The organism is Chitinibacter bivalviorum (assembly GCF_013403565.1).
Classification (GTDB): domain Bacteria; phylum Pseudomonadota; class Gammaproteobacteria; order Burkholderiales; family Chitinibacteraceae; genus Chitinibacter; species Chitinibacter bivalviorum.
Window position 1 is genome coordinate 3,223,814 of record NZ_CP058627.1, and the last position, 57,671, is coordinate 3,281,484.

Sequence of the window (57,671 nt, forward strand, 5' to 3'; positions counted from 1 at the left end):
GGCGATAGCGCCGAGCTAACGCTCGACCCGATTTTCAGCCAACTGGTGCCTGCGCTCACACCGATCACGGCCTTACGAGCGAACTTGAATATGGTGGAAGGTGGCGCGAAATGGACGATCCAGCCGGCCGGGGCGAGCGCGATTGCGGTCAATGGCAGCGGCGATTTGAGTTGGGCCGAGCAAGGCGCAGCGCATGGCGTGATTAAACTGCAACCGGATGAAAAAGTACGGCAACAGCTCGCGCCGCTATTGCTGCAAGTGCCTTCTACCAGCGAAGGTTACCAGCTGCAATTTTGACCGCCCGTTGCGTATTTGAATCCCCTAGCTTTACTAGGGGTATAATGCGAGCCTTGTAAAACTTGAATTTGGAAAAACCATGTCAAACGCACCCGCCTGTCCACAATGTACGCTGGAAAATACTTACCCTGATGGCGACAACTTCGTGTGCGCAGACTGTGGTTTTGAATGGCCACAAGGCGCAGCCGCCAAAGACGATGATGATGCGGATGCGGTGGTCAAAGATTCGGTGGGCAATGTCCTGGCCGATGGCGATGCCGTGGTGGTCATCAAAGATTTGAAGGTCAAAGGCTCGTCCATCGTGATTAAGCAAGGCACCAAGGTCAAAAGTATCCGCTTGGTGAGCGGCGGCGATCACGAAGTCGATTGCAAAACGGATGTTGGTAATTTCATGCTTAAAGCGGCATTTTTGCGTAAAGCCTAATGCCCATCGACCAAAGAAAAAACCGCCATTGACTGGCGGTTTTTTGCTTTCTGCCCGTGCTGCTGAGGCAAACTTCATTTTGCGGCGATGCACTGCCAGTAAGTCAACGGTTACCAACAAATTGAGGGGAGCTCATTAATGCGCTGTGTGCCAAGGCTTGGTTGATCCTTCGCTTAATTACCTCGCGTCACCCGCAGCATTTCCTCGATACTCGTTACGCCTTCCAACACTCGCTGTGCCGCATCTTGGCGCAAGCTGTGCATGCCCAAGTTTTCAGCGTGAGTGCGGATGTCTTGCTCGTTGGCCGAGTTGTGAATCTGGCCGCGCATCGCTTCATCGACGATCAATAGCTCATGAATGCCAGTACGGCCACGGTAGCCAGTATTGGCGCAGGCGGGGCAGCCGACGGGGCGATACAGTGTGATACTGCCGTTTGTATTGCTGCCAAGTTCAGCTATTTCTTCATCTGTGGCGCTATACCCCTGCTTGCAGCTGGGGCAAAGCGTACGCACTAAGCGTTGCGCCAGCACGCCAATGGTTGAGGAGGCGAGCAAAAATGGCTCGATGCCCATATCAACTAGCCGCGTGATCGCGCTGCTCGCATCATTGGTGTGCAGCGTGGCGAGTACCAAGTGGCCTGTGAGAGAAGCCTGCACGGCGATTTGCGCGGTTTCTAGGTCGCGAATCTCACCGATCATGATCACGTCTGGGTCTTGGCGCAGAATCGCGCGCAAGGCGCGGGCAAAGCTCATGTCGATGCGCGGGTTGACCTGTGTTTGGCCGATGCCGTCGAGGTCGTACTCGATCGGGTCTTCCACCGTCATGATATTGCTGTTTTTAGCGTCCATGCTGCCGAGTGCCGCGTACAGCGTGGTCGTTTTACCCGAGCCCGTTGGGCCAGTGACCAGCACAATGCCGTGCGGGGCGGCGAGTAATCCGTTCAATTCATTCAGCGTTTTTTCGCCCATGCCCAGTTTGACTAGTTGCAAGCGACCCGCTGATTTATCCAGCAAACGCAGTACGGCTCGCTCGCCATGACCGGTGGGCAGCGTTGAAACGCGCACATCGACCGGGCGACCCGCGATGCGCAGATTGATACGACCGTCTTGCGGCAAGCGTTTTTCGGCGATGTCGAGGCCGGCCATGACTTTGATGCGCGACACTAGCGCGGCGTGTAGTGCGCGGTTGGGCTCGATAACGTCGCGTAAGGTGCCATCAACACGATAGCGCACGACCGAGCGCGTTTCGAATGGCTCGATATGCACGTCGGAAGCATTTTCGCGCAAGGCTTCGGTGAAAATGGCGTTGATCAAGCGAATTACGGGCGATGATTCTTCCGCTTCCATCAAATCTGACACTTCGGGCATGTCTTGCACCAGCCGCGCCAGATCGGCCGATTCCTCGATGTCGTCGACCATATTGGCCGCGCCACCTTGGCTACCGCCGCCAAAGGTTTGGTTGAGCAAGGCGTCAAATTCGGCCTCGCTGACGACTTGCAGGCGGGCTTGGCCGAGTTTGCGGCGCAATTCACCCATCGCCGCCATGCTGCCGCCATGGCGGAAATACAGCGGCGTCAGACCATCTTGTTCTTCACCATCCAAAACGCCAAATTCGCGGGCATAGCTATAGCTAACTAAATGATTGGCCATCTTATTTCTGCGCGGGTTTCACTGCTGTGGCAGCGGGTGTAGCGGTGTCGGGCGCAACAGTAGGGGCGGGTTGGCTTGAATACACCGACAAACCTTGCTCCGGTAAATTGGCGGGCAATTGCACTTTAGGCATATCTTGCAAGAACCAATGATCGCCGACTTTATAGTCGCCTTGCTGCTTGCGCAGATATTGGTATCTATCGTTGGTGAGCAGTGAATTCGCTTGCGTGTCTTTGATCAAGACGGGGCGCAGGAAGACCATCAGATTCACTTTTTCCCATTTACGATTTTCATATTTGAATAGCTCGCCAAGGAGTGGAATGTCGCCCAAGCCCGGTACCTGATTGCCTGCGTTGGAGAGGCGATCTTCGATCAAGCCACCCAACACGACGATCTGGCCGTCATCGACCAATACTTTGGTTTCAATCGTGCGCTGCTTGGTGGCCAGGCCATTGCCTTGCGTATTGACCGTGTTATCGATGCTGGAGACTTCTTGGTACACCGTCATCGTAATGATGCCGCCTTCCGATACTTGCGGACGGACGCGCAATTTAATACCGATGTCTTTGCGCTCGACCGTGGTAAATGGATTGGGGTTGCTGCCGGTGGAAGACTGCGTACCGGTCACAATCGGAATATTCTGGCCAACGGTGATTTTGGCTTCTTCATTATCGAGCATCAGCAAATTGGGGGTCGATAACACATTGCCGTTGCCGCTACTTTGCAGGGCTGATGCAATCAAGCCCAATGATGCTGAGCCATCCCGTGGATCGCCATTGAATAGACCCATCGTCAGCCCCATCGGAATACCAGCAGGGGTTTTATTGATGATATTGGTGATGACATTGCCCAGTGTATTGCTGCCTGTCGACAAATTGGCCACGCCAGCAGCGCCAATTTTGTTATTGCCGCCACCGACAATCCACTGAAAACCAAATTCAGATAATTTGGATAAATTTACCTCGGCGATCATTGCCTCAACATAAATCTGATTGCGGCGAACGTCGAGCTTATCGATCACGGCGCGCAGATTGTTGTAGACATTCTGCGGGGCAGTGATGATCAAGGAGTTGGTCACACTGTCGGCCTGCACGCGCACAGTCGCGCCCGCCACTTGTACGGTGGTTGCGGTAGATGTGCTGCTTGTTCCATTGTTGGTGAGCGGTGCTGATGTGGCATTGAGCGTATTGGCAATCGTGCTGCTCGGGTTGCTACTCAGATTGGTCGTCGTATTTGAAGCCGTACTTGAGTTGTCGTCTTGACCAGTGAGCAAGCCTTTTAGCGTTGCCGCCAATTTGGTCGCTTCGGCATTGCGCAGGTAAATGACATTGATGGTGCTGTCGTTTGTTGCGGCTTCATCCAGTTGGCTAATTAGATTACGTAATTGGGAGGTTTGCGCGGCATTGAGTGCGCGGATCATCAAGCGATTGCCGCGTGGGTCGGGTACGACAATCGAGCGACGTACGCCATCTGGCGTCGGCAAGGCACTGGCTGAGTTTTGTACGCTCACTTCCGGCATCAGGCGGGCAATATTCTGCGCTACGTCGAGCGCTGAAGCATGCAGCAGCTTAATCGTAAAAATTTCGCTGTTTTTGGGCTGATCGATATTGTCGATAATGCGCGCCAGACGGCGGACATTGTCGGCATAATCGGTGATCACAATGGTATTGCTGCTACCCGATTGATACGCGCTGATCAGGCTATTGGGCGAGGCGAGCGGGCGCAGCATTGTCGACATCTGGTTGGCGCTTTCATTATTCAGATTAAAAATCTGCGTAATGATTTGCTCACCGCTGGCATTTTCGCCGCGCACGAGGGTTTTATTGCTCAGCGCCTTGCTGTCGGCTTCTGGCTGAATCTTGATCACGCCATTACTCTGAATGGTGCTGTAACCGGCTTGGCGCAATGCCGATTGCAAAATCGGATACACCAAATCTTTGCTCACCGGCTGCGTCGAGACAATATTGATCGTGCCTTTGACCCGTGGATCGACGATGAAATTTTTTCCGCTAATCAGGCTAATGGCTTTCACCGTGGTTTCGATGTCGGAATTAACAAAATTCAACATGACTTTTTCATCGCTGCCAGCGGCAAAGGCGGCGTTGAAAAGAAGGGTGCTCAACAGAGAGCCAATTAGAGCTTGCTTGAGGATTTTCATGGATTCACGGTATAGCTAATGGTGTGCTGTTGATCTTGGCGCGTAATCATCACCGATAATTGGCTTTGTTGACTAAACGCAGCGTACAGCAGGGATAAATCGTCGAGTTTGTTGAGTGGGCGACCATTCACTGCTTTGATAATGTCGCCATCGCGCAGCTGTAAAACCTGCGCCAATTGTTGCTGGCTGGCCTGCTCAACGGCAATGCCGCCCGCTGCGCTGGTGCCAAGGCCTTTGCTCCAGTTGGCCAGATTGCCGCCTTGCAGCACACCTGTGAGCTGGCCACGTGTTAAGGTAATCGCACTGGTACTTGTCGTTGCATTGGCTGCTGGGGCTAAAGTACTCACCTTGGGTAATGAGCCAGGCTCATAGTCTGCTGCTGGCTGTGCAGCTATACCCGATGCTTTGAGGTAAACCTTGCGCTGACTGCCATTGGCGTCAATGACAATATGATCTCGATTGGCTGCGATCAGCTTGCCATAGCTACCCACATCACCGCCCAATTTGACGGCTATGGCGCTGGCTTCAACGCCTTCAATAATCGCTACACCGTTACTGCCCGAAATCAGCGCTTTGAGCGATAGCGTCGATGCTTCAGCGGCGACGCTTTGGCCCGCTTGAAATAAGCGGCTCACTGCGGCAGGGTCAAAACTACTTTTACTCGGCGCTTCTTGCGCTAGACGCAGTGCGCGCGCCTGATTGCTCGGAGCAATGATTTGCCATAACAAGCCTGCGAGCAGCCAAAGCAAAAGCAGGCCAAGGCCGATCTGCACCAGATGCGCGAGCTGCTTGGGATGAAAGGTGGGTCTAAATTGCATAATCTCTTTGGTGAATGCCCCTGATTGCCGTCGGGGTAACGGTCTCGCTTAATCGGCTTGAACAAATTTGTAATCAGCAACAGGCAGTACATGTAATATTGCACTGATTTTGCCATAGAATAACCGCATTGAAGCACAGTTACATGACTTCTATTGTTTCAAGTCGGGTGATGTACGACAAACTGCAATTATTTTGACGACATAATGTCATTCTTGCCTCTTTTAAGAAAAATATCCTGTGAGTGCATTTCGATATCAAGCCGTTTCCGCTGCCGGCGGTAAGCCACAATCGGGTCAGATTGACGCCGAATCGGCGCGGCACGCGCGTAGCTTGTTGCGCGAGCAAGGCCTACATGTGTTGCAGCTCGACGCCGCGACGGGCGAAGCAACGGCTGCGCAAAAAATCCGCTTCTCCAGCCCGCAACTCGCGACCTTAACGCGGCAGTTTTCCGCTTTACTCGACGCCGGGCTGACGATCGATGAATTACTCGTTGTGCTGGCCGAGCAGGCCGATCAGGCCAAAACGCAACAGATTTTGGCCGGACTGCGCCGCGACGTAATGGCGGGGATGCCGCTGTCGAACGCGATGGATCAATTCCCGCGCGTTTTCCCCTTGCTGTATCGCACCTTGGTGAAGGCGGGCGAGGAGTCGGGCAAGCTCGCTGGCGTGATGCAACGCCTTGCTGATTATCTGGAAGCGCGGGGCGAGCTTAATACCAAAATCGCACTGGCCTTTATTTATCCTGCAGTGGTGATGTTTGTCTCGGCCTTGGTGATTTTGGGTATGCTCACTTGGGTTGTGCCGCAGATGGTGCAAGTGTTCGAATCGGCCAAGCAAACGCTGCCGCTGCTGACGCGCGCATTATTGTGGACCAGCGCGGCGGTCAAAACTGCCGGTATTTGGGTCGCGCTGGCGCTGGCATTGGCGGGCGTGGCGGCGTTTTATGCCTTAAAAAAGCCCGATGTGAAATTACGTTTTCATCGTTGGCGTTTAACATGGCCGATGCTGGGCTATCTGGATCGGCTCGCTAACACCGCGCGATTTGCCAGTACTTTGGCGATTTTGGTCGGTAGCGGCGTGCCACTGCTTAAATCACTCGATGCCGCCGAAGGCGTGATGAGCAATCTGCAATTACAAGGTGCCGTTGGCGAAGTGGCGGGGCAAGTGCGCGAAGGTGTTGGCTTGGCGCGCGCGATGAAAGCGGCCAATGAATTCCCGCCGCTGTTGCTCCATCTGGTGTCCAGCGGTGAAGCAACAGGGCGTTTGGCCAATATGCTTGATCGCGCGTCGATTGAGCAAACCAAAGAGCTAGATCGTAAAGTCACCGCCTTCACTAGCCTGCTCGGTCCCTTGATGGTCTTGGTGATGGGCGGGGTGGTGATGTTGATTGTGTTGGCGATCTTATTGCCCGTGTTCGAAATGAATCAGCTTGTGAAGTAGGATGCAATAAACGAAGTGCATTGCACCGAGTGGCTAGTGGTGCAATGCGTTTCACTTATTGCACCCTACAAGTATTGCGCTGAATGTTAATTAAATTATGATATTTGGGGCTATACCCCTGTGGAGTAAGTATGAAAAAGAACCGTGGTTTTACCTTAATTGAGATTTTGGTCGTTGTGTCGATTCTGGCAATTTTGGGCGCCTTGATCGTACCTAAAATCATGAATCGCCCGAACGAAGCGCGCATTGTCGCGGCCAAGCAAGATGTGTCGGCAATTATGGCTGCGCTGAAATTGTATAAGCTCGATAACGGTCGCTACCCAACGACCGAACAAGGCCTCAAAGCCCTGATCGAAAAACCACAAGCCGCGCCAGTACCGAATAACTGGAAATCGGGCGGCTACCTCGAAAAAGCACCGAAAGACCCTTGGGGCGCAGATTATGTGTATCTGAACCCGGGCGCGCATGGTGAGATTGATGTGTTGAGCTACGGGCCGGAAGGGCAGGCGGGGGCGGATAATCCAGAAAACCTCATCGGCTCGTGGCAGCAATAAAACAGCGGCTGCGAAGTCCGATGGCTGCGTTAGAAAATCACTCAAAATCCTCATGTACTGCAGTACATTCCGGTTTTTCGCGATTTTCTGCCTTGCCCTCGAACTTCTCGCTCGCTGTTTGCACGGTATGAGTTCGGTAGGTCGAATTAACCGAAGGCCTTATCCGACAGCGAGTGATGCTCGAAGCCTGATAACGCTGCGCTCATCCAGCCTACTTCGCTGTTCGTTTTATTCGAAAAAGAGTGCGATGTTTCAGATTGGGGCTTGAATTCCCGTGTAGCGAAAACCGAGGTGAGGAGGGAGACAAACGGCTTGATCGTTTGGCTCACGACGAGCAGAGGCTTGGCGCGGAGCGCTTTTCGCCCGGGTCGCCTTTCTTTCCCCACTTTCTTTGGCGAAGCAAAGAAAGTGGGTGCCGCGGCGCATAGCCGCCAATCCAAGCTCCGGCTTACCCTATTGAATTTATTTACAGAGAGATTTTTGAAAAACCGACTTCCTCATTCGGGCTTCACGCTGCTCGAAATCCTCGTCGTCACCGCGATCATCATGATCGTGACGAGCTTTGTTGCGTTCAAATTTAATCGCGGCAGCGGCGCGCCTGAGGCGGCGGAGCGGCTGGTGCTGCAATTTGAAGCGGCACGCGATGAGGCGATTGCCAAAGGTCGCGTGATTGGCTGGTCGAGCGACGGTGCGGGGTATCAATTCTGGTTGCAAAACGAGCGGCTGGAGTGGGAGCCTATTCAAAATAACGACGCCTTGCGCAATACGCGTTTGGGCGAGGGTGTGCAAATCAGCTCGCAATTTGTTAATCAACAGCAGCGCCCCTTGGGCGAGCGCGTGTTGTTTCCCAGTGATGGCGTGATCGAGCCATTTCAGATTCAAATTGTCGCCGGTGAGCAAAAGCTGCGCGTCGGGGGTGATGTGATGGGGCGTTTTGCGCTGCTGGATTTTGATGCCAGTGCCACCGCCAAGGTGTCGCCATGAAACGGCAGCAAGGTTTTACGCTGATTGAAGTGTTGATTGCGCTGGCCGTGCTGGGCATTACGCTGGCGGCCGCCGCGCGTCTGGTGATGAGTAGCACCGACACGCTGATCGACTATCGCACGCGCACGTTGGCGAGCTGGGTGGCGAGCAATTTGGTCAATCAACAACTGGCGATGCGCGGCTTTCCCGAAACCGGCGCGACGCAAGGCAATGTGACGCAAGGCGGCGAGAATTTCATTTACCGCATGAATGTCAGCCCGACGCCCAATTACAGTTTTCGGCGGATTGAGCTGGCGGTATCGAGTGTGGATAAGCCCGATTACGTACTGGCTTTGCAGGTGTTTTATGCTGCGAAGACGGAGTAATGGTATGAGGGCTTTGATTTTATTGGCTTGTGGCCAAATACATATCAATGTTTTGAGTTGTGCTCAAAATGTGCTGAGTATTTTAAGCGCCTTTGGCGCGATATGCATGAGTGCGCGTTCTGCCGCGCAGGCAGGTTGGGGGCTTTGCTTCTCCAAAGCCCCCAACACCCCAAAGGAGCCCCGAGGCGCGATCGGCTCCGCCGTTCCCTCTCTCGTCGCGAGCCTAGGGTCTCGCTCCTCACTCGGCTCGCTTGGACGGGAATTTAAGCCCCAGAACAGAGATCAAGTTTCAAATTGTTTAATAGGTATATCAATAAAGTCCTTTATTTTCTTTGTTTTTAAGGCAATACCTAGTGGTGTATATGACGCGATGCTGGTGCAGGGGCTTGAATTCCCGTTAAAGCGAACACCGAGTGAGGCGCGAGACGAACAGTTTTATCGTTTGGCTCGCAACGAGAGAGGGAACGGCGGAGCCGGGTTCGCCTCGGGGCTCCTTTGGGGTGTTGGGGGCTTTGGAGAAGCAAAGCCCCCTTCCTGCTCGCGCGGCGGAACGCGCACCCAAATTGAGCGGCTTAGCCGCATAAATGAAGGCTTTACGTTGCTTGAAGTCCTCGTCGCTTTGGCGATTTTTGCAATCATGAGTCTGATTACCTATCGCGGCGTGACGATGGTGATTGATACGCGCATCGCGGTGGTGAGTGAAACGGCGTATTGGCGCGAGCTGACGCTGGCGTTTGAGCGGATAGAAAGTGATTTATCGCAATTGGCGCCGCGCCCGTGGCGTGATGGCGCGGGGCAAATGCAGTCGCCGCTGCGCAGTGTGAGTAGCGCCGCCGCGCCGACGGGTTTGGAATTTGTGCGCTTTGATGCCAATCGCGCACCGCTGCATGGCATTTATGAATGCCGTGATCAGCAATTATTGCTCAAGCTCTATCCTCAGCCCGATTTGCGCGAGGGCATTGAGCCGGTGACACATCAATTATTGAAAAACTTGAGTCAGTGCGAGCTGGCGTTTATGGACGAGAAAAATCAGTGGCTGCCGACGTGGACGCAGTCTAGCCGCCCGCGGGCGATTCGGATTCGTTTGGCGATGCAGCAGCACAATGGCATGTATGAACGGATCTTTTTAATTCCATGAGCGCGGCTAAAACATCACTTTTGCGTCAAAGCGGTGTCGCGATTATTGCGGTGCTGATGGTGGCGGCCTTGGTGGCGTCGATTGCGGGCTTGCTCATGCTGCGTCAGCAGCGCGCTTTGCAGCAACTCGAAATCCGCAAAGACACCGCCGAGGCGCGTGCGGCGACGTGGTCGGTATTGCAATTGGTGCGCCTGACTTTGCGCGACGATGCCCGCCAGGGCGAGCCCGATCATTTGCTCAAACCTTGGGCGATACCGATTCCGGAAATCAAGGTTGAAAACGGCGCATTAAGCGGCCGCTTGGTCGAGCTCAATGGCCGTTTTAATGTGAATAATCTGATCACCAGCGACGGCCAGCTCGATATGGCTGCGCTGGCAGCGTATCGACAGTTGATGATCAATCTGTCGCTTTCGCCCAATTTGGCTGATGGCTTACAAAAATATTTGACTGAACACGCGCTGAAAACCGGTGACAAGGTCAAACTGCAGCCCCTACTTGATTTGACGGAGCTGGCCAATGTGGCGGGCTATGACGCAGCGACGCTGCGCAATTTGGAAGCCAATGTCGTGGCCTTGCCGGTGAGTACGCCGCTAAATGTCAATTTTGTCTCGGCCGAAGTGTTGGCCGCTTGGATGCCTAAGCTTGGGGTATCGGGTGCAGAGCAAGCTTTATCAAGGCGTAGGAGTAAATACTTCGCTAGTGTCGATGACTTTGTTGCCCTGCTCCCAACTGAGCGTCAGGCAGAAGTGCCGCGTCAATTGCTGGCAGTGAAAAGCAGCTATTTTTGGGCCGATATGGGCGCTCGTTTTGGCTCGGTGTTTATGCAGCATCGCGCGCTACTTGATCGCTCCAAAGCTGAACTGCCGACTGTGCTGTGGCTACGTCGTAGTTATTAGGCAATAAAACGATCGTTTTCGCTCTTTTGTCGCAATTGTCATCAATAGCCTCTAAAATTCGCCCCTCAAGCCGTTCTAGCTTGGTTTATTCCGCCCACCACTGTGAGTTGATTTATGTTGAAAAAGTCTATTTGCTGCGCCTTGCTGGCTGCTGCGCCCCTATTCGCCCACGCAGCGGGTACCGAGTTTAGCTATGCTGTTACGCCAGTGTATGTACCAGACTTCAACCTCGACTCAGGCGGTAAAGCCAGCGCGACATGGGTTCTGGGCTCAGTGGGCGCGAAAACCCAGCTTGATCCGCAGCAAAGCTTGGGTGTGACGCTTAAAGCGGCTCGTCAGAATTGGTCATTTGAAAACCCGCAAGCATGGGGCGGTGTGACGCCATGGGGCAATTTGAATCGCTTTGATATTAGTTTGCCTTATACCTATGCCACGCAATCGGGCTGGTTATTCTCGGTGGCGCCCAATGTGCAATACGCTGGTGAAACTGGCGCCGATCAAGGCGAGAGCATGAGCTATGGCGCAACTGCATTTGCTGCCAAGTTTATCTCGCCGGGCTTGATGCTGGGCTTGGGTCTGGGCGCTTGGACTGGGCTGGAAGAAGCGCAAGTCTTTCCATTTTTGATTGTGAATTGGCAAATTACCGATGCCTTGCGTTTGGGAAACCCATTTGTCGCCAGCCCAGCTGGCCCGGCAGGTTTGGAATTAGCTTGGAAAGTCGCGCCACAAGTTGAATTGGCGGCTGGCGGCACATGGCGCAGCTACCAAACGCGCCTCGCGACGAATAATAAAGTCGCAGCCAATGGCGTATTGGAGGACAACTCAATTCCATTGTTTGTCCGTGGCTCATACACCGTGAGCAAAGCGGTGCGCTTTGATGCCTATGTCGGTAGCGCTGTGTCGGGCGAGTTTATTATTTACAACCAGAATGGTCAGAAAATCAGCACCGAAAAACACGATGCAATGCCATTTGTGTCGCTGAGTATGTCAGGCTCGTTCTAAGCAACGCCTTGATTAAAAAAAGCCCCTGTATGTGACAGGGGCTTTTGTTTTTTTAGTGCCTCAGTTTAGACCAGCTTTACGTCCACCACGCCCGATTGCACTTGCAGGCGGGTTTCTTTGCTCAGCACGGTGGCGGGCAATTGGCCATTTTGCAGTAAATTGACTTTGCGGAACGTGCAGTTGAGCGCGTCTGGGGTGACGGTGACGACCGCGTAACCTTGCGCATCGGTATCGGCATAACGAATCCACGGGTTGTTAATCGGGCCTTTGCCGGTGGCCTGATCAGCGAATGGATTCAGGAATGGCACGATTTGCGCGGCAGGCACTTGCGTTGGCGAAATGCTCATTTTTTCAGCAATCGATTTGGCTACCAAGGCATACAGCGTTTGCGCCGCAACCGACAAGCCTTTGGCCGCCAAATTAGCGATCAAGCCCGCAATGGTCTTACCCAATTCGCCGCCGAGCAAATCATTAAAGGTATTAACCTCGGCTTTGCTCAGATTGGCCGTGGGCAGAAAGGCAGCCGCGGGCACTAAACCTGCGGCAACTGCGCCGCCAACGGCTGCTTTGATAGCTGCGCTGTCGTTCAGATTGCTCACGCCTGCCTTTTGCGCAATGGCAATGCTGAGCATTTGAATCGCGATTTGTTCCGCGCCCGCGTCGCTGCTAAAGACCAAAGGCTGCGAGCTGGCCAAAGCGGGGTCACGTACCGAGCTGGCAAAATAATGGTAGAACGAATCACTACTGATGCCGGCCGTCACCAAATCGACTAAGGCTGGCGTATTTTGGCTGTAATCGGCGTGTGCAACGCCAGCGTAGAAGCTGTGAATATCGCCCGTAACGGCCACGACATTTTTAATGCTATTGCTACGAATAAAATTGAGCAGGTCGCTGCGCTCGGCGTTAAAGCCATCCCACTGATCGGCATTGAGCACGAAATCCTGCTGCATCGCGACGGGTACGCCAGCGAGCTTGCGCGCATCCAGCCGCATTTTCAGCAAAGACACCTCATTGCCCCAGACCTTCCAATTGGCGGGAGATGACTTGAGCGTGGTTTTCCACCAATCACGTTGTGGTTTGCCCAAAATCGACACCAGCGCCAACTCGTCGCCCGCGGCTTTGCCTGCGGCCATTTTTTGCGCTTCAGCGCCAGCCAGAATATTGCTGGGCACTAGGTAACGACTGCCAACCGAGCTGCCAGCGGCGGCTTCGGGGATGATGTGATCGGCGCGATACAGGCGCTCGTCGGTCATCACCAAATGCAGCAATTTGCCGAATTGGAAATCGCGATACAGGCGCACGGTTTGAAAGCCCGTCGCTTTGGCATCAAACACCACGTCGGCCGGCATAAATTCATACCACGCCTGATTGGCCGAACGGCGTCGGGTGGTTTCGTGTTTATTATCACCGCCGGTTTTGGCGTCATACGTGCCATTGTCGTAGGTCGTTGCATCGCCCCAGCAATCATCGGAAAACTCGTGGTCATCCCAGATCGCGATCATGGCAAAGCGGGCGTGAACTTGTTGCAGGCGCGGGTCGCTACGGTATTGCTTATACAGTGCGCGGTAGTCGGCCAGTGTATTGGCGTAGCGCGCACCGGATTGGCCGTTTTTGAACGGGCCATCGGGTAGTTTGAGCGCGGAGTGCGCGCTTTCGACTTGACCCGTTTGGAAGGCTTCGCCAACGGTTTCGTAAATGTAATCGCCCAGATGCACGATGAAATCGAGCTCGTCTTTGGCGAGCAAATCAAACGCGCCCCAGTGATTGATGCTCCAATCTTGGCACGATAAAAACGCAAATTTCAGTTGCGATACATCGGCAGTGGCGGCGGGTGCAGTTTTGAAACGGCCGATCATCGAGCGGCTGCCGCCGGCGATAAACTGATACCCATAGGTGGTATTGCTCTGTAGACCAGATAATTTATGGCGTACAGAGTGATCCCACTCGCTGCTGGCATTGAGCGTGACATTGGCAACGAGTTTGCCTTGCAGTACACCTGCCGTGCCGGTTAAGGCCGCGGGGTCACCCTCAAAGACTTGCAACACAATGGAGCTATCCATCGCAGCGCTTTGGCTGCTGATTGGATCAATGCCGACGGGTAAAACGCGCGTCCACAAAATCACGCTGTCAGCGCGTGGGTCGCCCGACGCGATCCCTTGTGGGAATTGAAATAACTTGCCCGGTGCGGGTGTTGTGCTCGCACCTGAAGTGCTCGAGCTGGCATCCGACGAACCACCACAAGCGGTGATCAAGAGTGGGCTGGCGACGCTCGCGGTCATAAAGCCGGCGAGTCGAATAAATTGGCGACGATCCATCTTTGTTCTCCCTAAAGATGGCGCATCATCGCGATCAATTATTACAAACGATCGTTTAAATTATGAATTTCTGATGCGGGTTTACCTTGTGTCGCTATGTGGATTGTCTTGGGGAAGCGGCGCGATGAAGCTCTGGTATTAACTATGCGAGCTGATCGCCGCTTGGCGAACAGCATGCGGTCAGGCTCGCTTGGATCGTGTTTTTATGGGGGAAAATTGATGCATTGTGGCGATGTCGATTTTGCAGAATGTCTTGATAGATCAGCTGATTAAGATCCCTGCTCGATGCGTTGTGAGCTGGCTCTCTGGATTGCTCACCATTGATCCTCTTTAAGGGAAACAAGATTGACAGCTGTAAGGGTTTGCCCGAATATGCTGCTTGTAGTGGTATTTAATGTCGCTACATCTAAATACCACTACAAAAATACAATCCCAAAACGGATGGAGAGAGAAATGCAAACGAGATTTGTACTGAGCACGATTGCGCTCGGCATTTTTGCGGCTGCGGGCTCGGCCCAAGCGGCAAATTGTGCTGCGCCATGGTCGAGCACCACAACGTATGCAGCAGGTGGCACGCAAGTGAGCTTTGCTGGACATAATTATTCAAATAAATGGTGGACGATGGGCGATGACCCCAGCAAGTCAGCCGACTGGGGCGTCTGGACTGATCTGGGCGTATGTACCACCACAGGTGCAACGACTCCTGCGCCAACTTACGGGCCAGCTCCAACCCCTGCAGTGACGCCTCCATCGCCAACTTACGACCCTATACCATCAGCAACACCAGGATCCACTGTTAAACCAACTGTTACCCCTGTTGTGACGGCGCCACCTGTAGCTTCATGTACAGTTTGGACCGAAGGCGCAAGCTATAAAGCCGGTGATGTGGTGAGCTATAAGGGCGTGACTTATACCGCTTTGAGCGCGCACACCGCCTATGTGGGAGCGGGCTGGACGCCAGATACCACGCCAACCTTGTGGAAAGCGGGTGGCGCTTGCGGCGTGGTAACGCCAACGACTACCCCGGTTGTGACGCCGACCGTAACGCCAGTCGTTACGCCAACCGCTACACCAAAACCAAGCGCTAGCCCAACGGCGACGCCAACGGTAACACCAGTGGTGACCCCAACTGCAACACCAGTTGTCACTGTGACGCCGACACCTACTCCAACGAGCACGCCAGTGGTGGGTAGCAACGAACAATGCCGTCCAGATGGCCTGACTAGCTCGGTGGCGAACGTACCCTATTGCTTGGCATATGACACCAATGGCCGTGAAAAGCTGGCGAATGGTCTGCAACGCCGCAATATTGGTTATTTCGCGAACTGGCGCACCGGTAAAGATCCAAAACAAGGCGTGTTCTTGGCGAACAATATTCCTTGGGGCAATCTGTCGCACATCAACTATGCCTTTGCGCACATTGATGGCAGCAACAAGATTTCGGTGAATGCCGAAGCCGCAGGTAATGAATCGACCGATATGACTTGGCCGACCATCGTTGGCGCTGAAATGGACCCTAGCTACAGCTACAAAGGCCATTTCAATTTGTTGAACAAGTACAAAAAACTCAACCCAGGCGTGAAAACACTGGTATCGATTGGTGGCTGGGCTGAAACCGGCGGCTACTTTGGTGCTGATGGCAAACGTGTGGCTTCGGGTGGCTTCTACGCGATGACGGTGAATGCCGACGGTACGGTGAACACGACAGGCATCAATACCTTCACCGATTCGGTGGTGGCGTTTGTTCGTCAATATGGTTTTGACGGTGCGGATATCGACTACGAATATCCAACCACGATGGAAAACTCGGGCAATCCGCTGGATTGGTCTTTCGCAACGCCACGTCAGAAAGGTTTGCAAGAAGGTTATCGCGTCTTCCTGCGTACTCTGCGTGAGAAACTCGATGCCGCCGCTGTGACCGATAGCAAGTACTACCAGCTGACCGCGGCCGTACCTGCATCAGGCTATTTGTTGCGCGGTATGGAATCTTACCAAGTGACCAAATACCTCGATTTCGTGAACGTGATGAGCTACGACTTGCACGGTACTTGGAACGAGTTTGTTGGCCCGAATGCGGCGCTGTTTGACGATGGCAAAGATGGCGAGTTGGCACGTTGGAGTGTTTACACCGACGCGCAATACGGCGGCATTGGCTATCTGAATACCGATTGGGCTTACCGATACTATCGTGGGTCTATGCCTGCAGGCCGCATTAACGTTGGTGTTCCATACTATACCCGTGGTTGGTCGAATGTAACTGGCGGTACTCATGGTCTGTGGGGTACGGCTTCCACCAATACTTGCCCAGTTGGCGTTGAAGCGCCTTGCGGTGTTGGCGCGAAAGGCATCGACAATATCTGGTTTGACGTTGATGAAAAAGGCAGCGTCGAAGACGCAGGTTCAAACCCAATGTGGCACGCGAAAAACCTTGAGAAAGGCATCGCGGGTGATTACCTGAAAGATTGGGGCTTCACTGCCGCCGATATCGTTGGCAAGTACGACCGCTACTACGATGCAACGCTGGTTGCTCCTTGGTTGTGGAATGAAACCAAGAAAGTATTCCTGTCGACCGAAGATGAGCAATCAATGCAAGTCAAAGCCGATTGGATTATCAAAAACGGCATTGGCGGTGCGATGAACTGGGAATTGGCTGGAGATTATGATTGGGATGCTAACCGCACCAATCTGAATGGCAGCAAAGGTCAGTACGTACCGGGCTCTACCTTGAGCAAACTGTTGGCGGATAAATTCCGTAGCGCGACACCGTACGGCAATACACGTGCGAAAGTAGCAATGCCAGCGCAAGTGGTCGATATTCAGGTTGAGTTGACCAAGTTTGGTTTGGGCGACGCAGGTAATTACCCAATTACCCCAACTTTGCATATCGTCAACAACACCGGCGTGAAATTGCCAACGGGCGCGAAATTGACCTTCCAGTACCCAGTATCAGCACCAAACACGATGGCCGGTAGCGGCCTGACTGTGGTGGCTTCTGAGCATACGGGTAGCACGATTGGCGGCTATAAAGGGGACTTCCACACTGTGGACGTAGCCTTGCCTGCCATGGCAATTGGCGCGGTGAAAGACATCAAGCTCGATTACAAACTGCCGATCTCAGGCCCATCGAACTTTGTGATCACCGTAGGTGGTAAAACGTTTGCAACTAAGCAAGAGTTCCCACAAAAACCAGTCGGTGCATTTTAATTAATGCGATGTATTGACCTAAAGGCCTTTTAATTAAAGACATTTAGGTTGATACACTGGTGAGGTATTAAAAAGCCCGCTCAATTGTAGCGGGCTTTTTGTTGTCCGTCGTGACACGTTATTTGGTAATTAAAGTGCAGGATAAAGCCGCACGTAGTTCATGGTTGTGCTTATAGGATGCGGTTGATACCACGCAATTTTGCAAAATTGCTGCGAATTACTCAGCAGCACATTCGCGCTGCGAAATAGCGCCTTGCGTAAACATGTTGCCGATTACATTATGCAAATGTGTTACATCAAAAACTCGTAATTCAAAAATCAGGCTCACAGCATCTTAAAATCGTAATAGCCGTGATATAACAATATCAAAGTGTCATCCATGATGGCAAAAAGCCATTTGAAACTCATTTCGGCACTTCGTGCTGTTTGCTTGTTGAGGTCTTATGAAAAACGTACTCATTGTATCGGTGCTGGGTAAGGATAAGCCGGGTCTGGTGGAACAATTGGCCGTGTTGATTTCTGCTCAGGGTGGCAATTGGCTCGAATCTTCATTTTCGCGTTTGGCGGGGCAATTTGCCGGGATTGTGAAAGTCGCGTTGGAAAACGATGGCGCTGCGCTTTTAAATGCTTTGCAGGCGCTGCCTGATTTGGATATTCGCGGCGTACTCGATCAAGACAATGAGCCGCTCGCGCAGCAAATGATTTCGCTGAGCTTGGTTGGCCATGATCGCATCGGGATTGTGAAAGATGTGGCGGCGATTTTGGCGCGTCATCATGTGAACGTGGAAAAGCTCACCACTTGGCTCGATAGTGCGCCCATGTCCGGTGATACCATGTTTCACGCTCAGGCCGATCTATCGGCTCCGGCGAGTGTCGATACCTTGCAATTGCGACAAGCACTGGAAGCCTTGGCCGATGATTTGATGGTAGAGCTTGGGGTATGATCGCCAAGCGATTTCTGCTATTGGCTTTGCTGGTGATACCCACATGGGCACTGGCATTGCCCCATGTGCTGATTATTGAAAGTTATCACCCTGAAAATAGCTGGGATCGCGAATATATTCAGGGGATTAAAAGTAAGCTCGATGGCATGGCAGAGTTGAGCTTTTTTTCGCTCGACACCAAACGATTACCCACCGATGATCATTTGAACCAAGCTACGCTGGCGTTTCGCTTCATGCACGAAGTCAACCCAGAGCTCGTCATACTGGGTGATGATGCCGCTTTGGCCTTAATGGGGCCAAAGCTGGCGCGGATGAAGATGCCGACGGTGTTTCTGGGTATCAATGCCGACCCAACACGCTATTTTGAAAATGGCAAATTGCCCAGCACGCTAACGGGCGTATTGGAGCGGCCGCAATACAAAAGCAGCTTTGCGCTGATCAATGAATTACTGCCCAAAGCCAGACGGATCTTGGTCTTGCTCGATCAAGAGCGAACTTCGCCGATCTTGCGCGATGAAATTGCCGCCGTGGCGGATGCGCGGGTGCATGTGCAGATTGTGACTAGCTTTGAAGATTGGAAAAATAAGGTCACGCAAGCGCCAGAGCAATATGATGCCATCCTGCTTGGCCCTTATCAGGCCTTACTCGATATGGAGCAGAACAATGTCGATGCCCAGCAAGTGATACATTGGACGTATCACAACAGCAAAATCCCCCTGTTTGGCTTTTGGGATTTTCAAATTGGCCGCGAAGCGGCGCTGGGCGGCGCGGTGATCACCGGTTTCGAGCAGGGCGCGGTGGCGGGGGCGATGGCCAAAGCGCAATTGCAATTGCCGCAGCAAACCCAAGCCGTGCGCCCCAGCAGCCCGGCGCGCATCATGCTGAGCCGCTCCCAGATTGAGCGCTGGAAAATGACAGTGCCAGCCACGCTGCGCAATCGGGTGAGCTGGTTGCCCTGAGCTGGTAGCAATGTCGTTACGGCAAGTGCAGCTGAGTCTTTTTGGCTGCTAAATTACAGCTCGCCTGATCGATCCTGAGCGCGAAATCCCGGTGCGGTTGCGCCTTCGAGGCCGCGCGAAAAGGCGATCACTTTGAATAACTCGCCCATTTCGGCGTGACCCAGTAGTTTTTGCAAGGCGGCGGCGGTGCGTAAATATTCGACCGACTGGCTATCGAGCTGAGCTGCGCGATCAAGAATGCCGCAATCGAGCAAATAGCTAGCTTGCGAGGTATAGCCATCTAGGCAAAGCCCAGATTGATCTGCAGCCTGATACATGGCAGAAAAATCGACATGACACGTGATGTCGGTGAGACCGGGCCAATGGAAAGGGTCGTGTACGGTGTGATGGCGATAGTGGCCGATGAGCGTGCCCATGCTGCGCTCAGGATGATAAAACTCACCCGCCGGAAAGCCATAATCGAGCATGAGTATCATGCCGCGTTGCAGGCTATTGGCCAGCGCGGCGATAAAACCTTGTGCTTCAAGCTGAACTTCGCTGGTATAGCCCGGAATTTGCGGCCAGCGAGCACATGCGGCCAGCAAATTTGCATCGTGCAGCGGTCGGTTTTGCCACGCAAAACCCTCTTCGCTCGCCACCACGCCGCGCTGTTGCCACGCGCCATCGACCAATTGCAGCACTTCGCAGGGCATGGCATCGAGTACTTCATTGCCAACAATCACGCCAACAAATTCAGTCGGTAAGGTATCGAGCCAGACGGCACGCTCGGCCAGGTGGGGGACTAGCGTTTGCAAGGTTTGCCGTTGGCGCTCGCGCAATTCACCCGATAATTCCAGAATGCCGTATTGCGCGGGTAATTGCTCTAGTCGTTCGAGCTCGGCCAAGATCTGAGCCGCGAGTTGCCCTGTGCCTGCGCCGACTTCGATAATATTGCCACCGGATTCTTGCAATACATGCGCAATCGTTGCGGCCACACAGCCACCAAACAGCGGTGACAGCCCCGGTGCAGTAATAAAATCACCCGCAGTACCAAATTTAGCCGCGCCACCGCTGTAATACCCCAAACCCGGCGTGTAGAGCGCCATGCGCATATAATCAGCAAACGAAATCCAGCCGTCTTGCGTGGCAATGTGCGAGCGAATATGTCGGCACAATGCATCGCTCGATGCGGCGGCGGCAATATCTGGCGTAGGGAGCTGAGGCTGGCTGGGATTCATGTAAAATGAGCTGTAAGTATCGGTGTGGCCGAGATTTTAACATGGAAGTCGATGCTGACTGACTGCGCCGATGGAATGCAATCGGGCGGCGCCCAAGCTCATTTTGATTAATTTACTTCAATAAACTGTATTGCCTATGTCTGCACACACCCAGCAAGTTGATGCTTTGATCGTTGGCGGCGGTGTCGCCGGTATGACGCTGGCCCTGTGGCTGACCGGGCTGGCGCGCACTTGGCTGATCGTCGAGCGCGAAGCCGAGCTGGGCGGCTGCTTGCGCGACAGTCAGTATCCGCTCAAATGGATTCCAGCGTTTGAGCAGATTAGCGGCCAAGACTACGTCGCCAAAATGCGCGCCCAACTCGACCCCACCCATTGCCTGCTGGCTAGCGAAATCACGACGATTGAGCGGGGCGATACTTGGCGTTGCCAGCTGAGCAATGGTCACCGCATTGAGGCGCGTAAAATCGTCTTTGCCTGTGGCGCAACACCGTACTCACCCTATCCACCGCACCCGCGATTGATTGTGGGCCCAGGGATGCAGAAAATCGCCGTCATCGGCCCCATGCATCGCGTCGCGGTATTGGGCGGGGGGGATAATGCGTTTGAACATGCGTTGATTTTGGCAGAACGTGGTTGCCAAGTTGATCTTTACTGTCGTAGCAAATTCCGTGCGTCTGCTGTGATGTATATAGCTGTAAAGCAATCAAATATTGCTCTTTACGAAAATACCCATCTAGAGCAGCCATCCCTGCTTGATAACAAAGTCGTACTTAATCAACAAGAATATGACTACGCCTGCATCTATTACGGCTATCAGCCATCAAGCATCATTTCGCAGTATTCTGTGCTGTTTGAGGATCAGGCGCTGCAGCAATTACATGCAGATATTGCCGTGATTGGCGATATGAACGGTGGGGCTTTTCCGAATGTGCTGAGCAGCCAAGGTCAGGCGGCGGAGCTGGCTAAGTGCTTGGATGAGGGCTTGTAAGTGCGAAATGGTAGGCGGGAGAAAACATTCTCGCGATAAAAAACCGCCACTTGAAATGGCGGTTTTTTTTATTAAGTTGTTCAATATGAAATTAGTTTATTACTGCATTATAAGGTGAGTTGGATATGTAGCATGTTGTACCACCTTTTGGTGCATCAGCTTCAGATGCGCGTAAGCGGAAAATTTTCTCTGCAGTTGTTTCCGTTCCTTGAACATTCGTGGTCGCACGCATCCGTACAACAGTCCAAATCGAGTCTGATTTCAAGTAAGTATATTTGAATGCAGCACGTCCCGAGCTGTCAGTGGTAACTGTCGTTGGAACAGCTCCAGCCGCAGAATTAATTGGTGTAAGCTTACCGTTGACAATCCCTTTGTTTGCAATGACACCAATTACGTCAAAGGTTAGGCTATTTACTACTGTTACAGGGTAATACTGAATAGTGCTTGGATTGTATGTGAGACCACCCTCTTCAGATGGTTCGAGAACTAGGTTTTCATTTGCATCTTCGGATTTGTATGTGGCTGAAACAGCGCAACCAGAGCCTGTTGAGTAATATACAGGCCATACACTTAGACTAACTGGGGTATTTGCCATTGGATTACCGTTTGAGTCGGCAACAATTACTGACATAGGAAGTTCATACGCCACGTTATCAGTTGTGCTGCCAATAACACTGGATTCTCCAATCGATATTGATCCGGCAGTGCCACCAATAACTATGGAAGCACTTGAATTGGAAATATTAGATTGAATATTGGTAACCGGATCTAAGTAATAAAGGTTAGCAACCGCAGTAACCGAGGCTGTGGTCTGGCCTGTTGAGGTTGAACCTGAGGTAAATGTTGCTTGTGCTTCACCAAGGGGGAGGGAACCAGTGCCATCTCCAGTTAATGCAGATGGTGGCGAAATTGTTTCTCCGCCGCCTACTGAATTGCCTAATGTAAAGTAAACAGGCGCATTTGCAATCGGTTTGCCGTTGCTGTCTGTTACTTTGGCTTTAAGCGTAATGGTATTTTTCTGACTGCCTGTGCTTGGTGCGACGACCGCAGGTGATGCTTGGATTACAACTTTACTTGTTGATGAAAATGCAGGACTTACAATTAGCTGCATCGAGCTAGTAATTGCCTTGTTGTCTTCTGAAGTAGCTTGAATTGTTGCTGTGCCGATGCCCGTTGAATTTAACACCGCGATTGCTTTTCCTGCGTTTGTGTTAACTGTTTGGGTTGCAAGGCCATTACCGAAAGTTCCTAGGGTAGTTACAAATGTTACTTTGCTCGCATTTGTTGCCACTTGAATAGAGTTGTTTACATTTGGGTTGGTTACTGTGCTGCTAATTGGATTACCATTTTGATCAACAAAACTAAAATTGTTGCTACCACCCGCAATACTCATGGCCGCAGTTTTACTTGTGCCAGATGAAGTAGCAACAACAGTTGCAGTTCCGCCTGCCCCTCCAGTTGCTGTTGTTGTTGCTACTCCATTTGAGTCTGTTTTTGCAGAAGTTGGGCTAAATGTAATTGAGCCAGTACCTGAGGCGCTAAATACAACATCCACATCCGGCACTACATTGCCTTCGCCATCTTTAATAGTTGCTGATAATGGGCTCGTTCCACCACTGGTGATTGAGGTATTGTTGCTTGTAAGGGATACCGTTGTACCAATTACTTTGACTGCTGTGGTGTTACTTAGTGTGCCAGAAGTGACCGTAATATTTTCGGTGCGGTTAGTGACGTCGCTGCCAGAGGTGTACGTTACTATGGCTTGGCCTTTGGCGTCCGTTGTTACAACCGTTGCACTTAAAATCCCGCTACTGCTACTCAATAGAACGGTGGCACCAGCAAGAATACCGTTGGACTTATCCAATGCAGTAATTGTCAAGGTTGCTTTGTCTTTTCCGCCAGATTTAACCGAAGTTTTATCCCAACTTAAATTCAATTTTGCCGCGCTGATTGCTGCTGTTCCAGTTGGCGCAGGTGTCGGGCCAGATGAACCTGGCATTTGGATATCGCCTGCACTACCACCACATGCAGTCAATGCCGTGCCGAGTGCGCCGATGATGATGGCGCGAATCATGGTTTGGCGTGAAGGGATATTACTAAAAGCTTTACTCATTTATTCACCTCGGGTGTTGATGCCATGACTCTGCACTACGTCAGACTTACAAATAGATGGCGTGATTTTTCACATTTTAGCTATTTTTGACTGTAATGGAGGAAAATAAAGCGAAATGATGTAGTTAAAGTCACACAATTTACTTTGCAAATGATGTCGGCATTCCTGAGTTTGCAAGTTGATGTGTGAATCAGTATCAATAAATGGCGGTTACGCGCGGCGAATGATGGGGCGGAAAACGGTGTTTTAGGTTAAAATCGCTGCCAATTCAATCATCTATCTCGGGGTCTCCTGTATGGGCGGCCCCGTGCGCATTTTATGACCGACACACTCGCTACCGCTCCGTTGCAAGCAGAGCAGCAACACGAAGCTGATAAAAAACAGCAATATAACTTCAACAAACTCGCTAAGCGTCTGCGCCACAATGTGGGCGATGCGATCAATCATTTCAATATGATTGAAGAAGGCGATCGGATTATGGTGTGTCTGTCGGGCGGCAAAGACAGTTACACCATGCTTGATATTTTGCTCAGCTTGCAAAAATCTGCACCGATTAATTTTTCGATTGTTGCCGTCAATCTTGATCAGAAGCAGCCTGGCTTTCCCGAGCATGTGTTGCCTGAGTATCTGGCATCGATTGGCGTGGAATACAAAATCGTCGAGGAAGATACCTATTCGATTGTGACTCGTGTGATCGAGCCGGGCAAAACCACGTGTAGCCTGTGTTCGCGCTTGCGCCGTGGTATTTTGTACCGAGTGGCCGATGAGTTGGGCGCAACCAAGATCGCACTGGGTCATCATCGTGACGATATTTTGGCGACGCTGTTTTTGAATATGTTCTACGGCGGCAAGCTCAAAGGGATGCCACCAAAACTGGTGTCGGATGACGGCAAGCACATGGTGATTCGCCCGCTGGCCTACTGCAAAGAAAAGGACATCGAAAAATACGCCATCGCGAAAGAATTTCCGATTATTCCGTGTAATTTGTGTGGCTCGCAGCCCAATTTGCAGCGCCAAGTGGTCGGCGATATGTTGCGTGACTGGGATAAACGCTTTCCGGGGCGTTTGGAAACGATGTTTTCCGCCACTTGCAATGTGGTGCTCTCGCATTTGAATGATCCGAAAATCTACAATTTTGTTGGCGCAAAAGCCGATGGTACGCCGCGCGAAGATGGTGATAAGGCGTTTGATAAGGAAGAATTCAAAGACCCTGCGCGAATCTCGATTTTTGCGACTAAGCCCGCTGATGGCGTTTTGGGTGGCGGTTGTGGGAGCGAAGATTAATGTTATTTCGCTCCAAACGTTTTTCTAAAGCCAGCGACGACGACATCATTATTGATGTGTCGGAAGAGGGCGGTATTCGCAAGCTGCATTTTGGGCAAGATGACACGCAAAGTGCGATGAAAATCAATGCGCCCAATGAATTGCTCTTGGCCTATTCGCGTTGTGTATTCGGTAGCTTGCTGTTTCTTGAGCCACCCAAAGATATGTTGCTGATCGGTTTAGGTGGCGGCTCGATTGCGAAATGGGTGCATGAGTATTTGCCAGAAACCAAGCTCACCTGTGTCGAGTTGCACCAGCAAGTGGTGAATGTGGCCCGCAGTATGTTTTGCCTGCCACCTGATGATGAGCGCCTGAGTGTGCTGACTGCCGATGGCGCGGCGCATGTGTATGCAATGGAGGATGATTCGGTCGATATGATTGTGATGGATGCCTATTCATCGACTGGTATCGCGACCCCGCTGGCTAATCCTGATTTTTTCCAAGCCTGCCGCAACAAATTGACTAGTAATGGCGTACTGGCGGTGAATCTCTGGAGCATTGATCGCAAATTCGAGCAATATTGCACGCAAATTGGCGAGGTCTTTGAGAGTCGCCTCATTTGTTTGCCAGCCCGTCAAATCGGCAATGTGATTGCATTTGCTTTTGTGCGAGGCCAGAACAGCCCGCAGTGGGAGCGCCTAGCCGAAAAAGCTAAAAAGCTAGAGGCGCAATATGGCTTAGAGTTTGGCGAATTTGTCAGTGATCTGGCCAAAATGAATCCCCATAACGATAGACGCTTATTTATCTAGCTCGCGCGTACGAGGTGGGCGAGTGCGGCATTTTTGACGCTGCGCCTTAGCCTAGCGGGTGTGGCAAACAGATAATGGTTTGCAAGTTCGCGTGGATGTGAAAAAATTAAGGTAATCAACGAAATTTAACATAGGTAGTTTTATGCTCGACCGTGATGGCTATCGGCCAAACGTCGGCATCATCATTATCAACCGCCAAAACCAAGTGTTTTGGGGAAAGCGAGTGCGTGAGCACTCTTGGCAGTTCCCGCAGGGTGGTATCAAGCTGGGGGAAACCCCTGAGCAAGCCATGTTCCGAGAGTTGGCTGAAGAAGTTGGCCTATTGCCGGAGCATGTTGAAATCGTCGGTCGAACGCGGGACTGGATGAAATATGATGTGCCGACCAATTGGGTGCGCCGTGAATGGCGCGGTACTTATAAAGGGCAGAAACAAATCTGGTTTTTGTTGCGGCTAGTCGGTCGAGATTCTGACGTCTGTTTGCGCAAAACCACTCACCCCGAGTTTGATGCTTGGCGCTGGAATGAATATTGGTCGCCACTGGATGCGGTGATCGAATTCAAACGGGGTGTGTATGAAGCGGCTTTAGGCGAATTGGCACGGTTTATTGGCCAAAATCACCAACCGCCGCTTTTTGATGGTAATTAAATATAACGGGTGGCGTAACGCTGCCCGTTTTTTTATGTGGAAGTCATGAATACAAGCGAGCGTAGTATTACTGAAAGTTTGTGGCGGTCACTGGCGTTTTTTAATGTATTTCGTCTGCTGATCATTATTGGTTTAATGGTTGGCATCTTTACGCTTTCACGCAGCCCGTTGGCCGAGTCACCCGATGTGTTATTAGTGGCGGTGATTTTAGGGGCCTATACCTTATTTGCCATGCTGTTTACTTGGGGTATTGCTAAGCGACGCCCTAAGTTTGATCTGCAATTGTCGGCGCAGGTCATGATTGATGTGCTGTTTATTGTCTGTCTGATGCACTTGGGCGGCGGGATCAAAAGCGGTCTTGGTATTTTGCTGCTGCCCTATCTTGCTGCGGCAGGTCTGATTGCCCGTGGGCGGATGAGTATTTTTCATGCCTCGATCGCAACGATCGCGCTACTGCTTGAATTGTCGTGGTCATTTCTGACCGATACCCCAAGCGATATTGCGCCGATGCCGACGGCTCTTTTGTCGATTGCAACCTTTGCCGTGGCCTGGCTGGCGTTTCGACTCTCGCGCTACGCCGAGGAAAATCGTGCACTGGCGGAACAGCGCAGCGTTGATTTGGCCAATCTGGCGCAAGTTAATGAGCGGATTTTGCAAGACGTCTCCGATGGCGTGTTTGTGGTCGATGAATTTGACGTGATTCGCCAATTTAACGAGCAAGCGGTACGGGTTACAGGCCTGCGCCCGGCGATTGGATCACCCTTATCGGCCGATATTCCTGAGCTGGCAGCACCGCTGGCGCGCTGGCGCTCGCAGCAGGGCGTGGCCACTGAGTTGGTGCAAACGGCTGATGGGCGTAATACTTTGCGTGCGCGTTTTGTGCCGCTGAGCTTGGAAATGCGCGGTCACGTGTTGATTTATCTGGAAGATATGGCGCGCCTGCGGCGTGAGGCTCAGCAGCTCAAACTCGCTGCGCTCGGGCGATTGACGGCCAATTTGGCGCATGAAATCCGCAATCCATTGGGCGCGATCAGTCATGCCGCGCAATTGATGGAAGAAGAAGCCTCGGATGATCCGTTATTGCAAAAACTCACTCGCATCATCAACGACAACAGCATGCGCCTTGAGCGGATGGTGAAAGATGTGCTGGAGTTAAATCGGCGCGATCGGGTGAATCGGCAAGATATTCGCTTGGCCGAATGGCTGACGAATTTTAATGAGCAATTTATACTGCAAGAAAAAATCGCGCATCCAATGGCAATTGAATGTGATTCGCATGTCATCGTGCGCTTTGATTCGGGGCATTTGCATCAAGTATTGTGGAATCTGGCGCGCAATGGGTGGCGTTATTGCTCCCAAAGTGCTGGCAGTGTGCAGATTTTGGTGACGCGGCAGCATGATTTTTGGGTGCTCGATGTGCTCAATGATGGCCCGCCCGTACCGGCCGATGCGCAGTCGCAATTGTTTGAGCCTTTCTTTACCACCGAAAGTAAAGGGACGGGGCTAGGGCTCTATATTGCTCGTGAAATTTGCGCTGCTAACGGCGCATTACTTGAATATCTATCGCCACCATCAGGTGGTGCTTGTTTCCGCATCGTCTTTGGATACACCGATGGCCAAAAAATCTAAGGTATTACCGCGCGTTCTCGTTGTCGACGATGAAACGGATCTGGCTGATCTGCTTGAGCTGACGCTCTTGAAAATGGGGCTGGATGTCGTCAAAGCCAATGGCGTGGCGCTGGCTAAAACGCTGCTTGATAGCCAGCGCTTTGATCTGTGTCTGTCTGATATGCGTATGCCCGATGGCGAAGGGTTGGAATTGGTGCAGCACATTCAGGCGCGCAAGCTCGATGTGCCGATTGCCATTTTAACCGCCTATGGCAGTACCAATAACGCGATTGCCGCGCTGAAAGCGGGTGCATTTGATTATTTGGCCAAACCCGTGGCGCTGGAGCAATTGCGTACTTTGGTGAAATCGGCGCTCAAGCTCGATACGCCCGAGTCGCCAGCCAGTTTGCCGACTGGAAGTAATCCATTGCTCGGCAACTCACCCGCTTTGCAGTATGTGCTGGGTTTAGTCGATAAATTAGCGCGTAATTTGGCGCCGGTGTATATCACGGGCGAATCAGGTTCGGGCAAAGAGCGTGCCGCGCGATTGATTCATGCCAAATCCGCGCGGGCTGATAAGCCCTTTATTGCGGTTAATTGCGGCGCTATTCCTGAAAACCTGATGGAAAGCGAGTTTTTTGGTTATCGCAAAGGCGCATTTACGGGCGCCAATGAAGATCGCGAAGGTTTTTTTCAGGCGGCCAACGGTGGGACTTTATTTCTGGATGAAGTCGCCGACTTGCCGCTAGTGATGCAGGTGAAATTACTACGCGCCATTCAGGAACGTAAAGTTCGTCAAGTCGGCGGCGTAGCCGAAGTTGATGTGGATGTGCGTATTATCTCGGCGACGCATCAAAACCTCAGTAAATGCGTTGAGGCGGGCAAGTTTCGGCAGGATTTGTATTACCGGCTCAATGTCATCGAACTCAAAATGCCGCCTCTGCGCGAAATGGGCGAGGATGTGTTGCTGATTGCTCAGGCCGTGTTGCAAAAAATTGCGGCGCGTCATGGTATGCGCCCACCCGTGTTGCAGGCTGAAGCACTCAGCGCGCTGCGCACGTATGATTTTCCGGGCAATGTCCGCGAATTAGAAAACTTGCTCGAACGCGCCTTGGCGCTTTGCGATGGCGAGCAAATTTTGGCGGAAGATCTGCATATTCAGCAGACCGAAGCGGATAAAGCCGAAGCGCAGGCGGCCAATTTGGGCGATACCTACCCACTGCAAGATTATCTGGATCGGGTCGAGCGCGCTGCGATTATGGCGGCCTTGGATAAAACCAATTTCAATCGCACGCAAGCGGCCAAGCTGTTGGGGATTACTTTCCGCAGTATGCGTTACCGGCTAGATCGTTTGGGGATCACGCAAGGGGCGGATGAATAAACTTTTTACTGGGTATATCGCTGAAGATATTTATTGGTAATGACTTTGAACGTATACCCACGCTTGTGTTGCCGATAGCATGACTGGCAGTTGTTGAAACCTTACATGGGTTATCAAACGCTAAATAATCAGTAAGGTTTGTTACAATGGCGTTGCAGTAAAGCGTGTTACCATCGACTTTATTGTAAGGATTGGCGACGATAGAGGCGGATTGAGCGATGCGTAGTAAGTATTGGGTGGTTTTGTTGGCGGCTTGGTCCAGCTTGGTGCTGGCGCGTGAAACAATTACCGTGGGTCTGGTTGCCCACGGCGAGGCGCAAGAAGCGATCGCGGCTTGGCAGCCTGTCCTTGATGATTTGGCTAAAGCCACCGGCAGTAATGTAAAGGCCGTCGCGGCTAAAAATTATGCCGAGATTTTAGACGGCTTAAAATCGGGTCAAATTCAGGTCGCCCGCTTGGGCAATAAAGTCGCGTTGGAAGCCGTGGAAACCGCCGATAGTGATGTGTTCGCGCAATTGGTGCTCAAGGGCGGGATCGACACGTATTCTTCAGTGCTGATTACCCGTAAAGATAGCGGGATTAGCTCGCTCGATCAGGTTTTGCAGAAAAAAGGCCAATACCGCTACGGTAGCGGTGATCGTAAATCAACGTCGGGTTTTTTGATTCCGCAGTATTACGCATTCCTGAAAAACAATATCGTGATGGAGCAGCACTTCAAATCGGTGAGCTATGGCAACCATCAGGATAATTTCCTTGCTGCGGCCAAAGGCAACGTTGATGTGGCGGCCAATAACACCGACGATTTGGTCAAGTTTGCCAAGAAATTCCCTGCTGAATCGAAAAACATCAAAGTAATCTGGCAATCGGATGCATTTAATTTTGACCCGATGGTAATGCGACGCAACTTGCCGGCAGATACGAAAGCGGCAATCAGTCAATTCTTTCTGACTTATGCCAAAAATCCACAGTTTCCCGATGCCGCCGATAAACTGGCCAAGGCCGATGCGCTGGCAGGTTTTAAATTAATGGGCAATTCGCAACTGAAGCGGATTGCCGAGGTGGAGTTGTTTTATTCGCAATTTCGCACCACGCTCGATACCAGTCTGAGCCCCGCCGATAAGCAAAAGCAGGAAAAGGCCAACTATCGTCGCCATGAACAATTGATTAGTTTATTGGGTGGTGCGCATTAATTTATACCAATACGCTGCGATATTCAGGGTTGCCAAAGTTGATGACAAACCCCACTCGCGCAGCGAGACACCCTCTCTGGGAGAGGGCGGGGGAAGTGGGAATAAAACATAAAGACTGCAAGTGCGAAGGGTGGCATCTTGGGCTCGGCTTTGCCAAGGCTTGAAAAAGCGGTATATACCAATTTTCAGCAGTCTGAAGGCTGCCACAGGCGGCCCTGCCAACTATTTCTCGCTGTGAGTTTGGCGGTGAGTAAGGGCGCTAATTCAGATAGTCGCACCGACCAATCGGGTGCCAAACGCATGCTGGGCGGCACTTCGCTGCCCACGCGTTGCAGTGCCAAGTCAGGGCGCAGGCGCTCGATAAAGTCGGCAAGTAATTCCAGATAATCTTCTAAGCTCAGCATCGGTACGCTGCTCGGGTCGCGTCGCCAATCATTGGCCAGCTGCGTGCCTTTGACGACCTGCAGCTGATGCAGCTTGAGCGAGCTTAACGGTAGCGCCGACAGTTTCGTCGCACCGGCGAGCATACTGTCGCGGCTTTCTCCCGGTAATCCCAGCAAAACGTGGCCTGCTACCGTGAGCCCACGCGCCGCGGCTCGCTTGATCGCATCCACGCTGCTCGCAAAATCATGCCCACGATTGACGCGCGCCAGCGTAGCATCATCGGTGGATTCGATGCCCAATTCCAGCTCTACTAAATGCGTGCGCGATAAGTCGGCCAGATAGTCGAGTAAGTCATCCGAGACACAATCGGGGCGTGTGCCGATCACTAAGCCGTCAATTTCGGGGCGGGACAGCGCGGTTTGATAAGCGTTGATCAGCGTGCTGAGCTCGCCATAGGTGTTGCTATACGCCTGAAAATACGCAACCCAGCGCTGGGCATTTGGGTAGCGACGCTGTAGAAACTCCATGCCAGTATTGATCTGCATGTTAATATTATCAGGGCTTTCACGTACATACCCAGGGGTAAATCCCATATTGTTGCAGAAGGTGCAGCCGCCTATGCCCTTGCTGCCATCACGATTGGGGCAGGTAAAACCTGCTGCGACCGATACTTTTTGCACGCGAGCGCCATAGCGCGCTTTTGCAACGTCAGTCCAAGATAAGTAGCGGCGCGGATGCAGGGCCGGTTCGAAAGACGATAAATCGTGCATAAGCCAGAATTTAATGAGTGAAGCCCGTATTATCCAAGTGCTCTCAATTCAGACTCTGCGCTACATCAGTGATGATCAGATTGCTGATGATACCGAGGTGCGCTGGCGCGTAGAACGCGCTACGATGCGCAGATTGCCCTGATTTGCGGATACTGAAAGTGACTGTTCCGAGTATGAATATTGATGAGCAAGGTTGGTGCTCTGCTGCGCGCAGGGTAGAGAGCCCCAATTGCGATGCGCGCGCAGAAGCGATGGCGATTGATATGGTCGTGATCCACAATATCCATTTGCCGCCTTTGCCCGCTGGAGCGACGAATTTTGGTGGTGATGATATTGAGCGCTTATTTACCAATTGCCTCGATGTCGATGCGCAGCCATGCTACGCCGAATTGTCTTTGCTACGCGTCTCGTCACATTTTTTGATTCGTCGCGATGGCGAGCTGATTCAGTTTGTTTCATGCAATCAACGCGCTTGGCATGCCGGTGTTTCCCGCTGGGCGGAGCGCGAGCGTTGTAATGATTTTTCCGTAGGTATTGAGCTAGAAGGCTCGGATTACGTGCCTTTTGAAGCAATACAGTACGATGTATTAGATGGCGTGCTCAAGGCTTTGCAGCAGCGTTACCCACTTCGTTTCTTGGTGGGGCATCAGGAAATCGCGCCAGAGCGAAAAACCGATCCCGGGCCGTTTTTTGACTGGAAAAGGCTGGAAGATCAATTTGGCGAATTGCGCCAATCTGACGCCATTAGCAAAAGCTGATTGTGTTGCTGCATTGCCGCAACGTTTGCTTTGAAATCATGCATTTGCTGTGTACACGGGACTATAATCCGCTTCCCGAAATGGGATTGAATAAGGTTTAACAAATCATCATGTCTGCTCCCCAAACTCACGACCCGAAAAAGCTCGCAGGCGTCATTGTTGGTGCTATCGGCGTTGTGTATGGCGATATTGGTACTAGCCCGCTGTATACCTTGAAAGAGTGTTTTACCGGCCACGTCGATTTAACGCTCAACGCATTTAATATTATGGGCATCTTGTCACTGATTTTTTGGGGCTTGATGCTGGTGGTGAGTCTGAAATACGTCGCGATTATTTTGCGCTGTGATAACCGCGGCGAAGGCGGTATTTTGGCGTTGCTGGCATTGGCGATGCGCCATGTCGGGAGTGATTCGCGGCGTGCACATTGGATTATCGGGCTGGGTATTTTTGGCGCGGCGCTGTTTTACGGCGACAGCATAATTACTCCGGCGATTTCAGTGCTGTCGGCGCTGGAGGGGATTAGCGTCGTTTCTAATACACTGGAGCCCTATATTCTGCCGATTGCCATCATGGTGATGGTCGCGCTATTTGCCATGCAATCTCGTGGTACGGCGCTGGTGGGTAAGCTGTTTGGCCCCGTGATGGTAACGTGGTTTGTGGTGCTGGCCGTATTGGGTATTGTGAATATCATGAAGGCGCCAGCGGTACTGGGCTCGGTGAACCCGATTTACGCGATTCAGTTCTTTATGGCGCATCCAGCGTTGAGCTTTGTCCTGCTGGGCGCTGTGGTGCTGTGTCTAACCGGAGCTGAGGCGCTGTACGCCGATATGGGGCATTTCGGCCGGCCAGCAATTCGCTATGCTTGGTTTATTTTGGTGTTGCCCGCTTTGCTGCTCAATTATTATGGTCAAGGTGCTTTGCTCATTACGCACCCCGAAGCGATTAAAAACCCATTTTATTATTTAGCGCCAAGCTGGGCGCAGATTCCCTTGGTTGTGTTGGCGACGATGGCGACAGTGATCGCATCGCAAGCGGTGATCTCAGGGGCTTTCTCTGTGACGCGTCAGGCAATCCAACTCGGCTTTTGCCCACGCATGGATATTCAACATACCTCTGAGCGTGAAATGGGGCAGATCTATGTGCCCGGTATTAACTGGTTCTTGTTGGTTTCGGTGATTGCGCTGATCTTGGCATTCCGTAGCTCAAGTAATCTGGCTGCCGCCTATGGCTTTGCAGTGACTTGTACAATGGTGATGACCACCTTGTTGGCGTTTGTCGTTATGGGTCGCCAAGTCAGTGGCGCCAAAAAAGTTGGGCTATTTGCCGTGTTGGGCTTCTTGCTGGTGATTGACTTTGCCTTCTTCTCGGCGAATGTGTTGAAGCTGCACGAAGGTGGCTGGTTCCCATTACTGATCGGCTTGATTGCCTTTACTTTGATGATGACTTGGAAACGTGGTCGTCAATTGCTGGCGGTAAAACTGCGCGAAGGCGAAATGCCGCTGGCGGGTTTTGTTGAGAGCCTTGAATCTAGCCCGCCGCAACGCGTAGAAGGCTTGTCGATTTTCATGACGGCCAATGCCGATACGGTACCGCATGCGCTGTTACATAATTTGAAACACAATAAAGTGCTGCATGAGCAAGTGGTGTTTATGACGATCCAAACGGATGATATTCCGTTTGTACCGAATCGCGAGCGCGTCACGATCCGCCGTATGGGAGAGAGCTTCTATCAGATTGTGGCGACCTTTGGTTTTAAAGAAGAGCCCAATATTCCAACTGTATTGCAGCAAGTGACGCAATTGCAGCCGGAATTGGTGTTTGACGATATGAATACGTCCTTCTTCTTGTCGCGTGAAACCATTGTGGAAGCGAAGTATCCATCGATGAGCTGGTGGCGTCGTCGCCTGTTTAGCCTGATGAGCCGAAATGCGACGCGGGTGACCAACTTCTTCAGAATTCCCCCCAATCGAGTGGTGGAAATGGGGATGCAGATTGAGCTTTAAGTTATTGTTTTATTGATGAAAAGGCAGCCAGATTGGCTGCCTTTTTTTGCTGTTGAGTGGCGATATTTCATTTATGCCATGTGGTATGCCAGGCAAATGTGCTGTGTAAAAAGCCACATTCGCGAGGTGAACTTGTGCTGAGAAGTGGCATTCGGGCTTCCGTACACTGGGCAGATTCAACCGGTCGTCGCAACACGCGTTTGTTGAACAGATTTCAGATACTCATTCAGTGCTTCGATAGGTGTTTTCCAACCGAGTGTTTTTCGGGGCCGGGTGTTTAGTGTATTGGCTACAGCTTGAATCTCTTGGGCACTCCATCGCGATAAGTCAGTGCCTTTCGGGAAATATTGTCGCAAAAGACCATTCGTATTCTCGTTTGTGCCGCGCTGCCATGGACTGTGAGGGTCGGCAAAGAAGACCTTTACTCCTGACTCAATAGTAAAGCGGGCGTGATCTGATAACTCTTTCCCTCGATCCCAAGTTAATGATCGCCACAATTGTGCAGGTAGGCTAGTCACTGTCTTCTTCAGTGCATTGGCCATGGTGACGGCTCCATAGCCGGCAAGTGCGGGGCCGTTCTTCACTCGCGGAGTCAGCCCATAGCCCTCCTCGCGAGGCAGATGTACGAGCATGGTGTATCGAGTTGATCGCTCGACCAACGTCCCTATCGCGGATCGGTTCAAACCAATGATCAAGTCTCCCTCCCAGTGCCCTGGTAGCGCACGACCCTCCACCTCAGCAGGGCGATTAGAGATCATAACGTCTTCGCTAACATGTGCCCACGCTTTGGCCTGCGCTCTGGCTCTCGGTATACGCAACGCCCGCCCTGTACGCAGGCAACTCACCAGATCACGCTTGAGAGCTCCTCGACCCTGTATGTAGAGCGCCTGATATATGGCTTCGTGGGAGATTCTCATAGATTCGTCACCCGGGAAGTCGATTTGAAGCCGGTTGGCAATCTGCTCAGGCGACCAACCATTGACCCATTTACGGTCACCGCGATGCGGTTTATTTCGTCCCTTGAACGGCGCCTGTCTAGGCCCTGCAATCTCAAGGCCATCAGCATTATGAACCTTGCCCTCCAAGCGCTCTTGCACGTAGTGGCGCAATGGCAGATTAGTCACCAGTTTCGCTGGCTTCGGTCTTTTAGCCGCCAGTTCCGCCTTCCACTGCGCGACTGAAGCACGATATTCGAGTCGGCCACTACGAGTTGCTGCGTTACGAGTTAACTCCCGAGACACTGTCGACGGACTTCGCCCAAGGCGGCGAGCAATCTCACGCACACCAACACTTTGCGCTTGGAGCAGTCCAATTTCTTCTCGCTCAGCGAATGATAAGTATCTTCCTGATATGTGGTTAGACATAAACAATGGCATCCCGCCGCGATAACGGAACCAGCGTGTTCCTACTGCTTGCGATACGCCAACGGCCTCCGCTGCCTTTTCGCTTGTGATTCCGGTAGCAATCTGTTCCCAAAATAACCGCTCCGTTTCTCGGCGAAGTGATGGCGCGCCTGGCGAGCGCATCGCACCACGCCCCGTCAACTTCAGCATCCACCCTGCAGGTCGTCCCATTATACACCTCCATAATAATACGGTGTTGCGACGACCGGTTGAATCTGCCCTGCGCTCATCGAGTTAGGCCTATAGCCGCTCATGTTTGCAGACAAGGGAGTCTACATAATGAAATTGAAAGCAACGTTTATCGCCTTTACTGCTGCTTTTGTAGCAATGGGCGCTCAAGCCGACGTCATGATCAGTGGTGATGTGACTGGCGCGCTGAAATACGATGACATCGGTAGCGAAAATGCGAACGGTGTTTACCTTGACGGTACGATCGGTCTTTCAGGTTCGCATAAAGTTGATTCTATCAACGGCGACCTTATCTGGAATGCTGCGTTGGGTATCAATACCACGAACGGTACAGGTAGTGTGGATGACTGGCTGACTGCCAAAGACCTGTATGTGGGTGCGCGTGGCAACTACGGTATGTTGCGTCTGGGCCGCACGATGACGCCAAGTTATGAAGCGCAAGATAATCTGTTTACCGATACCGGTTTGAGCTGGTTGGCGGGTGATTATGGCGTGGGCCAAGGTGCGCGCGTGAACAATATCGTTCGCTACGATTCTCCGGTTATGGCTGGCTTTAAGGTTGGCGCAGCATATGCCTTCAAAAATTACAGTGATGATGGTGCGGGTGATGGCACAACTTACGACGTCGCTGCGCAATACAAATGGTCTGGCCTGCAAGTGGATGCAACTTACCAGCAACGTAACGGTGTAACTGAAGAAGTGGATACCTACGGTTATGTCACCAATGACAGTACCTTCGATAGCAAAACCTACTACGCTGGTCTGCGCTATGAATTCCAGAATGGCTTTGGTCTGACTGGCGGCTATAAGAGCAATGAATACAACCCAGGTACTGAGTTGAAACAGGATCAATGGTTGGCGCAAGCGAGCTACAAAAAAGATAAACACGCGGTGTATCTGAGCTACGCGAATTTGAGCAATATCGAGCAAAATGGTGTGAAACAAGCTGATTCAGGTGCGCAAGCAGTTGCAGTTCGTTATAACTACAGCCTCGATAAAAACCAGATTGCCTTTGTTGAAGGCCGTTACGTGAAGAATGAAGCCAATTCGGCAATTGGTGCCGGTGATAATGCAATGGAATACAGCGGTACTCCGGGTCAGGACACTGCGCGTCTGATGACGGGTGTGAAAGTAACGTTCTAAGCAGTTGGTATTTGAAAATGGCGCCATTGGCGCCATTTTTTATGCCTGCAGTAATTGGCTCAGTTTCGAAATCACCACATCTGCCGCGGGATGCTGCCGATAATGTGGGCGCAGCCAAACCGTTTTCATGCCGAGTTTTTTGGCGGTAATCAGATTGTCGATGCTGTCTTCAACCATGATGCAATCGGCCGCTTGCAATTTGAATTGCCTGAGCATGGCTAAAAACGCGCCGGTTTGTGGTTTTGGTTGCAGTTTGACCGTATCGACGGCCGCAATACCGCTGAAGTAGCGGGTAATTTGCAATTGCTCGAGCATCATTTCGGCGTATTGAAGCGGACCATTTGTAAATAAATATTTATCGCCCGACAGTTGGGCCAAGGTGCATTTCAGTTGCGCCATCGGATGAATGTGCTGGCGCAGCGTTTCGGCGGGGTGACACGCGGCGAGAAAACTATGTGGACTCAGATGCGGATGGTGTTTGCGTAAGCCCAATAAAGTCGCGCCATACCGGTGCCAATAATGCTGGCGCAGCTCATTGGCGTGTTGGTGGCTTAGTTGCAGATTATCTTGTAGCCAGCGGGTCATGGCGGCATCAATCACCGGAAAAGCGTGGCGACTGGCGTCGTGCAAGGTATTGTCGAGATCGAAAATCCAATGGCGTGCGGGCATGAAAAATGGCCAGAAAGCGAAGCTAATCTGGCCATTTTAACCTGCTTTAAAGGGCTATCGACGGCGCTTAGACGCGCTGATCGTAGATATAGTGCGACATCTGATCAATCGTGAACTCTTGGTCGGCGATTTTTTCTCGCACCAGATCGCCAATCGACAAAATGCCTTTAACTAGATTGCCCTCGACGACGGGTAAGTGACGAATTCGTTTTTCGGTCATCAACCCTAGGCAATCGTCCAAACTGGTTTGAGGCGAAACACACAAAATCTTATGCGTCATGATCTCGGAAACGGGGGTGCCCGCCGAGGTTTTTCCCATCAGCACCACTTTGCGCGCGTAATCACGCTCGGAAAAAATACCCACCAATTTATCGTTATCCATCACCAGAATCGCGCCGATATTGTGGTCGGCCATGATTTGGAGCGCTTGGTAGACTGTCGCATTGGGCGAGACAGAAATAGTGCGATGATCGGCTTTGTCGGCAAGGAGGTGATGTGCAGTTTTCATGGGGTGGCTCCCGTCTCGTGAGGGTATTACCACTTTAGCTGGCCAAGGCTAATTCGCAAGAAAAAAGGGGGCCAATTTGCACTCTGATCATCTTGTAAAAATAAATAAGGCCCAGCAATGCTGAGCCCTATCTGCATGAAAGCCAATCCCAGATTGGTCTTGACGGCAATACCCCGTGTTTGAGGGCGAGTTGTATGTTTACTTGGCGCGAATCATCGTGCCGACGCCTTGCTCAGTCAATACTTCGAGCAATAGGGCGTGTTTAACGCGACCATCGATAATATGCACTGAATTAACGCCGCTTTTCGCCGCATCGAGTGCTGAGCCAATTTTTGGCAGCATGCCGCCCGAAATCGTACCGTCGGCAAATAATTCATCAATACGGCGCGCGGTGAGTTTGGTCAGCAAAGTGCCTTCTTTATCCAGCACGCCCGGTGTATTGGTCATCAAAATCAGTTTTTCGGCTTTCAATACTTCGGCCAATTTACCCGCAACCAAGTCCGCATTGATATTCAAGCTCTCGCCGGTGGCATCAACGCCAATTGGGGCAATGACCGGAATAAAATCGGCCGCGTCGAGGTGTTGCACGATCGCTGGGTCAATTTTGTCGATTTCGCCGACTTGACCAATATCGACGGTTTCTTCGCCGGCTTCGTCTTTGAGCATCATTTTATGCGCGCGGATAAAGTGGCTATCTTGCCCAGTCAGACCTACTGCTTTACCGCCATGCTTATTGATCAGTGACACGATCTCTTTATTCACATGACCGCCCAGTACCATTTCAACCACGTCCATGGTTTCCGCATCGGTCACGCGCATACCTTGGATAAATTCGCCTTTTTTACCGATGCGATCGAGCAAATCATTAATTTGCGGGCCACCGCCGTGGACGACTACCGGATTCATCCCAACGAGCTTGAGTAACACCACGTCAGAGGCAAAACCGTCTTTCAGCTCTTCGTCGATCATGGCGTTGCCACCGTATTTAATCACGATGGTTTTATCAAAAAAACGCTGAATATACGGCAGCGCTTCAGACAGAATTTCGGCTTTGGTTTGGGCTGTGATATCGCTCATTTCAGGCTCCGGCAGGCAAGGCTAACAATGGCGCCGATTGTACCGCAGTTCAATGAAAAATTATGTGTTTGTACCGTACCGTCACGCGCTAATTGGGGTATGAAAATTGCATTAAATATTCTGTGGGCATCTTGACCTGATCGAGTGGCACGGCAGATAATAAATGACCGTTCAGTTATTTATTTTCCCCGACTATGAATTGCCCCATCAAACGCTGGACTCGACGAAAAGAAGCACGGCCTGAGGAAATCCTACTGGCCGCTTTGTCTTTATTTGTCGAAAAAGGCTATAGCGCCACCAAGATCGAAGATATTGCCCGCGTGGCAGGGGTGACGCGTGGTACGCCGTATCTGTATTTCGCCAATAAAGAAGAGATTTTCAAGGCCGTTATTCGCGAGCTATTGCTGCCCAAATTACCACTCGGTGGCGAGATTGTGGATGAATGGCAGGGCTCGGCCCGCGATTTACTTTGTCAGCTATTTACCACGTGGTGGGAGGTGATGGGCGAAACGCAACTGTCGGCCTTGCCCAAGTTGATGATTGGTGAAGCAGGCAATTTCCCCGACGTACTTCAGCTCTATCACGATGAATTTATCGTACCCGGTAATGAATTGATCCGGCGCGCTCTCGCTTACGGCGTGGCGCGTCATGAATTTGTGGTGCAAGACATGGAATATGCGCTGCATATTTTATCGGCACCGATTGTGATGGCGATGCTATGGCAGCACTCATTATGTCGCTGTAGCCCCGAGCCGCTTGAATCTCGCCGCTATATCGCGGCCAGCCTCGATATTTTGTTAAACGGACTTTTGCTGCGCAAAGGATAAACGTATGAATTGGAAATTAAATGGCGCTGTTTTGAGCGCAATGGCGAGTGTTTTGGTCTTGGTCGGATGCCAAAAAGTGCCCGAGCCAGTAGCTGATATTCGTCCGGTTCGAACGATTAAAGTCGGCAATGTGGCCGATAAATCGATGGGCGAGGTGTATAGCGGTGAAGTGCGCGCACGCCATACCGTCCCGATGGGGTTTCGCATTGGCGGCAAACTGAGTTCGCGTCCGGCCAATGTCGGTGATGTGGTCAAGCCCGGTCAGGTGCTGGCGAGTTTGGATCCGGGCGATGTGCGTTTATCGGCTGATGCCGCACGGGCGCAATTGGAGTCGAGCAAGGCGCAGTTGGCGCAGGCCGAACTCGATTATCAGCGCGGGAAAGATTTGCTGGCGCAAAAATTTATCAGCCAGGCTGAAGTCGATAAACGACAGACCTTATTAACCGCGGCACGCCAAACCAATGAACAAGCCAAATCGCAAGCGCAATTAGCGCAAAACCAAAGCAACTACGCGCAGTTGGTGTCAGATGTTTCAGGTGTCGTGACGCAAACCTTGGCCGAGCCGGGTGCAGTCGTGGCCGCAGGGCAAGCCGTGGTGCAATTGGCCAAAGATGGCGAGCGTGAAGCCGTGATCGATGTGCCTGAGAGCAAAGTAAAAAGTTGGCGTGAAGGCCAGAAAGTGATGGTGGTATTGTGGGCGGGGCAACAATCCGAGTTGACCGGTACGGTGCGCGAAGTAGCGCCAGCCGCGGATGCGCTGACTCGCACCTATCGCGTCAAAGTGACTTTACCCGTATCCAATGAAGTAAAGCTGGGTATGACGCTGCAGGTAATGCAAAATAATGATTCCAAGGCTATACCTGCTGATGTATCTAGCAAAGTCTCATTGCCGCTGCCGGCGCTATTTGGCAAAGATAAAGTACAACGCGTCTGGGTGGTCAATGAAACCAAGCCGGGCGAAGGCGTCGTGAAAAGCATCGCTGTCAATGTATTGGGCGTAGCGGGGCATACGGTTGAAGTTGGCGGCGTGAAGCCCGGGCAGATTGTCGTGACGGCTGGCGCGAATTTACTGCGCGAAGGTCAGCAAGTACGCGTACTGCAAGGGGCGGCTCATGAGTAAAGAAGGTGCTTCATTTAATCTATCGGCTTGGGCGCTCAAACACCAATCGCTGATTTTGTACCTGATGGCGGTGTTGTCGCTGGCGGGTATTTTGGCCTACACGCAATTGGGGCAAAAAGAAGACCCTGAATTTACCTTTAAAGCGATGGTCGTGCGGTCATTCTGGCCGGGAGCCTCTGCCTCGGAAGTGGAGCAGCAAGTGACCGACAAGCTCGAAGAGGCCGTGCAGGGGATTGGCTATATCGACTTTACTAAAAGCTATTCGCGCGCTGGCGAATCGCTGATTACCATCATGCTGTACGAGCACGTGCGCGCCAAAGAGGTCAATGACGCGTGGTATCAGGTGCGCAAACGGATTAACGATGCCAAAGGCAAATTGCCGCAAGGCGTGTCAGGGCCATTTTTTAACGATGAATTTGGCGAAACCTACGGCAGCTTGTATGCGTTTACCGCCGATGGCTTTAGCTATGCCGAGCTCAAGAAATACGTTGAACGCGTACGCACCGAACTCCTGCGTATTCACGATGTGAATAAAGCCACGCTGATTGGCCCGCAAGACGAGAAAATCTACGTGCAGTACAGCAGCGCCAAGCTGGCGACGATGGGCGTGACGCCCTTTCAAGTGAATCAGGTCTTGGCTGCGACCAATACCGTGACGCCCGCTGGCGTGGTCGAAGGGCAGGATGAGCGCGTCTTTTTGCGCGTCACTGGCGGTTTTGATGCCGTTGATACCATCAAAAATACGCCCATTACGCTCAATGAACGTACCTTCCGCGTTGGCGATGTCGCTGATGTATTCCGTGCCAATATCAATCCGGCTGTGAGTGCGATGCGCTTTGGCCTGCAAGGGCAGCACGGTGAAAATGCCATTGGCTTGGGTATTTCAATGAAGCCCGGTGGCAATGTGCTGGCGATGGGGCAACAGATTGATGAAACGCTGGCCAAAATGAAGCGCGATTTGCCCGTCGGGATCGAGTTTCATGCAGTTTCCGATCAGCCTGCGGTGGTAAAAAACGCCGTGCATATCTTTATGAAATCGTTGCTCGAAGCGGTCGTGATTGTCTTGGCGGTGAGCTTTTTGTCGCTAGGCTGGCGCACGGGGATTGTCGTTGCGCTGTCGATCCCGCTGGTGCTGGCGCTGACATTCCTGTTTATGAAAGTCTTTAATCTGGAATTGCAGCGTATTTCGCTGGGCGCGCTGGTGATTGCCCTGGGTTTGCTGGTCGATGACGCGATTATTGCCGTCGAAATGATGGCGCTGAAACTTGAGGAAGGGTGGGATAAATTCCGCGCCGCGACGTTTGCCTATACCTCGACGGCCTTCCCGATGTTGACCGGTACGCTGATTACTGCGGCGGGGTTTCTGCCTGTAGGCCTTGCTAAATCTAATGCTGGTGAATATACCTTCTCTATTTTTGCGGTGGTTGGTTTGGCGCTGATCTTGTCGTGGGTCGTTGCGGTACTGTTTACGCCGTATATGGGCTATCACCTGTTGCCGGAAAATCTCAAACCGCACGGCTCGCACGACGCACATGGCGGCAAGTTTTACCAAGGCTTTCGCCGCGCGGTGACATGGTGCATTACCTACCGCAAAACGACGATTGCGCTGACTGGCGGCGCGTTTGTTATCTCGGTGGTGCTGTTTGCTTTGGTGGTGCCCAAGCAGTTTTTCCCTGCGTCGAGTCGCCCCGAATTGATGGTCGATTTGTGGATGCCCTATACCGCGTCGTATGAGGCAACCGAGCGTGAGGTGAAGAAAATCGAAGCGATCATGCTTAAAGACCCCGATGTCGTTACGGTCACGAGCTATATCGGTGTCGGCTCGCCGCGCTATTACATGCCGCTCGATGAGCAAATGCCGAATCTAAATTTTGGCCAGCTCACGGTCATGACCAAGAATGAGCATGTGCGTGAAAACGTGCTTAAACGCATCAATACCTTGTTTGCCAATGATTTTGCCGGTGTACGCGGGCGGGTGACGCGGCTGGAAAATGGGCCGCCGGTCGGGTATCCGGTGCAATTTCGGATTATTGGCGAAGATCAGAGCAAGCTAAAACAAATTGCTGAGCTGGTTGCAGAGAAAATGCGCGCCCATCCGAATCTGCGCCAAGTGCATACCGATTGGGGTGAGCAGGTGAAGGTGGTCCGGCTCGATATTGATCAGGATAAATTGCGCCAACTGGGTTTAACGTCGCAGCAATTGGCGCAAACGCTGCAAATGTCGGTGTCGGGAGTGACGGCCACGCAATTGCGTGAAGATAATTTGCTGATCGATGTGGTGAGCCGATTGGAAGACAAAGAGCGCACTCAGCTCGATTTTCTGGAAAATCTGCCAATTGCGCTGCCGATGGAGAATACAGTCGGCCGCAGTGTGCCGCTGTCGCAAATCGCCAAATTTTCGCTGGAAAATGAGGAAAGTATTATTTGGCGCCGCAATCGCGTACCCGCATTGACGGTGCGTGCCGACGTGAGTGGTGCGCAAGCGCCCGATGTGTCGATGGCGCTGTTACCCGCGATGAAGGCGATCGAGGCGACATTGCCCGTGGGCTATCATATTGAAGCAGGTGGCACGCTCGAGGCCTCGAAGACGAGCCAAGACTCGATTGCGGCGGTCATGCCCTTGATGCTGATTGTGGTGATGACGCTATTGATGCTGCAATTGCAAAGTATTCAGCGTATGTTGATGGTGCTCTTGACCGCGCCTTTGGGGATGATCGGTGTCACGATGGCGTTGCTGATTTTTCAAGCGCCGTTTGGCTTTGTCGCAACCTTGGGTGTGATTGCGCTCTCGGGCATGATTATGCGCAATTCGGTGATCTTGATGGATCAGATCGAGCAAGATATAGCCGCTGGTGCTGCGCCTTGGAATGCCGTGATTGATTCGGCGGTTCGTCGCTTCAGACCGATTATGCTAACGGCCTTAGCGGCGATATTGGCGATGATTCCGCTGACACGCGATACCTTCTGGGGGCCGATGGCGATTGCCATTATGGGTGGATTGTTTGTCGCTACGGTCTTGACGCTCCTATTCCTGCCGGCCTTATACGCCGCATGGTTCCGACTGAAACCGGTTGATCCGGCTTAATTTCATGTAGCGCGGTCAACGAAATAGCGTCTGACCGCGTTTACTGTGTAGATCGCAGCGATGTTGAAAAGGTATAAAGAATGAAATTGAAATCGAGTTTAATTGGATTGAGTTTACTGAGCCTCAGCACTGGAGTTTGGGCTACCGATTTACTGCAATCTTGGCAAGCGGCCGCCAAATTTGACGCCCAGATCTCTGCCGCACGAAATGCGCAAATCGCTGGCCAAGAAAAGGCTGAGCAGGGTCAAGCGTTGTTATTGCCGAAAGTGAGCGTGACAGGAAATACCGCGTATTCTCAATCGGCTTCTCGTTATGGTCGCGAGGGCGGTACGCTGCACAATACCGATGTTAATGGTGAAAGCTATGGCATTTCAATTAGTGCGGTGCAGCCGATTTATCGGGCCGAAGCATTTGCCTCGGCCGATCAGCTCAAAAAGCAAACTGATTTAGCCAATGTGCAATACCGTCAGGCCGAGCAAGATTTGATCCTGCGCGTCTCAAAAGCCTATTTTGAATTACTGGCAGCGCAAGAGAAAGTCACTTTGGCACAGGCGCAAAAACAAGCGGTTGCTGAACAATTGGCATTTGCTAAAAAATCATTTGAAGTCGGTGTTGCCACAATTACCGACACTGATGAAGCCCAAGCCAGTTATGACAGTATTATTGCCGCTGAGATTTTGGCCAATAATGATCTGGCCGTAAAACGTAGTGCTTTTACTTTATTGACGGGTTTAAATGCCGAACAATTGGCGACCATTGGCGATCAAAAACAACCGAGCTCACCCGAGCCTAATGATCTGAGTGTTTGGTTGAAAAAGGCACAAGATAATAGTTTGAGTAATACCAGCCAGCAATTGGCGCTGGATATTGCCACGCGCGAAATCGATAAATATCGCGCTTTAAGCGCCCCAACACTTGATCTGGTGGCTAGCTATGGTAGTGACTGGACTGGGTCAGGATTATCCCGATCAGGGGCTACCGACCAAAATATGAGTGGCGCGATTAAATTGCAATTAGCGATTCCTTTTTATACGGGCGGCGATCGCTCTTCGCGTTTACGTGAAGCGGCGGCGAAAAAAGATCAGCAGCGTGATAATGTCCTTGCTACGCAGCGCGATGTTGAACAAGTCACTAAGCAATCATTTTTAGGGGTGAATGCAGGTGCGGCGCAAATCCGTGCATTGCAGCAAGTATTGAAATCGAGCCAAAGTTTATTGGCATCGAGTAAATTGGGTCGTGAAGTGGGCGTGCGCACGACGATTGATGTATTGAATGCTGAGCAGAAATATTATGCAACGCGTTATGATCTAGTGGTGGCGCGTTACACATATCTTTATGCCAGATTACTATTGGCGGCATCTGCTGGCGAATTGACCGAGAAAGACTTAATTGCCGTGAATGAATGGCTGGTGCAATTAAAATAATTATTTGGCCTTGAATTATTTAAAACCTCGCCGCATAATCACTGGGTATATGTAAATAATCGGCCTAGGAGTTGACAATGGAATTATCAAACTTTGATTACCAGCAATTAGTAGAACTGCGCGCACAAGTGGATGTAGAACTCGTTCGCCGCAAAGAGCAAGAAAAATCACGTATTTTGCAACAATTGCAAAGCGCTGCTGCAGCGAGTGGTTTCACTGTTGCTGAATTGCTGGGTGAAGTATCTGGCAAAAAAGGCGCTAAAAAGCCAGTTAAAGCACAATACGCTAATCCAGCTGATGCTAGCCAAACTTGGACTGGCCGTGGCCGTAAACCACAATGGGTACATGACGCATTGGCTAACGGTGCTACGCTCGATAGCATCCGTATCTAATTGCAGTAAATGTTTAACAAAACAGGGCAGCTTTCGCTGCCCTGTTTTGCTTTAAGCGTTAATATAAGCAAACAAGCCTCAAACGTAGAATATTCCATGTCACATCCATTAACCGAAAAACTCAATCCCGAACAAGCCGCCGCCGTTGAATTACCCGCAGAGCATGCGCTGATTTTGGCTGGGGCGGGCAGCGGTAAAACCCGAGTATTAACCACGCGAATTGCATGGCTATTATCGACGGGCCAAATTAGCCCCTCCGGCTTAATGGCGGTGACATTTACCAATAAATCAGCCAAAGAAATGCTGTCGCGCATTACTTCGATGCTGCCATTAAATCCGCGCGGATTATGGGTGGGCACTTTTCACGGTTTATGTAATCGCATGCTGCGCTTGCATCATCGCGATGCGGGTTTACCCGAGGCGTTTGCTATTTTAGATACGCAAGAGCAATTGGCGGCGATTAAGCGGGTATTGAAATTACTCAATCTGGATGATGATAAATACCCACCGCGTACCGTGCAGCAATATATCAATGGCCATAAAGAAAATGGTCGCCGCGCTGGTGATGTTGATGCGTGGGATGATTATTCTCGCCATTTACGCATTGCCTACGAAGAATATGAAAAACAATGCAATCGCGAAGGCGTCGCTGATTTTTCCGAGTTGCTATTGCGCTGCTACGAATTACTGAGCCATAACGCACCGATTCGCCAGCATTATCAGCAACGGTTTGCGCATATTCTGGTCGATGAGTTTCAGGATACCAATCGCTTGCAATATGCATGGTTACGCTTGCTCGCGGGTGAGCAGGGAGCGATTTTTGCGGTGGGGGATGACGATCAGTCGATCTATGCCTTCCGCGGTGCTAATGTCGGCAATATGCAGGATTTCCAGCGCGACTACGCGGTGAAGCATGTGATTCGCTTGGAGCAAAATTACCGTAGCCACGGCAATATTCTCGATGCCGCCAATGCCGTGATCGCAAACAACAAGCAACGCTTGGGTAAACAGCTGTGGACCGATGCCAGCACCGGCGAGCCAATCCGCGTATTTGAAGGCGCGTCCGATTTTGAAGAAGCCAACTTTATCGTTGAAGAAGCACAAACACTGATCCGCGAAGGCATGCCGCCATCTGACGTGGCGATTTTGTATCGCAGTAATGCGCAATCACGAATTATCGAACACGCGCTATTTAGCGCGGGTGTCCCATATCGCGTGTACGGCGGTTTACGCTTTTTTGAGCGCCAAGAGATCAAGCACGCCTTGGCCTATCTGCGCCTGATCGCCAATCCCTCGGATGATAATGCGCTGCTGCGGGTGATTAATTTCCCAACCCGTGGCATTGGCGCGCGTTCGGTAGAGGGCGTGCAGGAAAAGGCGCGGCTGGAAGGCTCAACGCTGTGGCAAGCCGCTTGCGGTGTAGGTGGGCGTAGCGCCGCGTCGATTGGCAAATTTGTGCATATGATCGAAGCGATGCGCAATCAGGCCGATGGTCTGCCGATGACTGAAATCGTCGCGATGATGCTCGATCTATCGGGATTGCTCGAACACTATCGCAATGAAAAAGACGGTGAAGAGCGCGTGGCCAACTTGGAAGAGTTGATCAATGCCGCTGCGACTTTCAGCGTGGAAGAAGATCAAAATCCACTGATCGCGTTTCTGTCGCACGCCAGCCTCGAAGCGGGGGATCATCAAGCAGGCGCGCATGAAGAAGCGCTGCAATTGATGACGGTGCACGCCGCCAAAGGCTTGGAATTTAAAGCGGTATTTTTGTCTGGTTTGGAAGAGGGCTTATTCCCGCACGACAATAGCGCCAACGATCCGCAAGGCATCGAGGAAGAGCGTCGTTTAATGTACGTCGCGATTACGCGTGCGCGCGAGCGGCTGTATCTGACGCTGGCGCAAAGCCGTATGCTGCATGGCCAGACGCGTTATGGCGTGGCCAGCCGGTTTATGGATGAGATTCCGCAGTCTTTGCTCAAATTCCTAAATCGCGGCTACGCGCCGAGCAGCTATAGTGCAGGTACGGCCTACAACGCAGCGCCTGCGCCAAAACTGAATAAATCGACGCCCGAGCATGGTTTGGCGATTGGTATGACCGTGGAGCACCATAAATTTGGTCGCGGCATGGTCACCGATCATGAAGGCGGCGCCACGGGGAATGTGCAGGTGAATTTTGAGCAGCACGGCAGTAAATGGCTGGCAGTGGCGTATGCTAAATTAAAACCACTATCGTAGTATTGCCTCAGGGTCTTTATATATAAAGCCATTGGGGTTGATACATGATGGGAGTATCTGTGCCAAAAGTTCGTCCTTATTCATTTGTCGATGGCGCGCCGATTGAAACCTCGGCGCCAGTCATTAATGTGAATGATTTTTCCCAGTTCAAGATACTGGTGATCGATCACGTCGCAGAAATGCGCGCGACGATGAGTATGACTTTGAATCAATTTGGCGCGCAGTCGGTTGAATACGCCAACCGCAGCGGCGAAGCTTTGGGCATGTTGCGCCGTACAACCTATGACATTGTGCTTTGCGCTTATGATCTGGGTACGGGTTTTGATGGTCTGTATTTATTTGAAGAAGCGCGCCGCCATGGCCTGCTTAAAGCCAGCTGTGTCTTTATTATCCTGACGGGCGAGCGGCAAACATCCAAAGTCATCGGTGCTGCCGAGCTGGCGCCCGATGCCATTGTACTCAAGCCCTTTACGGGCGACACCCTGTACGATCGCATCATCCGCGCGCTGCGCAAAAAAAGACGGTTTCAGCCGATTGATGATGCCTGCATTGCGCTGGATTTTTTGCGCGCGATTGCGCTGTGTGATTATGAAGTCGAGCAAGGTGGAGACGATGCGATCGACTTTATGCGGATGAAGCTGCATCTGTTATTGCGCATTGCCGATTGGGCTGGGGCGCGCGATTTAAGCCGACTGTTATTGGCCAAGGCCGATTTGCCATGGGCCAAAATGGCGCTGGGCAAAGCGCTGTTTCAATTGCGCGAATACGATGAAGCGCAGCATTTATTTCAGCAAATCATTGCCGAGCACGAGCTGATCCTCGAAGCCTACGATTGGCTCGCTCGCACTCAGCAGGCGCAGCATCAAATCAACGAAGCCAAAATGACGCTCAATCGCGCCGTGACCCGCTCACCATATGTGATCAATCGGATGCGCGAGCTCGGTGAAGTGGCGATGATTTCGGGTGATTTGCAATTGGCCGAGCAATCCTTTACCGAAACCGTGCGGCTGGCGCGTTTTTCATTTTGGCCGCAGGTGAGCGACTATAGCCAGTTGGGTGAGGTGCAATTAGCGCGGGGTGATGTTGGCGCTGCGCGCAAAACGGCCGAAACGCTGCGCAAAGATTTTCGCACCGGCCCAGATCGTTTAATGGCCGATGTGATGGATGTCGAAATCACCCTGAAAATGGGCGACAAAAATAAGGCCCGTACCCAGCTTGATGCAGCGCTTGGGGCGGCCAGAACCTATATCGAGCCGCCCAGTGCCTCGCTCGGTTTGGCGCTGGCCAAAAGTTGCTTAACGCAAAATCGCGTCGAAGAAGCGCAAAAACTCACCCAGCAAGTACTGAAAAATCGGCACGATGACCCGATGCTGGCTGCGCGCGTAACGCGTATTTACAAAGAGCAGGGGCGGGAAGAAGAAGCCTTGCGGATTATCGAAGCGACCGCCGCCAATATTGTTGAGCTTAATAATGAGGCCGTGCGCTTGGCGCAAAGTGGCGATTTGAAAGCGGCGGCAGAGCGATTTCTGGCGGCGGCCAAAGACATGCCTTCTAATCTGCAAGTGTTGCTCAATGCCATCAATGCCTTGCTGGCGCTGGTGAACAAAGAAGGCTGGCATGCCAGCTATATGCGCAAAGCACAAGAGTTACTCGCGCGAGTAGAAACCATTGATCCAGCCAATGGCAAAGGCTTGCAAATGGCCGAGGTATTTCGCAAAACGCAGCGTCGGTTTGGGGTAAAAGCCTAAATCTTCGCCACATCGACTTAGTCATGTCGATATTGAGCAGTAAAAAATACACCGCGTCCTTATGCCATAAGCCAGTTACAATCAAAACCCAAATCGGAAGAGCCGTTAGCAACTGAATCTTCCCGCTACGCAGTTAAATCGGTCTGATCTCACTACGAATAATCGCCATGACCCGCTTTAAAACTATCCTAAGCCTGATCTGCCTTGTGGTGCTGAGTAATTTGAGCTTGATGGTCTATTTCGAGGTCAAGCAAAAAAACGTACTCGAAAGTTTTACCCGCTTCGGTATGGATAATCAGTTATGGCAGTTTTTCCAATTTAGCCGCGAATTCCAAAAGCTCAATGAAGTGGTGAGCCATTTTAATCCGAGTCGGCAAGACGAGCTTACTTTAAGATTTGATATTTATATTGGCCGTATTCATTTATTGTCAGAAAAAAGCATTGATGCCAATGCCATGCTGCAGGATAAAAGCGCACTGCAAACCAAGCTAAAACCGCTGCAAGATTATGTTTTGCGCTATGACAAATTGGTTGCCAATGCAGCATGGCAAAAAGAGGATTGGCAGCAGTTTGTGATGGATACCCACAATCAGCTGGCGGCTGTTGATGGCTTGATTGCCGAGGCGCGCGAGCAAGACTCTAAAGCTGTCGCTGATTATCGCGCTCAGATCCAGCACTTGGGCGAGCTGCGTTTAATGCTTGGCCTGATTCAGATTTTCTTGCTGATTGTATTTGCCGCCATGGGTTTGTATGCGTATTGGCAAAATGAAATTAGCCGGAAAATACAAGCCGAAACGATGCGCAACTTGGCGCAGGCCAAAGGTGAAGCCGATGTCGCCAACGCGGCCAAAAGCCGTTTCCTGGCACATATTAGCCATGAAATACGTACGCCACTCACGTCCGTTTTGGGGTATGCCGAACGATTGGCGCGCAAACCATTGGGCACTGAAGCCTTGCGTGAAGTACAGCATATTTCCGATAGCGGTACGCATTTACTCGATTTACTCAATAAAGTGCTCGATTTTTCCAAATCAGGGCAAAATAAACTGACGCTATTGAATGAAACGCTGGATTTCAGAGTCTTGAAAAAAGAGCTTGAATCCATGTTTCAATTAATGGCAAAGCAAAAAGGTTTGCAATTTCAAGTGATTTTATCGGACGATTTACCAGAATATCTGAGTTTGGATGTCGGTAAATTTCGGCAAATACTGATTAATCTGATTGCCAATGCGCTGAAATTTACAACTTATGGCTTTGTCCGCGTCAATATTTATGGCAAGCCCCAAGAGGCGCATTACCAACTGTATGCCACGGTATGGGATAGTGGCTGCGGTATTGAGCCTGCCGATCAAGCTCGGATTTTTTCGCCCTTTGAGCAAAGCGAGCGCGGCCAGTTGGTGGGGGGGACAGGTTTAGGCTTGGCGCTGAGCCGCGATTATGCGCGCCTGATGCAGGGCGATATTGTTTTTTGCAGCAAACCGGGGCGGGGTAGCGAATTTACCTGCTATGTGGCCACGCAAATTGTCGCGCCACCGCTCAGCAATCCTGCCACGTGTCACCCAAGTGAGGCCGAACTGGCCCAATCGCTGGCCAGCGGTCTGGCAACGCAGAAGATACTGATCGTTGAAGATCAGCAAGTGAATCGCGAAATGATTTGCGCCATGCTCAATGATTGTGGGGTGCAAACACTGACCGCAAATAATGGTCTTGAGGCCATTGAACAAGTCGCGCAGCACCCTGAAATTGACCAGATTTTGATGGATTATCAAATGCCGAAAATGGATGGCATACAGGCCGCTACTGTCTTGCGCGACCAAGGCTATCAAAAGCCGATTTATTTATTGTCCGCCAGCGTATTGGATGATGAATTGGCGGCATCCGGCCGGGTGTTTGATGGGCAATTACTCAAACCCTATCAATTGCTTGAGCTTTTGCAGCTATTAAATCATGGGCATAGCCAAGTTGCGGTGGAGCAGCGTCAGCCATTGAATGCCGAGCTGGCCAAATCGAGCTTGGGTGAACGCTATTTAAGCCTGTGCCAAAAAGGCTTGGCTCGGATTGCCGATTTGGAGCAAGACTATCAACAAGCGATTGCCGCGCATGAAGTGCTCGAGGCGCAACGTCATGCGCATAGTGCCAAAGGCATTGCTTTGCAAATTGGCGCGCAAATCTTGGCCGAGCACTGGACACAATTGGAAGCCAACCCCGTGGCGCCTGAAATGCAGCAGCTTGTCGCGGCGCGCCAAGACGCCTTTATGGCGCTGGAGCGTATGTAGGCGCGCTGGCGAAGCTGGGGATAGTTCGCTCAAGACGCCGCACTGTATTGAGTACGACGTTTTTGATGAGCCTAGATTTGCCATGTCATCGAGACGTCACGCAGATGTCATTTTGCTGAGATGCAAGATCAGTACAGTGCGCGATTTGATCTGATGAGTTTTAGCTTTATGCGCCACTTATTGCTAGCTAGTGTATTGATGAGCACCCTATTTGCAGCTCAGGCGGCTGATAAAGACCCTGTGGTGGCGACCTTTGCCACTGTCGGCGATTCTCGTGCCGAGCCGGGCCTGACCCAGACTAAGCAAGACCAAATCTGGCTGCAACACACCAAAGCTTGGTCACGCATGATGCGTGAAATTCAGCAGCAAAAGCCCCATGCGCTGTTTTTCAATGGCGATATGATCATGGGCTATACCACCGATAAAAATGTGCTCAATCGTCAGTATGCCTATTGGCGCGGCATGGTGACAGGCTTGCAAGAGACAGGTACTTATATTGTGCCAGTACCGGGCAACCATGAAGTGCAAGAAAAATTCAAAGAAGACGGTAAGACCAAAAAAATCGCCCGCCAAAGCAATGAAGACAGCTGGCGCGACAATATGGGCGATTTAATTGTCGATGCTGAGCGTTGGAAAGCGACGGTGGGCAGCAATCTGAGCGCATTCGATCCGAAAAATACCCCTACCATTGGGGGCGCAGATAAGATCACTACCGATCAAAGCCAGTTGTCGTATTCATTTGATTTCGCCGGTAGCCATTTTGTGGTGATCAATACCGACCCTGTTGGTAATGACAATCACGCCCCGATCGCATGGCTGGAGCAAGATCTGGCGCAAGCCAAAGCGCGTGGTGCAAAACGCATGTTTGTCTTTGGGCATAAACCGGCCTTTACCTATTTCTTTAAGCCCGGCATTGATCTGGAAGGTCTGGATAAATTTCCTGAGCATCAGCAGGCTTTCTGGAAAATCATCGAAGACAATCAGGCGACGTATTTCTGTGGTCACGAGCATATTTACAATGTGATGCAACCTACCAAGAACGCCGGAGGTAAGGCGTATCAAGTGATGGTGGGCTCAGGTGGATCACCGTTTAGCGTCGAGCCGGGCGAAACGCAAAACCCAGAAGATCGCACCTACGCTTGGGCTTTAGTCAAAGTGCATGCCAGTGGCAAAGTGGAAATTGATACTTATGGATTTGATGAGCATTACGGCAATACAAAACTGCTTAAACACCTAGTCATCTAACTGGGTATTGCTCTGTAGATATTAATTCGTATTGATTTTCTAGATATACCTAGAAAAACGGGGGCGTGTTCAGATAACGTGTTGATAAAAAGAATCGTAGGGTGGGTTAGCCCCTTAGGGCGTAACCCACCGTGACGCGACATAAAGAAAAGCAGCGTAACGGTGGGTTACGGCTTAGCCTAACCCACCCTACGAATATCGTTTTTCGTAGTCAAACCAAGTTCTGTTCATATCAACACATAATCTGAACATGCCCAAAAACGGGCCATGAAGGCCCGTTTTCTATTGGGGCGATATTACTTTTTCGCCTCGGCAATGGCGCGATCAATCATTGTTTCCAGCTGTTGGTAGCCAAAGCTGGTTAATGGCTGGCCATTCACAAAAAAGCTTGGTGTTTTATTCACATACAGTGCTTTGGCATCGGCAATGTCTTGCGCAATGATGCTGGCCACACCTTGCGAATTCATATCCTCTTTCAATTGCACCATATCCAGTCCTAATGACGCCCAATGCGGGAACACGCGCTCAACGTCGGCCACATGGTTTTGCGCCCATTCTTCTTGGGTGTCGAGCAAGATTTCTAGCGCGGGCCAATACAGACCTTGTTTACGCGCCGCCTCAAGTGCTGCAATCACCTTGTCCGAGCCTTGATGCAGTGGCGCATAGCGCAACACCAGACGGATTTGATCTGGGTTTTTGGCCATTAATGATTTTACAAAAGGATAAAACGCAGCGCAGCTCTCGCAAGCGGGGTCAAAAAATTCAACCAGCACCACTGGCGCATCTTGTTTGCCGATTGCTGGGGAGTGCATGCGAACCAGCGCCTGCTGATTGCTTTGCACCTGTGCCACTGTTTCCTGCGTTTGCGTTTTCTTATACACCAGCGCGCCGACAATAAATAAACTCAATAGCGCGACGGCGCTGACCATAAATAGCGTTTTCTGTTTCATTTTTTACCTTGAAGATGAGAAGCAAAGAGCAAGATGCTGATACCGGCAAACGCCAGCACCGACATCAGCGGAATACTTAAAAAGCCAAACCATTCAATCACGTCTTCCGTACACGGCACATCCGCCGAGCAGGGCATGGCGCTCGCGGGAATAATCCCCAGTTGCAGCAGCCAATGCGCGCCGGCCACCAACAGCCCCAGCAAAGACATTGGCAGCGCATAGCGTACGACTTTGGGGTCGAGCGGAAATAGCGCCAGCGGCAAGAGTAAGACCAGCGGGAACATAAAAATCCGTTGATACCAGCACAGCACACACGGTGGAACGCTCATCACTTCACTAAAAAACAGCGCACCCAGCGTCGAAATAGTCGCGATCAGCCAGGCGCCAAATAACAGCAGCCAGCGTTGTTGATCGGCTTGGGGAGTCGAATCGGTCAGCAAAATACCTCCTTGATACAGGCTAAATACCGTGCAGCCTAATGAGCCGCTTTGACTTGATTGCAAGGTAGACTCGCAAAAAACGCGGCAGTTCACCTACTGAAGGGGTAGATAGCCTTGGTAATTGTTTACGTTTTGTCGCGTGGGACAGTTGAAAGTGTGATTTTGAGCTTATGCCCGTGAAGATGACGGCATGTCTGCGGACATTTCAATTATGCTGCCGCCCTGCGCCGAATAATGAAGCAAAGAAAAGATTGAAAGATGCCTTTGAGACTTACTACCGATCCTGTTTCGAATTACGTTTAGGCAACTAATTCAGTGGTTGCCACTCACCTGAACACTGCGATATGAGTTCAATACTCAGTATCTGTTGTAGGTTGTGAGCTACCAATAGATAAGTAAATATTGTTAGCTTCTAGACTCAAATTATCTTGAGTGATTTCGTTAAAAAAACGCCGCAGGCAATGAGCCCTGCGGCGTTTTTTATTTACCCTGTTTACTGGGTGCTCAAACCATCTGAAAGTGAAATGCGATAAGCGGCGATTGCCCTACAACTTTTTGTAGATAGACCCATAAGTTGAGAAACTTATGGGTTCTTTGCTTCAATAGCCATCGGTGAGACTATTTATTCCAGCCAGCCATGTAGCCACTAGAAAATGCTTTTTCAAATTGTGAATCATACTTTCCTTCATGGCGCTCGTATGCTTGGCTCAAATGCGCTTTTCTGTCCTGAGCTCCAGCTTTATAACCATCTCGATAATAGTCACAATTAGCCTGATCCATATTTGAAGGGCAACTAGCGCCAGACGATTTGCTAGAACCTGTTTTGTAGCTAAACACCGCATTGCAGCCTTTATCTACGACGATTCCATCGCTATCTGTCCACCAAGATTTATCAAATGTGCATTTTCCTTCTAATACTTGCTGAATTTTGACTCCCTTTTTATCTGCGCCAGGGAGTGGGCATCGATTCATCCCACCATCTGATCCGCAGGCTATTTCAGCAGAAAAAGCTAGGCTGCTTGAAATGAACATCGCAAGGGTTAATAGAACTGTTTTCATTGTTCAACACCTCAAATAGTTGGAGATATTTGGTGTAACTACCTATTTTGTATAGCACTGCAGGTCATTTTTGTTTAAGTATTTTTGGCCGCACCCTGAGTTGCAATAGGGTGAGTTTGCAGGGGATGGTCGGCGAGGCGGATTAGTTTGGCTTTCTGTTTCTGGCCGTTGAGCCGAACTTAGCTTGCTCCCATTGGGTATTGCGCGGATAATCGCGCCTCGCGAAGCGGGACAGACCATCGCTGCCATGATTTTAGGTCATGGGGGAGGAAAGTCCGGGCTCCATAGAGCAGGATGCTGGCTAACGGCCAGGCGGCGTGAGCCGACGGAAAGTGCAACAGAGAGCTGAACCGCCAGTTGCCCGAGTTGAACGATCGATTGAAGCGATTGGGATCGGGTGAAGGTAAGGGTGAAAAGGTGTCCTCGTCAGAGGAGCCCCGCAAGGGGTCGGTAAGAGCGCACCGCGGCGCTGGTAACAGTCGCTGGCAGGGTAAACCCCATTCGGAGCAAGACCAAGCAGTAGGCGTTGAGGTTGCTCGCTGAGTCTACGGGTAGGTTGCTTGAGCGTGTCAGTAATGGCGCGCCTAGAGGAATGATGGTCACGAGTGGCAACACTTGGACAGGACCCGGCTTATCGGCCCGCTTCGCCCCTTATCTATCCATTCAGTGCTGGCCTACTGAATGCTGATCACCGCGTACCGCAGGGCGCTAGCGCTGTTCTTCAAAACGGTCTTTCAATACCCTGCTTGGGTATTGCCCTAAAGATCAATAAATAAAATATCTAGCAGACGATACCCGCTATTCTTGGTCGTGGCGGATCAGCTGCGCGGCGGCGGGTGATTCATCGTACCAATGCCAATTTTTAGCCGCGAGCAGGGCAACGCTGCGAATTTGCTCATACACCAATTCAGGCGTGAGATTGAGCAGCTTGGCGCATTGCTGAATGTCATCTTGCAAGAAGGGGGTATCCCAGCCTTTTTCGAGGTGGCGGGCAATCTTGACGGATAGATTGACGATATGCACCCGCGGCTCTTCAGCGTAAGCGTCGTCGATCAGGTGCAGCAAAGTGCGCGGCAGATGCCATTTTTCGACTATCCCTTGCTGAATTTCATTGAGCGTACAGCCCAGAAATTTGCGCTGCACTTCAGAGCTGCGCATGCTGGGGTTGGAACGCAGCATTTCCTGAATCATCATCATTTGCCGAGGCGAGGCCAGCCAGACCAAAATCTCGGCGGTGTCGTGCAGCAAGGCAGCGGTGATCACTTCATTGGGCTCGATATCGCGGCGGTAATTACTGAGCCGCTCTGCCAGCAGCGAGGCTAAATAAGATCGCGCACAAGTGCGATGCGTGCCGATAATGGCGACTTTTTGAATGTCGGGCAGCGTTTCAATACTGGGAATCGCGCCAAATGAACGAAAAAAGCCATCGATACCAATCATCAGCAAGACACGTTCAATGGTGGTGACATCGGTTGTTTGCCGCGTCAGCCGGTGTGCTTCCTGATAGCGCAGGATATTGAGCGTTAGCAGCGGGTCGTGACGGATTAAAGCGCCAATTTCCCGCAAGCCAATGTCGTCAATCCGATTGCGGTAATCGTTC

General features: G+C 51.5%; 47 protein-coding genes and 1 other RNA gene (2 of these 48 running past the window's edge). 33 read left to right on the plus strand and 15 right to left on the minus strand.

The features are described 5' to 3' along the window. Together gspN and HQ393_RS15335 are read left to right on the plus strand one after the other, a co-directional pair. Positions 1-297: the 3' portion of a type II secretion system protein N gene (gene gspN / locus HQ393_RS15330; protein WP_179356241.1), read on the plus strand. The gene continues 447 nt to the left of window position 1, outside the view; the window shows 297 of its 744 coding nt (coding positions 448-744); the start codon falls outside the window, past its left edge; the stop codon is at positions 295-297. A 79-nt stretch (positions 298-376) separates the two neighbouring features. After that, entirely contained in the window at positions 377-721 is a 345-nt protein-coding gene (locus HQ393_RS15335) for a zinc ribbon domain-containing protein YjdM (RefSeq protein ID WP_179356245.1), read from the plus strand. Positions 722-894: 173 nt separating this feature from the next. On the opposite strand, the gene gspE is transcribed toward HQ393_RS15335, so the two are convergent. The 3 genes from gspE to HQ393_RS15350 are packed head-to-tail and all read right to left on the minus strand — an operon-like array spanning position 895 to position 5,346. Next, a complete protein-coding gene (gene gspE, locus HQ393_RS15340) occupies positions 895-2,370 on the minus strand; it encodes a type II secretion system ATPase GspE (RefSeq protein WP_179356247.1) in 1,476 nt (491 codons plus the stop codon). A 1-nt stretch (position 2,371) separates the two neighbouring features. Further along, entirely contained in the window at positions 2,372-4,492 is a 2,121-nt protein-coding gene (gene gspD, locus HQ393_RS15345; protein ID WP_179356250.1) for a type II secretion system secretin GspD, read from the minus strand. Between the two features lie 32 nt (positions 4,493-4,524). Continuing rightward, positions 4,525-5,346 carry a hypothetical protein gene (locus tag HQ393_RS15350; RefSeq protein WP_179356253.1) on the minus strand — a complete coding sequence of 274 codons (822 nt, stop codon included), beginning with the start codon at positions 5,344-5,346 and terminating at the stop codon, positions 4,525-4,527. Between the two features lie 238 nt (positions 5,347-5,584). On the opposite strand from HQ393_RS15350, the gene gspF reads away from it, so the two are divergent. From gspF to HQ393_RS15385, 7 genes are all read left to right on the plus strand, one after another. Then, on the plus strand, positions 5,585-6,787 hold the full coding sequence (gspF, locus tag HQ393_RS15355; RefSeq protein ID WP_179356255.1) for a type II secretion system inner membrane protein GspF: 1,203 nt from the start codon (positions 5,585-5,587) through the stop codon (positions 6,785-6,787). 131 nt (positions 6,788-6,918) lie between these two features. Then, entirely contained in the window at positions 6,919-7,341 is a 423-nt protein-coding gene (gene gspG, locus HQ393_RS15360) for a type II secretion system major pseudopilin GspG (RefSeq protein ID WP_179356257.1), read from the plus strand. Between the two features lie 480 nt (positions 7,342-7,821). Beyond that, on the plus strand, positions 7,822-8,325 hold the full coding sequence (gene gspH / locus HQ393_RS15365; RefSeq protein WP_179356260.1) for a type II secretion system minor pseudopilin GspH: 504 nt from the start codon (positions 7,822-7,824) through the stop codon (positions 8,323-8,325). After that, positions 8,322-8,690 carry a type II secretion system minor pseudopilin GspI gene (gspI, locus tag HQ393_RS15370; RefSeq protein WP_179356263.1) on the plus strand — a complete coding sequence of 123 codons (369 nt, stop codon included), beginning with the start codon at positions 8,322-8,324 and terminating at the stop codon, positions 8,688-8,690. Before gspH ends, gspI begins: the two co-directional genes overlap by 4 nt. 370 nt (positions 8,691-9,060) lie before the next feature. After that, positions 9,061-9,828: a type II secretion system minor pseudopilin GspJ gene (gene gspJ, locus HQ393_RS15375; RefSeq protein WP_281361470.1), complete on the plus strand. Its 768-nt coding sequence runs from the start codon at positions 9,061-9,063 to the stop codon at positions 9,826-9,828. Then, positions 9,825-10,724, plus strand: a complete 900-nt coding sequence (gene gspK / locus HQ393_RS15380; RefSeq protein WP_179356268.1) for a type II secretion system minor pseudopilin GspK — start codon at positions 9,825-9,827, stop codon at positions 10,722-10,724. The genes gspJ and gspK overlap by 4 nt, the downstream gene beginning before the upstream one ends. Before the next feature lie 114 nt (positions 10,725-10,838). Then, complete coding sequence (locus HQ393_RS15385) at positions 10,839-11,726, plus strand: hypothetical protein (RefSeq protein WP_179356271.1); 888 nt, start codon at positions 10,839-10,841, stop codon at positions 11,724-11,726. A 65-nt stretch (positions 11,727-11,791) separates the two neighbouring features. Here the strand turns inward: HQ393_RS15385 and HQ393_RS15390 are convergent, their stop codons facing one another. Then, positions 11,792-14,041 carry an alkaline phosphatase D family protein gene (locus tag HQ393_RS15390; RefSeq protein ID WP_179356274.1) on the minus strand — a complete coding sequence of 750 codons (2,250 nt, stop codon included), beginning with the start codon at positions 14,039-14,041 and terminating at the stop codon, positions 11,792-11,794. Positions 14,042-14,494: 453 nt separating this feature from the next. On the opposite strand from HQ393_RS15390, the gene HQ393_RS15395 reads away from it, so the two are divergent. The 3 genes from HQ393_RS15395 to HQ393_RS15405 all read left to right on the plus strand — a co-directional run bounded on the left by HQ393_RS15395 (position 14,495) and on the right by HQ393_RS15405 (position 19,148). Continuing rightward, positions 14,495-17,245 carry a glycosyl hydrolase family 18 protein gene (locus HQ393_RS15395; protein ID WP_246307909.1) on the plus strand — a complete coding sequence of 917 codons (2,751 nt, stop codon included), beginning with the start codon at positions 14,495-14,497 and terminating at the stop codon, positions 17,243-17,245. A 443-nt stretch (positions 17,246-17,688) separates the two neighbouring features. Next, the gene (locus HQ393_RS15400) at positions 17,689-18,189 is read left to right on the plus strand and encodes a glycine cleavage system transcriptional repressor (protein WP_179356276.1); all 501 of its coding nucleotides are present in this window, start codon (positions 17,689-17,691) and stop codon (positions 18,187-18,189) included. After that, positions 18,186-19,148, plus strand: a complete 963-nt coding sequence (locus tag HQ393_RS15405) for an ABC transporter substrate-binding protein (RefSeq protein ID WP_179356278.1) — start codon at positions 18,186-18,188, stop codon at positions 19,146-19,148. Before HQ393_RS15400 ends, HQ393_RS15405 begins: the two co-directional genes overlap by 4 nt. Before the next feature lie 53 nt (positions 19,149-19,201). Here the strand turns inward: HQ393_RS15405 and HQ393_RS15410 are convergent, their stop codons facing one another. Beyond that, complete coding sequence (locus tag HQ393_RS15410) at positions 19,202-20,365, minus strand: class I SAM-dependent methyltransferase (protein WP_179356281.1); 1,164 nt, start codon at positions 20,363-20,365, stop codon at positions 19,202-19,204. A 136-nt stretch (positions 20,366-20,501) separates the two neighbouring features. Here HQ393_RS15410 and HQ393_RS15415 point away from each other — a divergent pair, with 136 nt between their 5' ends. Continuing rightward, on the plus strand, positions 20,502-21,353 hold the full coding sequence (locus HQ393_RS15415; protein WP_179356283.1) for an NAD(P)/FAD-dependent oxidoreductase: 852 nt from the start codon (positions 20,502-20,504) through the stop codon (positions 21,351-21,353). Between the two features lie 91 nt (positions 21,354-21,444). Here HQ393_RS15415 and HQ393_RS15420 read toward each other — a convergent pair whose 3' ends face one another. Continuing rightward, positions 21,445-23,466, minus strand: coding sequence for an Ig-like domain-containing protein (locus HQ393_RS15420; protein ID WP_179356286.1), 2,022 nt, complete (start codon positions 23,464-23,466; stop codon positions 21,445-21,447). 318 nt (positions 23,467-23,784) lie between these two features. Between HQ393_RS15420 and ttcA the strand changes: the two genes are divergently transcribed. The 6 genes from ttcA to phnD all read left to right on the plus strand — a co-directional run bounded on the left by ttcA (position 23,785) and on the right by phnD (position 30,363). Next, positions 23,785-24,750, plus strand: a complete 966-nt coding sequence (gene ttcA / locus HQ393_RS15425) for a tRNA 2-thiocytidine(32) synthetase TtcA (protein ID WP_179356288.1) — start codon at positions 23,785-23,787, stop codon at positions 24,748-24,750. Next, a complete protein-coding gene (locus tag HQ393_RS15430) occupies positions 24,750-25,538 on the plus strand; it encodes a fused MFS/spermidine synthase (protein ID WP_179356291.1) in 789 nt (262 codons plus the stop codon). The genes ttcA and HQ393_RS15430 overlap by 1 nt, the downstream gene beginning before the upstream one ends. A gap of 142 nt (positions 25,539-25,680) precedes the next feature. Further along, a complete protein-coding gene (locus tag HQ393_RS15435) occupies positions 25,681-26,184 on the plus strand; it encodes an RNA pyrophosphohydrolase (RefSeq protein ID WP_179356294.1) in 504 nt (167 codons plus the stop codon). Between the two features lie 45 nt (positions 26,185-26,229). Then, positions 26,230-27,813, plus strand: a complete 1,584-nt coding sequence (locus HQ393_RS15440) for a two-component system sensor histidine kinase NtrB (RefSeq protein ID WP_179356297.1) — start codon at positions 26,230-26,232, stop codon at positions 27,811-27,813. Beyond that, entirely contained in the window at positions 27,797-29,173 is a 1,377-nt protein-coding gene (locus tag HQ393_RS15445; protein WP_179356299.1) for a sigma-54-dependent transcriptional regulator, read from the plus strand. The genes HQ393_RS15440 and HQ393_RS15445 overlap by 17 nt, the downstream gene beginning before the upstream one ends. Before the next feature lie 218 nt (positions 29,174-29,391). After that, positions 29,392-30,363, plus strand: a complete 972-nt coding sequence (gene phnD, locus HQ393_RS15450; protein WP_179356302.1) for a phosphate/phosphite/phosphonate ABC transporter substrate-binding protein — start codon at positions 29,392-29,394, stop codon at positions 30,361-30,363. A 185-nt stretch (positions 30,364-30,548) separates the two neighbouring features. On the opposite strand, the gene mnmL is transcribed toward phnD, so the two are convergent. Beyond that, positions 30,549-31,517, minus strand: a complete 969-nt coding sequence (gene mnmL / locus HQ393_RS15455; RefSeq protein ID WP_179356305.1) for a tRNA modification radical SAM protein MnmL/YtqA — start codon at positions 31,515-31,517, stop codon at positions 30,549-30,551. A gap of 13 nt (positions 31,518-31,530) precedes the next feature. On the opposite strand from mnmL, the gene HQ393_RS17965 reads away from it, so the two are divergent. The 3 genes from HQ393_RS17965 to HQ393_RS15465 all read left to right on the plus strand — a co-directional run bounded on the left by HQ393_RS17965 (position 31,531) and on the right by HQ393_RS15465 (position 34,278). Then, a complete protein-coding gene (locus HQ393_RS17965; RefSeq protein WP_281361471.1) occupies positions 31,531-31,659 on the plus strand; it encodes a hypothetical protein in 129 nt (42 codons plus the stop codon). 31 nt (positions 31,660-31,690) lie between these two features. Next, the gene (gene ampD / locus HQ393_RS15460; RefSeq protein WP_179358535.1) at positions 31,691-32,275 is read left to right on the plus strand and encodes a 1,6-anhydro-N-acetylmuramyl-L-alanine amidase AmpD; all 585 of its coding nucleotides are present in this window, start codon (positions 31,691-31,693) and stop codon (positions 32,273-32,275) included. 110 nt (positions 32,276-32,385) lie between these two features. Continuing rightward, a complete protein-coding gene (locus tag HQ393_RS15465; RefSeq protein WP_179356308.1) occupies positions 32,386-34,278 on the plus strand; it encodes a potassium transporter Kup in 1,893 nt (630 codons plus the stop codon). Positions 34,279-34,454: 176 nt separating this feature from the next. Here the strand turns inward: HQ393_RS15465 and HQ393_RS15470 are convergent, their stop codons facing one another. Then, positions 34,455-35,831 carry an IS30 family transposase gene (locus tag HQ393_RS15470; RefSeq protein ID WP_179355150.1) on the minus strand — a complete coding sequence of 459 codons (1,377 nt, stop codon included), beginning with the start codon at positions 35,829-35,831 and terminating at the stop codon, positions 34,455-34,457. A 129-nt stretch (positions 35,832-35,960) separates the two neighbouring features. Here HQ393_RS15470 and HQ393_RS15475 point away from each other — a divergent pair, with 129 nt between their 5' ends. Further along, on the plus strand, positions 35,961-37,013 hold the full coding sequence (locus tag HQ393_RS15475) for a porin (RefSeq protein WP_179356311.1): 1,053 nt from the start codon (positions 35,961-35,963) through the stop codon (positions 37,011-37,013). A gap of 39 nt (positions 37,014-37,052) precedes the next feature. On the opposite strand, the gene HQ393_RS15480 is transcribed toward HQ393_RS15475, so the two are convergent. The 3 genes from HQ393_RS15480 to argB all read right to left on the minus strand — a co-directional run bounded on the left by HQ393_RS15480 (position 37,053) and on the right by argB (position 39,267). Further along, complete coding sequence (locus HQ393_RS15480) at positions 37,053-37,682, minus strand: pyrimidine 5'-nucleotidase (RefSeq protein ID WP_179356314.1); 630 nt, start codon at positions 37,680-37,682, stop codon at positions 37,053-37,055. 67 nt (positions 37,683-37,749) lie between these two features. Further along, on the minus strand, positions 37,750-38,190 hold the full coding sequence (locus HQ393_RS15485; protein ID WP_179356316.1) for a CBS domain-containing protein: 441 nt from the start codon (positions 38,188-38,190) through the stop codon (positions 37,750-37,752). A gap of 198 nt (positions 38,191-38,388) precedes the next feature. Next, positions 38,389-39,267, minus strand: coding sequence for an acetylglutamate kinase (gene argB / locus HQ393_RS15490; protein ID WP_179356319.1), 879 nt, complete (start codon positions 39,265-39,267; stop codon positions 38,389-38,391). Positions 39,268-39,461: 194 nt separating this feature from the next. Here argB and HQ393_RS15495 point away from each other — a divergent pair, with 194 nt between their 5' ends. The 9 genes from HQ393_RS15495 (at position 39,462) to HQ393_RS15535 (ending at position 53,622) form a co-directional block, all read left to right on the plus strand. Beyond that, positions 39,462-40,094 (plus strand): TetR/AcrR family transcriptional regulator, encoded by a 633-nt coding sequence (locus HQ393_RS15495; protein WP_179356322.1) that lies wholly within the window; start codon positions 39,462-39,464, stop codon positions 40,092-40,094. 4 nt (positions 40,095-40,098) lie between these two features. After that, on the plus strand, positions 40,099-41,214 hold the full coding sequence (locus tag HQ393_RS15500; RefSeq protein WP_179356325.1) for an efflux RND transporter periplasmic adaptor subunit: 1,116 nt from the start codon (positions 40,099-40,101) through the stop codon (positions 41,212-41,214). Next, the gene (locus tag HQ393_RS15505; RefSeq protein WP_179356328.1) at positions 41,207-44,299 is read left to right on the plus strand and encodes an efflux RND transporter permease subunit; all 3,093 of its coding nucleotides are present in this window, start codon (positions 41,207-41,209) and stop codon (positions 44,297-44,299) included. The genes HQ393_RS15500 and HQ393_RS15505 overlap by 8 nt, the downstream gene beginning before the upstream one ends. An 80-nt stretch (positions 44,300-44,379) precedes the next feature. Further along, on the plus strand, positions 44,380-45,723 hold the full coding sequence (locus tag HQ393_RS15510) for a TolC family outer membrane protein (protein WP_179356329.1): 1,344 nt from the start codon (positions 44,380-44,382) through the stop codon (positions 45,721-45,723). A 77-nt stretch (positions 45,724-45,800) separates the two neighbouring features. Further along, positions 45,801-46,115: an H-NS histone family protein gene (locus HQ393_RS15515; RefSeq protein ID WP_179356332.1), complete on the plus strand. Its 315-nt coding sequence runs from the start codon at positions 45,801-45,803 to the stop codon at positions 46,113-46,115. A 96-nt stretch (positions 46,116-46,211) separates the two neighbouring features. Beyond that, positions 46,212-48,353, plus strand: coding sequence for a UvrD-helicase domain-containing protein (locus HQ393_RS15520; RefSeq protein WP_179356334.1), 2,142 nt, complete (start codon positions 46,212-46,214; stop codon positions 48,351-48,353). Between the two features lie 44 nt (positions 48,354-48,397). After that, the gene (locus HQ393_RS15525; protein ID WP_179356337.1) at positions 48,398-50,101 is read left to right on the plus strand and encodes a response regulator; all 1,704 of its coding nucleotides are present in this window, start codon (positions 48,398-48,400) and stop codon (positions 50,099-50,101) included. A 167-nt stretch (positions 50,102-50,268) separates the two neighbouring features. After that, entirely contained in the window at positions 50,269-52,377 is a 2,109-nt protein-coding gene (locus HQ393_RS15530; protein ID WP_179356340.1) for an ATP-binding protein, read from the plus strand. Positions 52,378-52,530: 153 nt separating this feature from the next. Continuing rightward, complete coding sequence (locus HQ393_RS15535; protein WP_179356343.1) at positions 52,531-53,622, plus strand: metallophosphoesterase family protein; 1,092 nt, start codon at positions 52,531-52,533, stop codon at positions 53,620-53,622. A 296-nt stretch (positions 53,623-53,918) separates the two neighbouring features. Here the strand turns inward: HQ393_RS15535 and HQ393_RS15540 are convergent, their stop codons facing one another. From HQ393_RS15540 to HQ393_RS15550, 3 genes are all read right to left on the minus strand, one after another. Further along, entirely contained in the window at positions 53,919-54,572 is a 654-nt protein-coding gene (locus HQ393_RS15540; RefSeq protein ID WP_179356346.1) for a DsbA family protein, read from the minus strand. Beyond that, a complete protein-coding gene (locus tag HQ393_RS15545; RefSeq protein WP_218871210.1) occupies positions 54,569-55,075 on the minus strand; it encodes a disulfide oxidoreductase in 507 nt (168 codons plus the stop codon). The genes HQ393_RS15540 and HQ393_RS15545 overlap by 4 nt, the downstream gene beginning before the upstream one ends. A gap of 555 nt (positions 55,076-55,630) precedes the next feature. After that, a complete protein-coding gene (locus tag HQ393_RS15550; RefSeq protein ID WP_179356349.1) occupies positions 55,631-56,071 on the minus strand; it encodes a hypothetical protein in 441 nt (146 codons plus the stop codon). 223 nt (positions 56,072-56,294) lie between these two features. Here HQ393_RS15550 and rnpB point away from each other — a divergent pair. After that, positions 56,295-56,721, plus strand: an RNA gene (gene rnpB / locus HQ393_RS15555) — RNase P RNA component class A. Positions 56,722-56,869: 148 nt separating this feature from the next. Here the strand turns inward: rnpB and HQ393_RS15560 are convergent. Then, on the minus strand, positions 56,870-57,671 hold the 3' portion of the coding sequence (locus HQ393_RS15560) for an HDOD domain-containing protein (RefSeq protein WP_179356351.1). The gene runs 92 nt beyond the window's last position; 802 of the gene's 894 nt are visible here — the last part of the coding sequence; the start codon falls outside the window, past its right edge; the stop codon is at positions 56,870-56,872.

What these genes read in the sequence shown, in the direction of transcription:
- HQ393_RS15420 (WP_179356286.1), bottom strand. Translation starts at nt 23,466, where the DNA reads ATGAGTAAAGCTTTTAGTAATATCCCTTCACGCCAAACCATGATTCGC.
- HQ393_RS15430 (WP_179356291.1), top strand. Translation starts at nt 24,750, where the DNA reads ATGTTATTTCGCTCCAAACGTTTTTCTAAAGCCAGCGACGACGACATC.
- HQ393_RS15390 (WP_179356274.1), bottom strand. Translation starts at nt 14,041, where the DNA reads ATGGATCGTCGCCAATTTATTCGACTCGCCGGCTTTATGACCGCGAGC.
- HQ393_RS15550 (WP_179356349.1), bottom strand. Translation starts at nt 56,071, where the DNA reads ATGAAAACAGTTCTATTAACCCTTGCGATGTTCATTTCAAGCAGCCTA.
- HQ393_RS15485 (WP_179356316.1), bottom strand. Translation starts at nt 38,190, where the DNA reads ATGAAAACTGCACATCACCTCCTTGCCGACAAAGCCGATCATCGCACT.
- mnmL (WP_179356305.1), bottom strand. Translation starts at nt 31,517, where the DNA reads ATGCACGATTTATCGTCTTTCGAACCGGCCCTGCATCCGCGCCGCTAC.
- HQ393_RS15350 (WP_179356253.1), bottom strand. Translation starts at nt 5,346, where the DNA reads ATGCAATTTAGACCCACCTTTCATCCCAAGCAGCTCGCGCATCTGGTG.
- HQ393_RS15385 (WP_179356271.1), top strand. Translation starts at nt 10,839, where the DNA reads ATGTTGAAAAAGTCTATTTGCTGCGCCTTGCTGGCTGCTGCGCCCCTA.
- HQ393_RS15465 (WP_179356308.1), top strand. Translation starts at nt 32,386, where the DNA reads ATGTCTGCTCCCCAAACTCACGACCCGAAAAAGCTCGCAGGCGTCATT.
- HQ393_RS15475 (WP_179356311.1), top strand. Translation starts at nt 35,961, where the DNA reads ATGAAATTGAAAGCAACGTTTATCGCCTTTACTGCTGCTTTTGTAGCA.
- HQ393_RS15405 (WP_179356278.1), top strand. Translation starts at nt 18,186, where the DNA reads ATGATCGCCAAGCGATTTCTGCTATTGGCTTTGCTGGTGATACCCACA.
- ttcA (WP_179356288.1), top strand. Translation starts at nt 23,785, where the DNA reads ATGACCGACACACTCGCTACCGCTCCGTTGCAAGCAGAGCAGCAACAC.
- HQ393_RS15415 (WP_179356283.1), top strand. Translation starts at nt 20,502, where the DNA reads ATGTCTGCACACACCCAGCAAGTTGATGCTTTGATCGTTGGCGGCGGT.
- HQ393_RS17965 (WP_281361471.1), top strand. Translation starts at nt 31,531, where the DNA reads ATGAGTGAAGCCCGTATTATCCAAGTGCTCTCAATTCAGACTCTGCGC.
- HQ393_RS15495 (WP_179356322.1), top strand. Translation starts at nt 39,462, where the DNA reads ATGAATTGCCCCATCAAACGCTGGACTCGACGAAAAGAAGCACGGCCT.
- argB (WP_179356319.1), bottom strand. Translation starts at nt 39,267, where the DNA reads ATGAGCGATATCACAGCCCAAACCAAAGCCGAAATTCTGTCTGAAGCG.
- phnD (WP_179356302.1), top strand. Translation starts at nt 29,392, where the DNA reads ATGCGTAGTAAGTATTGGGTGGTTTTGTTGGCGGCTTGGTCCAGCTTG.
- HQ393_RS15535 (WP_179356343.1), top strand. Translation starts at nt 52,531, where the DNA reads ATGAGTTTTAGCTTTATGCGCCACTTATTGCTAGCTAGTGTATTGATG.
- gspJ (WP_281361470.1), top strand. Translation starts at nt 9,061, where the DNA reads ATGCTGGTGCAGGGGCTTGAATTCCCGTTAAAGCGAACACCGAGTGAG.
- gspE (WP_179356247.1), bottom strand. Translation starts at nt 2,370, where the DNA reads ATGGCCAATCATTTAGTTAGCTATAGCTATGCCCGCGAATTTGGCGTT.
- HQ393_RS15505 (WP_179356328.1), top strand. Translation starts at nt 41,207, where the DNA reads ATGAGTAAAGAAGGTGCTTCATTTAATCTATCGGCTTGGGCGCTCAAA.
- HQ393_RS15510 (WP_179356329.1), top strand. Translation starts at nt 44,380, where the DNA reads ATGAAATTGAAATCGAGTTTAATTGGATTGAGTTTACTGAGCCTCAGC.
- HQ393_RS15520 (WP_179356334.1), top strand. Translation starts at nt 46,212, where the DNA reads ATGTCACATCCATTAACCGAAAAACTCAATCCCGAACAAGCCGCCGCC.
- HQ393_RS15335 (WP_179356245.1), top strand. Translation starts at nt 377, where the DNA reads ATGTCAAACGCACCCGCCTGTCCACAATGTACGCTGGAAAATACTTAC.
- gspG (WP_179356257.1), top strand. Translation starts at nt 6,919, where the DNA reads ATGAAAAAGAACCGTGGTTTTACCTTAATTGAGATTTTGGTCGTTGTG.
- HQ393_RS15445 (WP_179356299.1), top strand. Translation starts at nt 27,797, where the DNA reads ATGGCCAAAAAATCTAAGGTATTACCGCGCGTTCTCGTTGTCGACGAT.
- HQ393_RS15435 (WP_179356294.1), top strand. Translation starts at nt 25,681, where the DNA reads ATGCTCGACCGTGATGGCTATCGGCCAAACGTCGGCATCATCATTATC.
- HQ393_RS15410 (WP_179356281.1), bottom strand. Translation starts at nt 20,365, where the DNA reads ATGAATCCCAGCCAGCCTCAGCTCCCTACGCCAGATATTGCCGCCGCC.
- gspK (WP_179356268.1), top strand. Translation starts at nt 9,825, where the DNA reads ATGAGCGCGGCTAAAACATCACTTTTGCGTCAAAGCGGTGTCGCGATT.
- HQ393_RS15400 (WP_179356276.1), top strand. Translation starts at nt 17,689, where the DNA reads ATGAAAAACGTACTCATTGTATCGGTGCTGGGTAAGGATAAGCCGGGT.
- HQ393_RS15480 (WP_179356314.1), bottom strand. Translation starts at nt 37,682, where the DNA reads ATGCCCGCACGCCATTGGATTTTCGATCTCGACAATACCTTGCACGAC.
- HQ393_RS15395 (WP_246307909.1), top strand. Translation starts at nt 14,495, where the DNA reads ATGCAAACGAGATTTGTACTGAGCACGATTGCGCTCGGCATTTTTGCG.
- ampD (WP_179358535.1), top strand. Translation starts at nt 31,691, where the DNA reads ATGAATATTGATGAGCAAGGTTGGTGCTCTGCTGCGCGCAGGGTAGAG.
- HQ393_RS15440 (WP_179356297.1), top strand. Translation starts at nt 26,230, where the DNA reads ATGAATACAAGCGAGCGTAGTATTACTGAAAGTTTGTGGCGGTCACTG.
- gspI (WP_179356263.1), top strand. Translation starts at nt 8,322, where the DNA reads ATGAAACGGCAGCAAGGTTTTACGCTGATTGAAGTGTTGATTGCGCTG.
- HQ393_RS15515 (WP_179356332.1), top strand. Translation starts at nt 45,801, where the DNA reads ATGGAATTATCAAACTTTGATTACCAGCAATTAGTAGAACTGCGCGCA.
- HQ393_RS15525 (WP_179356337.1), top strand. Translation starts at nt 48,398, where the DNA reads ATGATGGGAGTATCTGTGCCAAAAGTTCGTCCTTATTCATTTGTCGAT.
- HQ393_RS15470 (WP_179355150.1), bottom strand. Translation starts at nt 35,831, where the DNA reads ATGCTGAAGTTGACGGGGCGTGGTGCGATGCGCTCGCCAGGCGCGCCA.
- HQ393_RS15500 (WP_179356325.1), top strand. Translation starts at nt 40,099, where the DNA reads ATGAATTGGAAATTAAATGGCGCTGTTTTGAGCGCAATGGCGAGTGTT.
- HQ393_RS15530 (WP_179356340.1), top strand. Translation starts at nt 50,269, where the DNA reads ATGACCCGCTTTAAAACTATCCTAAGCCTGATCTGCCTTGTGGTGCTG.
- HQ393_RS15540 (WP_179356346.1), bottom strand. Translation starts at nt 54,572, where the DNA reads ATGAAACAGAAAACGCTATTTATGGTCAGCGCCGTCGCGCTATTGAGT.